A 53,133-nucleotide genomic window follows, 5' to 3' on the forward strand; every position below is an offset into this window, starting at 1 on the left:
CTGCCCTCCGTGCTGGCCATGGCGGTGGCGGCGGCCTGTGTGACGGCCATCGGCGATCGGCTGGCCGGCGCCTGGGCGGGCCTGGCGGGAGGGCTGGCGTTCGGGCTTCTTCCGGCCGTGCAGTTCTATCTCCAGGAGGGCCGCCCCTACGCGCTGATCGCGGCCGGCGCCGCAGTCTCGACCCTGCTGCTGGTGACCGTCCTCGAAGGGCGTGGCCGAGCGCTGCACTGGGTCGCGTACGGCGGCACGGTCGCGGTGTGCGGGCTGCTGAACTGGCTTTCGTTGCTGATCCTGCCCGCGCACCTGGCGACGCTGCTGTGGACGCGGGCCCGGCGCGGGACCTGGATGCGCTGGGCGATGGCCGCGACGGTCGCCGTTGCCGCCGTACTGCCGCTGATCCTGTTCAGCCGGCGCCAGTCCGCCCAGGTCTCCTGGATACCGCCGCTGAGCTGGCACATGCTGATCGGGCCCGCCGTCCTGCTGGCGATCGGCGGGCTCGGGGCCCTGCTGGACCGGCCTCGCGCGGGACGGCTGTCGGTGGCGCCCGTCGGGCTGCCGCTGCTGGCCGTGCCGCAACTCGCCCTCATCGGGGTCTCCCTGGTCAAGCCTCTCTTCCTGGACCGTTACGTGCTGTTCAGCATGCTGGGACTGGCCCTGCTGATCGGCTCGGCACTCGGCACGGCCGTACGGGCGGCCCGGCCGCGGTTCCCGAGAGCGGCGCCGTGGCTCGTCCCGGTGGTGGTCACCGTGGCGGTCGTCGCGCTGTTGCCGCAGTCGCTGGCCAAGCGGTCCCCGGAGAGCCGCGTGGACGACGTCCTGGCGGTGGCGGCGGACGTGCGGCGGCTGAAGCAGACCGGGGACGCGGTGGTCTACATACCGGCGGCCCGGCGCGACTCCGCGCTGGTCTCCCCCGACGACTTCGCCGGGCTGCGGGACGTCGCGCTCGCGCAGGACCCCGTGACGTCGGGGACGTTGAAGGGCGAGGAGGCCGGACCGGAGCGGATACGGGCCGAGATGCTGGCACAGCGGCGGATACTGCTGGTCACCGACGCGCCCGACGTGGCTCGCCCACTGGCGGGGAAGCGTGACCACGCGAAGACCGCAGTGCTGAGGAAGCACTTCAAGGTGGTGGCGGACGTGCAGGTCCGCGGGCGACGGCTGACGGTGTACGAGCGGCGCTGAGAGGCCCGGCCGACGCAACGCCGGGCCAGGCCCCTTCAACCGCCGTCCGCGCCCCGGTCAGTGGAACTGCCGCGCCCCGGTCAGTGGAACTTCCGCGCCCCGGTCAGTGGAACTGAGGCACGATCAGATAGATCCCGTACACCACCACCGCGGCGCAGGCGACGAAGCACAGTCCGGCCTGGGTGAGGCTCAGCGCGGACGTGCCGCCGCCCTCCTCGCGTGCCCCCTCGTAGCGGGCCAGGCCGAGCACGCCGAGGGCGAAGACGCCGACCACGGCCACGGTGACGGCGAGGCTCACCGCGGCGACCTGGCCGAGTGCGGTCCAGTCGAGGCTCATGATGTGAACTCCCTTGTCTCAGAAGGTCGCTGTCTCAGACGATTGCCGTCCCGGACGATCGATGTTCCAGACGGGCGGTGTTCCGAACGGTCGATGTTCCAGACGGGCGGTGTTCCGGACGGTCGATGTCCCGGACCATCGATGTTCCGGACGATCGATGCCTCAGGCGGCCGCGCCGACCTTGGGCGGCTCCGTGCTGCGGACCGTGACCTCGTGGGTGTCGTTGACGTTGTGCGCGGACACCGGGTTGCGGCGGGAGATCAACACGATCCCGGCGGCCACGGCCGCGCCGACCAGGGCGACCACGGCCGTACCGATGTCGCCGCCGTGCTTGACGACGCCCGCCGAGACGCCGCCGACCAGCGCGGCGGCGGGCAGGGTGACCAGCCAGGCCACGACCATGCGTCCGGCCACGCCCCAGCGGACCTCGGCCAGCCGGCGCCCCAGACCCGCGCCGAGGATGCTGCCCGAGGCGACCTGCGTGGTGGACAGGGCGAAGCCCAGGTGGGCCGAGGTGAGGATCACCGTCGTGGAAGCCGTCTCGGCGGCGAAGCCCTGCGGGGACTGAATCTCCGTCAGGCCCTTGCCCATCGTGCGGATGATCCGCCAGCCACCGAGGTAGGTGCCGAGGCCGATGGCCAGACCCGCCGATGCGATCACCCACAGCGGCGGGCCCGCGTCATGGCCCAGGGCGCCCGCCGAGATCAGGGTCAGCGTGATGACGCCCATCGTCTTCTGCGCGTCGTTGGTGCCGTGGGCCAGGGAGACGAGCGAGGCCGAGGCGATCTGACCGACGCGGAAGCCCTTGGTGACGGACTGCTTGCGGGCGCGAGCAGTGAGCTTGTACGCCAGGTACGTGGCCAGCAGCGCCGCGATCCCCGCCACGAGCGGCGAGGCGACGGCGGGGATCAGTACCTTCTCGACAACCTTGTCAAAGTGCACGCCGTGCGACCCCGCGCCCACCCAGACGGCCCCGATGAGTCCGCCGAACAGTGCATGCGACGAACTGGAGGGCAGCCCGACCAGCCAGGTGAGGAGATTCCACAGAATCGCCCCGACCAGCCCCGCGAAGATCATGCCCGGGCTGACGAGTGTGTCGTCCACGATGCCGCCGGAGATCGTCTTGGCGACCTCGGTGGACAGGAAGGCGCCGACGACGTTCAGGACACCGCTGATGAGCACGGCCGTCCTTGGTTTGAGCGCCCCCGTGGCGATGGACGTGGCCATCGCGTTCGCCGTGTCGTGGAATCCGTTGGTGAAGTCGAAGGCGAGGGCCGTCACGATGACGACCGCTACCAGGAACGTGATGTGGTCCATTCCCCAATGCAAACAAGCGCGGGCCAATTCGCGGAGAACCGATGGCAAAGCGTGTCCCAGGGACCGGCGCGCGGTTGGTAAGGGTCCTGCAAAGCCCGCGTGGCGCAGCTTGCGTGCGCCGTACGGCCGCCGCGGGCCGTGGCCGCGCAGGCGGATCTACGATCGCCCCATGAGCATCCGCTGGACCTACGCCTTCGTCGACCGCCCCGTCGCGTCCTTCACCCGGGCGCACACCTTCTGGACTGCGGTGACGGACACCCGGTTGTCCGAATTCCGGGGAGAGCAGGGGGAGTTCGTGACCTTGCTGCCGGGCGGCGGGGCCGACCCCTGCGTGAAGGCCCAGGGGGTCGAGTCGGGCGCCGGTGGCGCGCATCTCGACTTTGCCGTGGATGACGTACCGGGATTCGTGACGTCGGCGCTCGCGCAGGGTGCGGGTGTCGCCGCCGAGCACGAGGGGTGGGCGGTACTGCGCTCGCCCGCCGGGCAGTTGTTCTGTGCCGTCCCCTGGTACGGGGAGTCGGTGCGGCCGCCCGTGGTGCACGGCAGCCGCCTTGACCAGGTCTGTATCGACGTACCGCCGTCGCTGTACGAGTCCGAAGTCGCCTTCTGGAGCGCTCTGTTGGACGGCTGGGAGTCGGCGTCCGGCTCCCGCCCCGAGTTCCATGTGCTCAAGCCACCGTCCGGGCTGCCCATCCGCATCCTGCTCCAGCGGCTCGGCGAGGAGCGGCCCGGTCCGGAGTGGCCCGGTGCGGAGCCCCGGGCCTCCGCCCACCTGGACCTCGCCTGCGCGGACATCCCGGCGACCCGGGCCCGGCACGAGGACCTGGGCGCGAGCTTCGTCGCCGAGGGCGCCCACTGGACGGTGATGCGCGATCCGGCGGGCGGCACGTACTGCCTGACGGGGCGCGATCCCAAGACCGGCGGACTGGCCGGCTAACGGGTCACGACGAGGCAGGCTCCCCGGCCGTTCTCGTCGGGCGTGACGCTCGCGCACGCCGACTCCCAGCCCTGCGGCAGCGATGGGCTCGGATCGGCATTCTCCCAGCGGGGCGGTCCCGGCGGCTGCGCCGAGTCCTGCAACCACAGCGTCAGCGCGCCCGCGACGACGACGGCGATCACCCACACCGTCACGACCCAGCGCCATAACCGGCGGCGTCCCGTCACCCCCACGGCTCCACATCCACCACCGCGTTCACCGGAATGGGCCCGTACACATGCGGGAACTCCTCGCCGCCCGGCTCCGGCGCCTCGTACTTGAGCGGCACGTCGAGCCGGGCCGGGTCCACGACCAGGACCACCAGTTCGTCGGGGCCGTCGTAGGAGCCGTACAGGAAGCCGGCCACGGTGGGGAGTTGGGCGCGGGTCGAGCAGTGGATGAAGCCCTCGTCCCGGAGCGTGCGACCACGCGTCGACATCTCGTACGTGCCGCGCGCGCGGGCCTCGTCCCAGAGGGAGCGTTCGGTGATGTGGAGGATGTACGTGTGTTCGGGCATGGGGCGAGGTTATGGCTTCAGCCGTGCCGCCCGCGCGTGCAAATAGCGCTGCTCCGGCAGGCTCAGCGTCTTGGCTGCGGCGGCCTCGTAGGCGGCGCGGGCCTCGTCGTTCGCGCCGGCCCGCTCCAGGAGGTGGCCGCGGACCGCGTCCAGGCGGTGCCCGGCACCCAGTTCGTCCTCCAGCGCGGCCAGTTCGGCCAGCCCCGCGCGCGGGCCCCGGGCCATGGCGACGGCCACCGCGCGGTTGAGGCGCTCGACGGGGCCGGGGACGAGGCGTACCAGGACGTCGTAGAGGCCGAGGATCTCCTGCCAGTCGGTCTCCGGCGCGCAGGGCGCCTCGTCGTGGACGGCGGCGATGGCGGCGCGCAGCTGGTACGGTCCGGCCGGGCCCCGGGACAGGGCGCGGGTGACCAGGGCGACGCCCTCGTCGATGGCGGCCTTGTCCCAGCGGCTGCGGTCCTGTTCGTCGAGAGGGACGAGTTCGCCGTGCGGGCCGGTGCGTGCTTCGCGGCGGGCGTCGGTGAGCAGCATCAGCGCGAGCAGGCCGGCCACCTCGCCGTGACCGGGGAGCAGACGGTGGACCTCGCGGGTCAGCCGGATCGCCTCACCGGCGAGTTCACGCCGCAGCAGGCTCGTGCCCGAGGTCGCCGTATAGCCCTCGTTGAAGATCAGGTACAGGGTCTGCAGGACCGCGGGCAGGCGGTTCTCCCAGTTGTCGGGCCGCCCGAAGCGCACCCCGCGGACCTTCTGCTTGGCCCGGCTGATGCGCTGCGCCATGGTCGCCTCGGGGACCAGGTACGCGCGGGCGATCTCCGCCGTGGTCAGACCTCCGACGGCACGGAGGGTGAGGGCGATCTGGGCGGGCGGGGTCAGGTCCGGGTGACAGCAGAGGAAGAGCAGGGTGAGGGTGTCGTCCTCGCGGGGCGCCCGGTCCGAGCCCGGCGCCGGGGCCGTGAAGGCGTCCCTCGGCGTCAGCGCCGCGACCTTGTCCTCCCTGGCGCGGCGCGACTGCTCCGCACGCAGCGTGTCGGTCAGCCGCCGCGCCGCGACCTTGATCAGCCAGCCGCGCGGATTGTCCGGCACCCCGGTCCGCGGCCACTGCTCGGCCGCCGCGAGCAGGGCCTCCTGTACGGCGTCCTCGGCGCTGTCGAAGTGGCCGTAACGCCGTACCAGCGCGCCGAGGACCTGCGGCGCGTGGCGGCGCAGCAGGTCCTCGGTCTCGGGTGTGGCGCTCACTTATGGCTCGGCCGGTGTCTCAGCCCACGTCCCCGGACCCGTCGTCGATGGGCCGGATCACCACCGGGTACACAGGGGCCCCGGCGGGCTGGGGGCACTGCAGGACGCGCTCGGCGATCTCCGTGACCCGCTCCAGGCTCGCGCAGTCCAGCACCCAGTAGCCGGCAAGCAGCTCCTTGGTCTCGCTGTACGGGCCGTCGGTGATCACTGCCTTGCCGTCGTCGCCCAGGGTGACATGCCGGCCCTTCGCGGGCTCGGTCAGCCCCTGTCCGTCGACCATCTCGCCGCTCTCGGCGAGGTCGTCGTTGAGGGCCTGCATGAAGGCGTACATCGCCTGGATGTCCTCCTGGCTCCAGGCGACGGAGTGCTCGGACCCCTTGCCCTGCATCGCCTCGTAGTCCGCCTGCGTGCCCTGCACCATGACCAGGTACTTCATCGGTCCGCTCCTTCTGCTTCCGTCGGCTCGGGCCGCCCTTGGCGGGCGGCTCTCACAGGGGACGTCGGAGCCGGGCCGGGTTTCTCGACAGGTGGCTCAGGAATTTTTCGCGGTGGGTTTCACGGTGGGTGCGCTCGGGCTGTCCGGCTGCTCGTGCTTCTCCTCGTGCGCGGCGCCTTCCTCCGCGTACGCCCCGCACTCGGGGTTGCGGCACGGGCCCGCCACCCAGGTGGGGACCCAGGCGCCCAGCGTCTTGTGGCGCCGGACGACCGTCTCTACGGGCTGTCCGCAGTCGGGACAGTGGTGCTCTTGGCTGCCCATGTCCTCAGGGTAGGGCGGGAGAGGGCTCAGCGCTTCCTGCTGTACGTACGAACAACGGCGCCGTTGCCGAACGAGCGCACCTCCCCGAGAGTGAACTCCGTGATGGCGAAGTCCGATCCGAACATCGGCATGCCCGTGCCGTACACGATGGGGTAGGTCTTGATCACGAGCTCGTCTATCTCGTCGATCAGCGCGCCGGCGAGCTGCGCGCCGCCGCACAGGTAGATGTCGAGCTCGCCGTCCTCCGCCTTCAGTTCGCGGACCTTGCCGACCACGTCGTCCGAGACGATCTCGACCTGCGGGTCGGGCGACTCGGTGAGCGTGCGCGAGGCGACGTACTGGCGCAGATGGGCGTACGGGCTGGTGAGGCCCTCCTTCAGGGCCAGGTCGTAGCTGCTGCGGCCCTGGATGATCGTGTCGAACTGCCGGTTGGGCAGGTCGTCGAACCCGAGGGCGCGACGGGCTGGGGTCGACACGGTCTCCGGGTGCTCCGCCTTGAGGAACTCCAGGAACTCCTCGTCGACGAAGGTGTACATCGAGGTCGCATCGCCGCTCGGGTCTCCGATGAAGCCGTCGATCGAGCAGGCGATGAAGTACGTGAGCTTTCGCAAGCCGGTCTCTTTTCGTAGGGTGTCGCACAACCACTTCGGTTGTAGTGCTTCAGTTGTAGTACTTCGCTTGTAGTGGTTGCAAGGGCATTTCCCGGACCGACTGAAAGTGAGAGAGGGGATTCCGAATGGCGGGCAATCCGGAGCGCCGGGCCGCGCTCGTCGACGCGGGCGTAGAGGTGCTCGCCCGCGAGGGGGCACGCGGACTGACGTTCCGCGCGGTGGACGCCGAGGCCGGGGTGCCGGTCGGCACCGCCTCCAACTACTTCACCGGGCGCGACGACCTGCTCCGCCAGATCGACACCCGGCTGCACGTGAGGCTCGCGCCCGACCCGGAGGTGATCGCCGGGCTGATGACCCGGCCGAAGGACCGCTCCCTCGTCGCCGCCTTCATGCACGACCTGATGGCCCGCGCCACCCGCGACAGAACGGGCTATCTGGCCCTGCTGGAGATGCGCCTGGAGGCCCAGCGGCGCCCCGGACTGCGCTCCTCCTTCACCAAGTCGGTGCGCGGCGACCTGGACGAGGCACTGGAGTTCCACCGCAACGCCGGACTGCCCGGCGGCGACGAGGTCGTCACCGTGCTCTATCTCGCGGTCCTCGGGCTGCTCCTGGAGCACCTGACGCTGCCCGACGTCCTGGACGGCGTTCTGCCCGGGGTCGGCGTGCCGGACGGGCTGGTCGAGCGGATCGTGGCGACCATCGTGCCGGAGGAGTAGGTCAGGGCCGCCGACGGCGGCTCAGCCGCGCGGTTCGCGCCACATCGGCCACATCCGGGGGCCGTCCGGGAGGTCGAGGGGACGGCCCTTGAGCTCGAAGCCGAGACGCTCGTACAGCTGCCTGCTGCGGTCGCTGCTCGCCTCCAGGTAGGCGGGCAGGCCGTCCCGGTCACAGCGGTCGAGCACCGCGTTCAGGAGCGCGGTGCCGAGCCCCTCGCCCTGGCGCCCGGGGGCCGCGGCGATCATCCACAGGTATTCGTGCGCACGGCCCGTGGGATGGATACGGGCCGTCAGGCGGCCGATCATCTCGACGCGCTCGTTGTCCGGGTCGACGTCCTGGCGCAGCAGCGCCGGACCGTCGTCGTCCTCGTCGTGCTCGACGGCCGGAACGGACATCCACAGCGCGCACGCCGTGCCGTCCTCGGTGACGTCTATTCGGCCATGCGCCAGCACGATGTCGGTGAACGCGGCCATCAGCCTCCGGTGGGTCGCACGGCGGTACGCCTCGCCCGGGAACACCCAGCCACTGACCGGATCGTCCTGGAAGGCCGCGTCCAGCAGCCGGACCACCGACTCCCGGTCCGCCTCGCCCGCCGTCCGGATCGCCACGCCCATCTCCACCCGCCCCTTCGCGTCAACCGGCCTTGATCGTAGGGCGATGAGCGCCTGCGTGCGGTCCGAGGGCCGACTTTGTCGAGATACGGCCGCCCCCAGCAACCCGGTTGATCGGTGCGGCCGTTCACGGGGACCCGGTACGCGAAGGCGGGCCCCGCACACCGTGGGGATGTGCGGGACCCGCCGGTCCGGAGCCGCTCGGCGGCCGTACGGGGTCAGGAACCGTACGGCCCCGAGGGCTCCGGGGTCTTCAGGACCGTCGGCCGCCTCGACCGTGACGAGTACGGCCGTCGGCTGCCGTGGTTTTCAGTTGCTGCGCCGCGTCACGAACTCGGCAAGGGCCAGCAGTGCGCCCGCCTCCTCCGGGTCGGGCACCGCGCGGGCCAGCTCCTGCATGGCGCGGGCCATCCGCTCGGCGGCCTGGGCCTGCGCCCAGTCGCGGCCACCGGCCCGCTCGACGGCGAGCGCGGTCCGCTGCAGGTCCTCCTTGTCGTAGGGCACTTCGTACAGCGCGGCCAGCTCCGCCGCCGCCGGACCGCCCGAGGTCAGCGCGGCGACGACCGGCAGGGACTTCTTCCGGGCGGCGAGGTCCGCACCGGCCGGCTTGCCGGTGTGGCTGGGGTCGCCCCATATGCCGATCACGTCGTCGATGAGCTGGAAGGCGAGCCCGGCCTCACGGCCGAACGCGTCCAGCGCCGCCACGTCCTCGTCCGCCGCGCTCGCATACAGCGCGCCGAGGGCACAGGCGCACCCCAGCAGTGCTCCGGTCTTGGCCTCGGCCATGGCGAGCACCTCGTCGAGGCCGACCTCGCCGGGGGCCCGCTTCTCCATCGCCGTGTCCGCCTGCTGCCCGGCGCACAGTTCCACGACGCAGTCCGCCAGCCGGGCCGCCGCAGCCGCGGACGCCGGGTGCGGGTCCTCGGCGAGCAGCCGCAGGGCCAGCGCCTGCAGGGCGTCCCCCGCGAGGATCGCGTCGGCGTCACCGAACACGGTCCAGGCGGTGGGGCGGTGCCGGCGGGTGGCGTCCCGGTCCATCACGTCGTCGTGCAACAACGTGAAGTTGTGGACCAGTTCCACCGCCACTGCCGCTCGTACGGCGGCCGCCCGCGCCTTCGGTCCGCCGAGTGCGGCGGCCGCGGCGAGGACGAGTGCGGGCCGGATCGCCTTGCCTGCGTTGCCCGTAGCCGGGGTGCCGTCCGGGTGCTCCCAGCCGAAGTGATACCGCCCGATCCGGCGCAGGGCAGGCGGCAACGACTCGATGGCGGCGCGCAGTTCGGGGTCGACCGAAGCCCGGGCGCGCTCCAGGATCACCCCCGCCTCGGGCCCGTCGAGTGGGCCCGGCCCGCCGTCCGTCCCGGTCGCGATGGACCCTTGCCTTTCGAGCGTCTCGGTGGACGGCCCCGCCCCGGCGGGGCGTGGCTGCGTCTCCGTCATGAACTCACCCATGGCATCGCCTCGGAGAGTCGGCGGACGGTGGCCCTTCCGCTACGGCTGGGCGCCTACGCCGAGGGTCTACCCATACGGGGAGCGCGAGACACGGCGTAGTGGCGGCGAAGGTCACCGCCAGCGCCCGATCTCGACGTTCTCCAGCACACCGAGGGCGTCCGGCACCAGGACCGCTGCCGAGTAGTAGGCCGTCACCAGGTACTTGATGATGGCCTGTTCGTTGATGCCCATGAACCGGCAGGACAGGCTCGGCTCGATCTCGTCCGGGATGCCCGCCTGCTGCAGACCGATGACGCCCTGCTCCCCCTCGCCCGTACGCATGGCGATGATCGAGGTCGTACGGGCGTCGGAGACCGGGATCTTGTTGCACGGGAAGATCGGCACGCCGCGCCAGGTGGGGATGCGGTTGCCGGCCATCTCGATGGTCTCGGGGACCAGGCCGCGCTTGTTCAGCTCACGACCGAACGCGGAGATCGCGCGCGGGTGGGCGAGGAACAGCTTGGTGCCGCGCCGCCGGCACAGCAGCTCGTCCATGTCGTCGGGGCTGGGCACGCCGTCGTGGGGCTGGAGCCGCTGGTCGTACTCGCAGTTGTTGAGCAGCCCGAACTCGCGGTTGTTGATGAGCTCGTGCTCCTGCCGCTCCTTCAGGGCCTCCACCGTCAGGCGCAGCTGCTGCTCCGTCTGGTTCATCGGCTGGTTGTAGAGGTCGGCCACGCGCGAGTGGATGCGCAGCACGGTCTGGGCGATGCTCAGTTCGTACTCACGGGGCCGGGCCTCGTAGTCGACGAAGGTGTGCGGGATGTCCGGCTCACCGCTGTGGCCGGCCGCGAGGTCGACCTCCTTCTCGCCGTACTTGTTGGTGCGCTGCGCGGGGATCGACCGCAGCTGCTCGAGGTGTTGGCTGAGCGACTCCGCACGCTCCGCGACCTGCTCGACATCCTGGCGGGGCAGGACGAGCACCGTGCACGCGGTGGCGGCACGGACCGTGTACTCCCAGATGGCGTCGGAGTCGAGCAGCGCCTGGTCGCCGAGGTAGGCGCCGTCGGCGAGGACGCCGAGGGACTCGTCCTCCCCGTAGGGACCGGTGCCGAGCTTCTCCACCCTGCCGTGCGCCAGCAGGAACACCTCGTCTGTCTGGCTGCCGAACGAGGCGATCACGGACCCCGCCGTGAACTCGCGCTGCTGGCAACGCTGGGCGAGCTCGGCCAGCACGTCCTCGTCCTCGTACGACCGCAAGGCCGGCAGTTCGCGCAGTTCGGCAGGGATGACCTCGACGCGGTCCCCGGTCTTCACGAACGTGACACGGCCGTCCCCGACGGCGTAGGTCAGACGGCGGTTCACACGGTACGTGCCGCCCTGCACGTTCACCCACGGCAGCATGCGCAGCAGCCAGCGGGAGCTGATCTCCTGCATCTGAGGTGCGGACTTGGTCGTGGTGGCCAGGTTCCGCGCGGCCGCCGTGCCGAGACTCTGCTGCGGCTTGCCCTGCTCAGTGCGGACCTCTTCGCCTACCGACATAAGGAATTGCCCTCCCGGTCGTGCACCGGCGCCTGTCTGGCGCCACGTATCGCGATCTCCGCGACCGAGCCTTCCATCACTGAGGGTGCCGGTGCTATTACCCGAAAGAGCGGGAATGGATCACGGTCCGCTGGGCAAATAGAGGGACCTTGTCCACTGGTGCCGTCCCTGCGGTTGGCCAAAACGACTCGTACACCGTGCGATTCGAGGAGTCCCGTGAGGCCGTTTTCGGTAAAGCACCGATACGAGCCGGCCGCGGTGGGCGGTCGGCGCACGGCGCGAAGGGGGCGGTCATGGCCTCACCCATGTCCGCGAGCAGATTCCTGGAGAGACTCCGGGCGGAGGGTGCGACTGTCGTCGAGGTCGGCGACTGGGAGCACCACAACCGCAACCACGTGGGGCCGTGGGGTCCCGTCCACGGCGTGATGATCCACCACACGGTGACCAAGGGCAGCGCGCACACGGTGGAGCTCTGCCGCAAGGGCTACGAGGGTCTGCCCGGGCCGCTGTGCCACGGCGTCATCACCAAGGACGGACGAGTGCATCTGGTCGGCTACGGCCGTGCCAACCATGCCGGGCTCGGCGACGACGACGTCCTGCGTGCGGTCATCGCCGAGACCGCGCTGCCCGCCGACAACGAGGCCAACACCGATGGCAACCGGCACTTCTACGGCTTCGAGTGCGAGAACCTGGGTGATGGACAGGATCCCTGGCCGGCGGCTCAGCTGGAGGCGATCGAGCGGGTGTCGGCGGCCGTGTGCCGTCATCACGGGTGGACGGAGCGGTCGGTGATCGGACATCTGGAGTGGCAGCCCGGCAAGGTGGATCCCCGGGGGTTCACCATGGCTTCGATGCGGGCGCGGATCCGGGAGCGGTTGTCCTAGGGCGGGATGCCTGCGGTGCGGCCCGTGCCGGTGAGTGGGGTGCGCCCGCTGCCGGGGCAGCGAGCGGGCGACAGGCGACAATGGACTGGTGAAGCGCCCTGACCTGACCGATCTGCAGCCCCGGCTCCCCTCGCCGGTGCAGGAGGTTGTGGACTCGCGGTTCGGACGGGTCGGTGTTCGGCTGATCCTCAAGCGGGACGATCTCATCCATCCGGAGCTGGTCGGCAACAAGTGGCGCAAGCTCGTACCGAATCTGATGGCGGCGGGCGGGCGTCCCGTCGTCACGTTCGGGGGTGCCTACTCCAACCATCTGCGTGCCACCGCTGCCGCTGGGCGCCTCCTCGGGATCGGCACGGTTGGTGTGGTGCGCGGCCAGGAGCTTGCTGAGCGGCGCCTCAATCCGTCGCTGGAGCGGTGCGTGAGCGACGGTATGCGGCTGCATTTCATCGACAGGGCGACTTATCGACGCAAGGCCGAGCCGGAGACGCTGGCGTCCGTTCTGCGTGCGGCGGGTGCGCAGGCGGCGTACGTCGTGCCGGAGGGCGGGAGCAATGCCCTCGCCGTACGGGGGTGCCGGGCGCTCGGGGAGGAGTTGCGGGGGCAGGCGGATGTGGTCGCCGTGGCCTGCGGGACGGGCGGGACGCTGGCAGGGCTGGCCGCCGGGCTGGGGCCTGAGCAGCGGGCCTTGGGTGTGCCCGTACTCAAGGGTGGCTTTCTGGGTGATGAGGTACGGGGGCTTCAGGCGGAGGCGTTCGGGGGGCCGCGGGGTGACTGGTGGCTCGATGAGCGGTTTCACTTCGGGGGGTATGGCCGTACCACTGCTGAGCTCGATGCCTTTGCCGAGGATTTCGAGGAGCGGCACGGGGTGGCTGTCGAGCGTCTCTATGTCGCCAAGTTGTTGTACGGGCTTGTGGTGTTGGCGGAGGAGGGCGCTTTTGCGCGTGGGGCGACTGTCGCCGCCGTTGTCACCGGGGCTCCGTTCGAAGCTCAGCCCGCCTCGCGATAGGCCGCCGCCTCCTCCAGGTCCAGCCTGCGCAGCAGTGTCCGCAGCATCTCGTCGTCGATGAAGCGGCCGTCCCGTAGTTTCACGAACACCGCTCGTTCGGTGCCGATCACCTCTCGGGACAGACGGCGGTAGGTGTCGTCGACGGACTCGCCGGTGATGGGGTTGGCCTGGCCGAGGCGTTCCCAGACGGAGTTGCGGCGGCGTTCCAGGACGGCTCGCAGGCGGTCGGCGAGGGCCTCGGGGAGGGCGTTGCGGTCGTCGGAGAGGAGTTCCTCCAGACGCCGTTCGGCGGCGCGGGAGGCCTGCGCCTGGGCGTTGGCCTCGGCGAGGGTCTCGGCCCGGATGTCACGGCCGGGGAGTTTCAGCAGGCGGATCAGCGGCGGCAGGGTCACGCCCTGGACGACCAGCGTGCCGATGACCGTCGTGAAGGTCAGGAAGAGGATGAGGTTGCGCTCGGGGAACGGCTCGCCGCCGTGCACCGTGAGCGGGATCGAGAAGGCGATGGCCAGGGACACCACGCCTCGCATGCCGGCCCAGGAGATGACGAACGCGCCCTTCCAGGTCGGGTTCTGCTCGCGTTTTCGGATCCGCGCCGACAGCATGCGCGGCAGGAAGGTCGCCGGGTAGACCCACACGAAGCGCGAGGCGACGACCACCGCGAAGACGGCGAACGCGTACCAGGCGGCGCGGCTGCCCTCGTACTCGCCAAGCCCCTTGAGCACCACCGGCAGTTGCAGTCCGATCAGGGCGAACACCGCCGACTCCAGTACGAACGCGACCATTTTCCACACGGCCTCCTCCTGGAGCCGGGTGGCGAAGTCGACCTCCCACGCGCGGTGTCCCAGGTACAGCGCCACGACCACGACCGCCAGCACTCCGGAGGCGTGCACCTGCTCGGCGGCGGCGTACGCGACGAACGGGATCAGCAGCGAGAGGGTGTTCTGCAGCAGCACCTCCTTCACGTGCGTGCGCAGCCAGTGGATCGGCACCATCAGCACCAGGCCCACGCCGATGCCGCCGAACGCCGCGAGCAGGAACTCGCCTATGCCGCCGGCCCAGCTGGCGCCCTCACCGACGGCGGCCGCGAGCGCCACGCGGTAGGCGGTGATCGCGGTGGCGTCGTTCACCAGGGACTCGCCCTGCAGGATCGTCGTGATCCGGGAGGGCAGCCCCACCCGGCGCGCGACCGCCGTCGCGGCGACCGCGTCCGGCGGCGCCACCACCGCGCCCAGCACCAGCGCCGCGGTCAGCGGAAGACCCGGCACGACCAGATACGCGATCCAGCCCACGGCGAAGGTCGCGAACAGCACGTACCCGACGGACAGCAGCATCACGGGCCGCAGCTGAGCCCGCAGATCGAGATACGAACTGTCCGTCGCCGCGCTGTGCAGCAGCGGGGGCAGCACCAGCGGCAGGACGATGTGCGGGTCGAGGGTGTACTCGGGCACACCCGGCAGGTACGACACGAGGAGGCCGACGGCGACCAGCAGCAGCGGCGCCGGCACGGGCGCCCGCCGAGCGGCCGCGGCGACAGCGGCACTCCCGGCCACCAGCAACAGCAGCGGCATCACATCCATACGCCTCGCCCACCCTCGCCCTCGTGCATCGTCGTCGCGGCCCGCCCTCGATTTTCCGCGCCGTCGTGCGCGTGGCCGTCGTAACCTGGCAATCATGAAACAGTGCACGCACGCCGACGCGCTGCCGCACCCGGAACCCGTTCCGCTCAACGAGACATGTCCCAAGTGTCTGGCGGAGGGCTGGCACCCGGTACAGCTGCGGCTCTGCCTCACCTGCGGTCACGTCGGCTGCTGCGACTCCTCGCCGGGCCGGCACGCCACGGAACACCACAAGGAGTCCGGCCATCCGATCATGCGGACCTTCGAGCCCGGCGAACTCTGGCGCTGGTGCTTCGTCGACCACGTACTCGTGTGACGGGGACGTACGCTGGACAACCGAGGATCCGGACGGTTCGACCGTCTGACGCCTGGGTACGTCAAACCGGCGCGCGCTCTTCCCAATTGGGCCCGCAGACCCCCTAGCCACGGAGCGTATCCGTGTGTTTACTATGAGTGACAGCATGGGGTTGGGGTCCTGGGGACAGGAAAGTTCAGAGCGCGATAGCGTCACCGCTGAACCACAGATCGCGTTACCCCGGGGGGCGACCCTCGGCCCCGAGAAGCTTGTACCACCTTGGAGGTGAGGGTGTCCCAGATCGCAGGCGAGCCCGCGACCCAGGACTTCGTGGAAGTCCGGCTGCCGGCTGCGGGTGCCTACCTGTCGGTGCTGCGTACGGCGACTGCCGGCCTCGCGGCCCGTTTGGACTTCACCCTCGACGAGATCGAGGACCTGCGCATCGCGGTGGACGAGGCCTGCGCGATCCTGCTCCAGCAGGCCGTGCCCGGCTCGGTGCTCAGCTGTGTCTTCCGCCTCGTCGACGACTCGCTCGAGGTCACCGTCTCGGCCCCGACAACGGACGGCCACGCTCCCTCCAGGGACACCTTCGCCTGGACCGTCCTGTCGGCTCTGGCGGGCAAGGTCTCTTCCGCCGTGGACGAGGACAAAACCGTTTCGATCAGCCTCTACAAACAGCGCGGCGCGGGACCCGGGCCGGCGTGAGGAACGGGGACGGGCCGGTGCGGGACGAAGAGCGCGGCACACGGGAGCTGCCGGACGGCGCTGCCCCCTGCTCGGACGGAGCCGAGAGCCCGGGAGCGGGCCCGAGCGGTCCGAGCGGTTCCCGGCGTATGGCGGACGGCATCGACGGCATCCCCGAGCAGGCCCGGCCGCACCCGGAGGACAACTCCGCGGAGACCGGCTTCCTGGCCGACGGACGGGATGACGAAGGCGCCGTGCAGGGCGCGCCACCGGGCGGGCGGATCGGGGTCTCCCCAGTCCGAGCGGGGGCGAGGGCTCGGGAGAGGGCAACGGGCGGGACGATGAGCGAGCACCAGCGAAACGCCGAGGACGAGGCGATGAGCGCGCACAGCGTGCAGGCCACGCAGCACGACCCTCAGGACCGCAGCGGGGCGCGCGCCATGTTCGTCGAGCTGCGCAAGCTGCAGGACGGCAGCCCGGAGTACGCGGACCTGCGCAACCGGCTGGTCCGCATGCACCTGCCGCTCGTCGAGCACCTCGCGCGCCGCTTCCGCAATCGCGGCGAGCCGCTCGACGACCTCACCCAGGTCGCCACCATCGGTCTGATCAAGTCGGTCGACCGGTTCGACCCGGAGCGTGGCGTCGAGTTCTCGACGTACGCGACCCCGACGGTCGTCGGCGAGATCAAGCGGCACTTCCGCGACAAGGGCTGGGCGGTGCGGGTGCCGCGGCGCCTCCAGGAGCTGCGTCTCGCCCTGACGACGGCCACGGCCGAGCTGTCCCAGCAGCACGGGCGCTCCCCGACCGTCCACGAGCTCGCCGAGAAGCTGGCGATCTCGGAGGAGGAGGTCCTGGAGGGCCTGGAGTCCGCCAACGCGTACTCCACGCTGTCCCTGGACGTCCCCGACACGGACGACGAGTCCCCTGCGGTCGCGGACACCCTCGGCGCGGAGGACGAGGCGCTGGAGGGTGTCGAGTACCGCGAGTCGCTGAAGCCGCTGCTCGAGGATCTCCCGCCGCGCGAGAAGCGGATCCTGCTGCTGCGCTTCTTCGGCAACATGACCCAGTCGCAGATCGCGCAGGAGGTCGGCATCTCTCAGATGCACGTGTCCCGCCTGCTGGCCCGCACGCTGGCGCAGCTGCGGGAGAAGCTGCTGGTGGAGGAGTGACGGCTGCCTGAGAGCCGCCGGCGGCTACTTCTGATCCGGTGCGTTGCCGGGTCCCCGGATGCCGAGGGCCTGGGTGGTCGCCGGGTTGATCAGGAGCACGAGCGTGGCGATCGCGACCGCCGCGATCGCGATGCCTGCGGGGATCGCGATGCTGTCGGCCTGCAGCAGGCTGTAGGCCACCGGCAGCGCCATGATCTGCGTAATGACGGACGGCCCCCGGCTCCAGCTGCGCTGAGCGAACAGCCCTCGCGCGGCGAGCAACGGCAGCAGGGCGAGGACGGCCAGGGTCACGCCGAGGGTGACGGCCTGCTGCCGATCGTCCGGATCCCCGGCGAGCCCGAGCACCAGCACCCAGACACCCCCGACGGCCAGCGCCAGCCCTTCCAGCGCGGTCAGTGCCGCCGCATACGTCAGCCGCCGCGGACGCGGACCGGCGGTTTCCGGGGTGGTGGGGGTCTGCTGCTTGGTCACCCTTGAAGGGTAGCCCTCCGCGATATGGCCGCCGGAGAGGGAGCCTCCTGCCCGACGTCGGCTGACACCAACCAGCCCGTCCGGCGTTTGAGGACAAGGCACCTTAAGGGCCGAAGCGGGGGCCTAGGGGCGGCAGCCCCAGCACGCCTTGCAGCAACGCCGCCCACCCAGGAACCGGCAGCACACAAACGCACAGTCAAGCCGACGGCAGTCACCTCGTGTCGAGACTCACCCCTCATCTCTTACTAGATCCCCACCTCGACCTGTGCCCGGGTACCCCCCAGTAGGTACGCTGCCAGTCATGCGTGCACTTCTCGTGGTCAATCCGGCAGCAACCACCACAAGCGCACGTACGCGCGATGTCCTGATCCACGCGCTCGCCAGCGAGATGAAGCTGGAGGCGGTGACCACCGAGTACCGCGGCCACGCGCGTGACCTGGGCCGGCAGGCGGCGGACAGCGACGACGTCGACCTGGTGGTCGCGCTCGGCGGCGACGGCACGGTGAACGAGGTCGTCAACGGACTGTTGCACAACGGCCCCGACCCGGACCGCCTCCCTCGCCTCGCCGTGGTCCCCGGCGGCTCCACCAATGTCTTCGCCCGCGCCCTCGGCCTGCCCAACGACGCCGTGGAGGCGACCGGCGCCCTGCTCGACGCCCTGCGCGAAGGCAGCGAACGCACGGTCGGAATGGGCATAGCGGCCGGCACTCCGGGCACGGAGGACGAAGCCGTACCCGGAAGATGGTTCACCTTCTGTGCGGGCCTCGGCTTCGACGCCGGCGTCGTCGGCCGGGTCGAGCAGCAGCGCGAGCGGGGCAAGAAATCCACGCACGCTCTTTACCTGCGCCAGGTGATACGCCAGTTCCTGCAGGAGCCCAACCGCCGGCACGGCACTATCACGCTGGAGCGGCCGGGCCAGGACCCGGTGACCGATTTGGTGCTGTCCATAGTCTGCAACACCGCTCCGTGGACGTATCTGGGTAATCGCCCAGTGTACGCGGCGCCTAAGGCCTCGTTCGATACCGGCCTCGACGTACTCGGTCTCAGCCGTATGTCCACGGTCGCGGTTGCCCGGTATGCAACCCAGTTGCTCACTTCGTCCCCCGAGCGCGGAGCCCATGGCAGACATGCGGTCACGCTGCACGACTTGGACCAGTTCACCTTGCATTCGAAGGTCCCGTTGCCCCTTCAGATGGACGGCGACCACCTGGGGCTGCGCACGAGCGTGACGTTCACAGGCGTACGCCGTGCACTGCGTGTGATTGTGTGAGCGGAACGGGCTAAAGTCCTTTCACTCGAACGTTTAGGCCAGGATCCACCCCATGGAAGTACGGCTGTGACCTAGTCGACACCGAGGAATCAAAAAAAACTTTCCGGAAGGGGTTGTATCCGTCGCTGAGGTTTGCGAGTCTCTACGTGGCGATCGGGACGGCCCGCAAGACCAGCCTCCACTGATCACCGGAACCCCTCTTCAAATCACAGGACCTCGCCAGGGAACCTGGCGGTCGGCCCTTCACTTGTTGAGGGATTCGTGAAAGCGTTCACATTCACAAGCAACCAGCACGTAATACCAAGGAGAGGTAGCAGCCATGGACTGGCGTCACAACGCCGTTTGCCGCGAGGAAGACCCCGAGCTCTTCTTCCCCATCGGCAACACCGGTCCTGCGCTGCTGCAGATCGAGGAAGCCAAGGCCGTCTGCCGTCGCTGCCCCGTTATGGATCAGTGTCTGCAGTGGGCGCTCGAGTCCGGCCAGGACTCCGGCGTCTGGGGTGGTCTCAGCGAGGACGAGCGTCGCGCCATGAAGCGCCGTGCCGCCCGCAACCGGGCCCGTCAGGCCTCCGCCTGACAACACCCGCCCCGCAAACAGCCTGAGCTTGGCGGCGCGTACAGCGAGTACGCATCTCCCGCCCCCGAGCCGCAGCGCGCAGTACCCCTGCTTAGCGATTGCAGAGCAGCAACGAGCACTAGCCCTGGACCAGATGGTCCAGGGCTCTTTGCTGTCCACGCCTGCCTGGGTCGCTGCGCCGCTACTTGTGCGCCCGCACCTGCTTGGGTCGCTGCCCGCCCCTACTTGTGCGCCCGCACCTGCTTGGGTCGCTGTCCGCCGCCACTTGTGCGCCCGCGCCTGCTTGGGTCGCTGTCCGCCGCCACTTGTGCGCCCGCGCCTGCTTGGGTCGCTGTCCGCCGCTACTTGTGCGCCCGCACCGGGATGTCCAGGATCACCCTGGTCCCCCGCTCCGGTGCCGGGACCATGTCGAAGGTGCCGCCCAACTCGCCCTCCACCAGCGTCCGTACGATCTGCAGGCCGAGGTTGCCCGCGGTGTGCGGGTCGAAGCCCTCGGGGAGGCCCACTCCGTCGTCCTGGACGGTGACCAGAAGCCGGAGCTGCTTCGTCGTACCGCCGCGGACGGCCGAGACCTCGACCGTGCCGGTGTCGCCCTCGCGGAAGCCGTGCTCCAGCGCGTTCTGGAGGATCTCGGTCAGGACCATCGACAGCGGGGTGGCGACCTCGGCGTCCAGGATGCCGAAGCGGCCGGTGCGCCGGCCGGTGACCTTGCCGGGCGAGATCTCGGCGACCATCGCCAGCACCCGGTCGGCGATGTCGTCGAACTCCACGCGCTCGTCGAGGTTCTGGGAGAGCGTCTCGTGCACGATCGCGATCGACCCGACCCGCCGTACCGCCTCTTCGAGGGCCTCACGGCCGCGGTCGGACTCGATGCGGCGGGCCTGGAGGCGCAGCAGGGCGGCCACCGTCTGGAGGTTGTTCTTGACGCGGTGGTGGATCTCCCGGATCGTCGCGTCCTTGGTGATCAACTCGCGCTCGCGGCGGCGCAGTTCGGTGACGTCCCGGAGCAGCACCAGCGAACCGATGCGCGTGCCCTTGGGTTTGAGCGGGATCGAACGGAACTGGATCACACCGTCGCCGGACTCGATCTCGAACTCGCGCGGTGCCCAGCCGCTGGCAACCTTGGCGAGCGCCTCGTCCACCGGTCCCTGCGTCGGGGCGAGTTCGGCGGTGGTCTTGCCCAGGTGATGGCCGACGAGGTCGGCGGCGAGGCCGAGGCGGTGGTAGGCGGACAGTGCGTTCGGGGAGGCGTACTGGACGATGCCGTCGGCATCGACCCGGATCAGGCCGTCGCCGACGCGGGGCGAGGCGTCCATGTCGACCTGCTGATTGGCGAACGGGAACGATCCGGCCGCGATCATCTGCGCGAGGTCCGAGGCGCTCTGGAGGTACGTCAGCTCCAGACGGCTCGGGGTGCGGACGGTCAGCAGGTTGGTGTTGCGCGCGATGACACCGAGGACGCGCCCCTCACGTCGTACGGGAATCGACTCGACGCGGACCGGGACCTCCTCGCGCCACTCGGGGTCGCCCTCCCGCACGATCCGGCCCTCGTCGAGCGCGGCGTCCAGCATCGGGCGGCGGCCGCGCGGCACGAGGTGGCCGACCATGTCGTCCTGGTACGAGGTGGGGCCGGTGTTGGGCCGCATCTGCGCGACGGAGACATAGCGGGTGCCGTCGTGGGTGGGGACCCACAGGACGAGGTCGGCGAAGGAGAGGTCGGAGAGCAGCTGCCACTCCGAGACCAGCAGGTGGAGCCACTCGAGGTCGGAGTCGTCGAGGGCCGTGTGCTGGCGTACGAGTTCGTTCATGGAGGGCACGTGGCCGAGCGTACCTGGCGGTACGGACATGGCCGGAAACCAGCCGCTACGGGCGGCGATCAGGCCCCGGAAACACCCGCGGGCCGCGGCGCCTGAGAGGGACCCTCAGCCCTCCCGGCACCGCAGCCCGGAGCAATATCGGCCGTGGGGTGTGCGGTCCCGGTCGGCCGAAGGATGAGGAGCCGGGGCAGTCAGGGCAGAGAGCTCCGGTTCCTCGGTCCGCCTTCCTGTGCGGGGAAGACGGAAGTCGGTGCGTTCTCGTACTACGCACTCCTTCGCATTGTGGACTAGACCACTCTGGTGTGTCCATGCGTTGGAGCGTGTTTGCTGTTGGCGCTTCTTCGCGGGCTCCGAACCAGCTGGAGAAGCAGTGGGACGGCCCTGTCATCCACCACGCAGCCTAACCCGTGTGGGTTCATGTGCGAGGCCAGTTGGCCATGGCAATTTCCGCAAGTGCCTCCAGTTCCTCCCGGCTCGCCCCGTCGCGCGCCTGTTGTGACATGCCCTGGATCATCGCGCCGGCGTACCGGGCGAGGGCGGGGGCGTTGACGTCCGGGGTGAGGGTGCCGGTGGCGATGTCCGCTTCGATGCGGCTTCGGATCGCGGCGATGGTGGCGTTGCGCCGGTCACGCAGGGAGTCGGCGACCTCCGGGGTCGTGCAGTTGATGGCCGCGTGGGCGATGAGGCAGCCCTGCGGATGGACGGGATCCGTGTAGACGCCGGCCGCCTCTCGCAGGGTCCGCTCGACCGCCGCCCGCGAGGTGGGCTCCTCGGCGAGGGCACGGTCCGCGAACGAGGCGTAGCGCGAGGTGTAGACGCGGACGACCTCTTCGAAGAGCGAGCGCTTGTCACCGAAGGCGGCGTACAGACTCGGGGCGCCGATATCCATGGCGCGGGTGAGGTCGGAGACGGACGTCGCCTCGTAGCCGCGCTCCCAGAAGGCCAGGATCGCCTTCTCCAGGGCGGTTTCACGGTCGAAGGAACGGGGCCGACCGCGCGTCTTCACCGCGGGACGCGCTCCCGCCCCCGTCTTTGTCGTCACCTCGCTGCTCACCATTCGCTGCTCACCATGGAGTGCATTTTATAGCGAGCGCTAGAGAAACGTCGGCGGGATGTTGTACGTTCTTTCTGTAGCGACCGCTAGGGAAATGTGAGGGGGCTTCGGCATGGGCGTGCTTGCGGGCAGGACGGCACTGGTCACGGGGGCGAGCAGGGGGATCGGACGAGCGATCGCGGAGCGGCTGGCACGGGACGGGGCGCGGGTCGCCGTGCACTACGGCAGTAACGAGGCGGCGGCGAAGGAGACGGTCACCGCGATCGAGACCGCGGGCGGCAGCGCGTTCGCGATCCGCGCCGAACTGGGCGTGCCCGGTGACGCCGAGACTCTCTGGGAGGCATTCGACCGGCAGGCGCAGGGCGTGGACATCCTGGTGAACAACGCGGGCATGGCGACCTTCGCCACCATCGGCGAGACGGACGAGGAGGCGTACGACCGGACACAGGCGGTCAACGCGAAGGCACCGTTCTTCATCGTCAAGCACGGCCTCGTACGCCTGCGCGACCACGGCCGGATCATCAATGTCACGGCCGCCACGGACTACGCCATCGCCCCGATAGCCGCCACCCACATGGCCAAGGGCGCGGTCACCACCCTGACCCGCTCACTCGCAGCCGAGTTGGCGCCGCGCGGCATCACCGCCAACTCCGTCGGGCCCGGCTTCGTCGACACGGACCTGACGAGCGCCGCACTCTCCGACCCCGGCATACGCGCGCACGCCGAGGCCGTCTCGGTCTTCAAACGCGTCGGTACGTCGTCCGACGTGGCCGACGTGGTGGCCTTCCTGGCGTCGCCCGACTCCCGCTGGGTCACGGGGCAGCATGTCGATGCGACCGGGGGCTCACTGCTGAGCCTGCACTAGGGCCTGTCGTTCGGTCCCCGCGAGGCCGGCATGATCCAGATAACGGGCGCTGGTCACCGCGTCTCCGTCACCTTCGCCAGCGCCCGCGGCGCGTCCGGGTCCTGGCCTCGGGCGATGGTGACCTCGTAGGCCAGGAGCTGGAGCGGGAGGATCTCCAGGATCGGCTGGAGCTCCTCGGCGACGCCCTCGGTGGGCAGCACGAAACCGGCCGAGGCCTGCTCGACCTGGTGCCGGGCACCGATGACGACCAGGTCGGCTCCGCGGCCGCGGAGCCGGTCGAGGACGGGCTGGAGGACCTCGCCGCCCTTGCCGTCGGTGACGACCGCGATGACCGGGGAGACGTTGTCGACCATGGCGAGCGGGCCGTGCAGCAGGTCGGCGCCGGAGTAGGCGAGGGCCGGGATGTAGCTGGTCTCCATCAGCTTGAGGGCGGCTTCCTTGGCCGTGGGGTAGCCATAGCCGCGGGAGGTGATCACCATGCGTTCGGCGAAGCGATAGCGGGCGGCGAGGGCGCGCACCTCGTCCTGCCGGGTGAGCAGTTGCTCGGCGAGTTCGGGCAGCGGCATGGCGGGGGTGCCGTCACCGCCGCGCAGACCTTCGACGAAGAGGTACAGGGCGAGAAGGGAGGCCGTGTAGGTCTTGGTCGCGGGCAGGGCCCTCTCCGGTCCGGCCATGATGTCGAGGTGGTACTCGGAGACGGCGGCCAGCGGGGAGTCGGGGTTGTTGGTCACCGCGAGCGTGATCGCGCCGGCCTCACGGGCGGCCCGGGTCGAGGCGACGATGTCCGGGGAGCCACCGGACTGGCTGACGGTGATGACCAGGACATCGGTGAGGTCGGGACGGGCGCCGTAGGCGGTGGTGGTCGACATGGAGGTCAGGCCGCAGGGCAGGCCGAGGCGGATCTCCAGGAGGTACTTGGCATAGAGCGCGGCATTGTCGGAGGTGCCGCGGGCGGTGAGCAGGACGAAGCGGGGTGCGCGGCCGGCGATCTCCTGGGCGACGCGGTGGATGGCGGGGGCGCCCTGGGACAGGATCCGGCGCAGCACGGCGGGCTGTTCGGCCATCTCGCGGGCCATGACCCGGCCGGGGAGGTCGTTGTGAGGGGCGTGCGGGTCGGGAGGGTACGGGGTCGTGGTGGTCATGGGACCCTCCCTGGTCTCGCGCCCACTGCCGGGCATGGCGCCTGCCGCTTCCGGCAGACAGTCTCCATTCCACTCCCCCACGGGCGATGACGCCTGCCCGACGGTCCGCCGAAATGTCCACGAGGCTGGCGTTCACCTGGGCCGCGTAGCCTCGCTCTGTTAGATTGGTCTAAACCACATGCCCCTACGGGGTGCCCTTCTAGTCCTACTTCAGATCGGCAGGCCCAGCGTGGAAGTTGTCATCGTTCCGGACGCCAAGGCGGGTGGCGAGCTGATAGCCGAGGCCATGGCCCAGCTACTGCGGCGCAAGCCCGACGCCCTGCTCGGCGTGGCCACCGGCTCGACGCCACTGCCCATCTACGCGGCACTCGCGGCCAAGGTGCGCTCCGGCGCCGTCGACGCCTCGCGGGCGCGGATCGCACAGCTCGACGAGTATGTGGGGCTGCCCGCGGAGCACCCGGAGTCGTACCGCTCGGTGCTGCGTCGCGAGGTGCTGGAGCCGCTCGGGATCGGGATGGAAGCGTTCATGGGGCCGGACGGCACGGCCGACGACGTGCCCGGGGCGTGCGAGGCGTATGACGCGGCGCTGGCCGAAGCCGGGGGCGTGGACCTGCAGTTGCTCGGGATCGGGACCGATGGGCACATCGGGTTCAACGAGCCGTGCTCCTCGCTCGCGTCGAGGACCCGGATCAAGACGCTGACCGAGCAGACCCGGGTCGACAACGCACGGTTCTTCGACGGGGACATCGAGCAGGTGCCGCACCACGTCATCACCCAGGGGATCGGGACGATCCTGGAGGCGCGGCATCTGGTGCTGCTCGCCACCGGTGAGGGCAAGGCGGACGCGGTCGCCGCGACCGTCGAGGGACCGATCGCGGCCGTCTGCCCGGCCTCGGCACTGCAACTGCACCCGCACGCCACGGTCGTCGTCGACGATGCCGCCGCGTCCAAGCTGAAGCTGGCCGACTACTTCCGGCACACGTACGCCAACAAGCCGGAGTGGCAGGGGATTTAGGGCGCCGCACACGACAGGCATGCGTGCGGCGGGTCCCGCGACCAGGGGACCCGCCGTATGCCCGCCGGGCCTTCGCCGGTTCTAGAGGCCGGCCGCCTCGTCCTCGGCCGGCTCGTCCTGTGCGGTCAGGCCGGCCACCCACAGCGGCATCAGCCAGTGGGCGGCGAGGACCGCGGCGAGGACGGGTGCCGCGTAGACGCGGAGGGCGTCGCCGTCGGCCGCACCCGCCGCCAGCAGGCCGGCCACGGCCGCGAGCAGCAGGCTGGTCATCGCGCGGTGGGCGCGGGCGAGCACCCGCCTGCGTTCGGCCGACTGCCGCTCGTCGAGGGCGCGTTCACGCAGTTCGAGCAGGCCCCGGGTGGCCCCGTTGATCACGCCTGTCGCCACCATCCAGGGCAGCATCAGCACCGCCGCGGCGATGACGGCCCACATCGGCTCCACCGGCGACAGCGAGAAGTACGCCGTCAGCGACCCGATGGCCACGGTGAGTGCGACATGCGCGGCGACCACCAGCCGGCGACGTGTGGTCGTGGCGTACAGCGGGCGCCCTCGGGGGTCGTTCATCAACCGCAGCATGCTCCGGTCGTAGCGCGTCAGCCGCGTCGTGGTCATGACTGTTTCCTCCCGTAGACCTCGTCCGTGAGCGGCCGGAACGGATCGAGGGAGAACAGCGCCTCGACCGGCAGCCCGAAGAACTTCGCGATCTTCAGGGCCAGGTCGAGGCTCGGGTTGTACTGCCCCCGCTCGATGTAGCCGATGGTCTGGTAGTGGGCTCCCACTGCCTCGGCCAGGCTCTGGCGCGACACCTTGCGCTCGGCACGCACCATCGCCAACCTGTTGTGCACCTGCTCACTCATGTATAAGAAGTACTACATTCAGGAGTGGAGCTGCAACCACAGGCCATCGAGCAGGGTCGCGGAGAGGAACAGCCTCGGGGGCCTCACACCCCGGCGATGACCTCCGCCGCCGCAAGCCCGCACACGCGGGCCGCGCCGTACGTGGCGATGTGCAGGGCGCCGCGGGGTTCGGCCCGGGGGACGCCCATTTCGACGACGACCGTGTCCGGGCGGGATCGCAGCAGGGTGTCGAGGGCCGTTGTCATCCAGGGGTGGCGGTGTTCGTCGCGGACCACGGCCACCATGCGGCGGCCGGCCGCTGCCTGCAGCGCCTCCCGCCCCGCCTCCTCCCCCGCGTAGCCGCCGGTCTCGGTGCCGGGGAGCAGCCGGGCCAGTTCGGCGGCGACGCCCCAGGGGGTCTCGTCGCCGACGGCGATGTTCGCGACCGGGGTGAAGGCGGCGACGTACGGCGCCTCGGTGAGCGGGGTGAAGCCCTGCGCGCCGGTCACCTTCAGTGCACGCCGGGCGGCGACAAGGCCCACGTCCTGACGCGCCTCACCCTCGGCGCCGGTGACGGTCGTCGTCCAGCGAGCCAGCTCCCGGACGCGTTCCGCCGCCTCCGCCAGCCGTGCCTCGGGAAGCTCGCCGGCGCGGACCGCGGCGACCAGGGCGTCGCGCAGACGTCGTACCGTCTCGTCGTCGGCGAGGCCGCCGCCCACGCAGATCGCGTCGGCGCCGGCCGCGATGGCCAGGACGCTGCCGCGTTCGATGCCGTAGGTGGCGGCGATGGCCTGCATCTCCATGCCGTCGGTGACGATCAGGCCGGTGTAGCCGAGTTCGCCGCGCAGGACGTCGGTCAGGACGGGGCGGGACAGGGTGGCCGGGTGGTCGGGGTCCAGGGCCGGGACCAGGATGTGCGCGCTCATCATCGCCCTCGTGCCGGCGGCGATCGCCGCCCGGAACGGGGAGAGTTCCCGGTCGGCCAGGACCGAGGCCTCCGCGTCGATGCGGGGCATCGAGTGGTGGGAGTCGACCGCCGTGTCGCCGTGGCCCGGGAAGTGCTTGGCACAGGCCGCTACGCCCGCCGACTGCAGGCCGGTGACGTAGGCCGCGGTGTGCCGGGCGACCAGGGCGGTGTCGGCGCCGAAGGAACGGACGCCGATGACCGGGTTGGAGGGGTTGGAGTTCACGTCCGCCGACGGGGCCCAGTTGAGGTTCACTCCGCAGGCTGCCAGGCGGCGGCCCATCTCGAAGGCGACGTCCCTGGTCAGCTCCACGTCGTCCACCGCGCCCAGGGCGTGGTTGCCGGGGAAGCTGGAACCGGTCCGCACCTCCAGCCTCGTCACATCACCCCCCTCCTCGTCGATCGCGACCAGCACGTCGTCGCGCTCGGCGCGCAACTGGGCGGTGAGCGCTGCCAGTTGCTCGGGCGAGGCGATGTTGCGGCCGAACAGGCCGACGGAGGCGAGGCCCTCGCCGAGGCGGCGCAGCAGCCAGTCGGGGGCGGTGGTGCCGGTGAAGCCGGGCTGAAGGACGGTCAGGGCATCGCGCGTCAGACCGTCCTTTTCCGGATTGGACGCAGTGGTGCCGCTGGCGAATGTCGTCATCGGGTGGCGTTATCCCTTCACGGCGCCGGCCGTCAGGCCGCTGACAGCCTTGCGCTGCAGGAAGACGAAGAGGATCAGGATCGGGATGGCGAAGAGGGAGGACGCCGCCATCGTCGCGCCCCAGTCGTTGCCGAAGGCGGTCTGGAAGCTGGACAGCCACAGTGGCAGGGTCTGCGCCTCCGCCTCCTTGTTCAGCACCAGGACCAGCGGGAATTCATTCCATGCGGTGATGAAGCCGAACAGGGACGTGGACATCAGGCCCGGCGCGAGGAGCGGCAGGATGACCTTGCGGAACGCCTGGGCACGGCTGCAGCCGTCGACCATCGCGGCCTCCTCCAGCTCCCTGGGGACCGCGGCGACGAAGCCGCGCAGCGTCAGGATGGTGAAGGGCAGGATCATCATCATGTAGAAGACCGTCAGCGGCAGGAGGCTGTTCAGCATCGAGGCGTCCCGCACGATCATGTACATCGCGATGATCATGACTTCCCAGGGCGCCATCTGGGCCATCATGAAGCCGATGACGAACCCGCGCCGCCCCTTGAACCGCATCCGGGCGAGGGCGAAGGAGCCCGCGAGCGCGATGACCAGGGCGAAGCCGACCGCGCAGAGCGTCACGATCAGCGAGTTGGTGACGTACGTCCAGAAGTGGTCGACGCCGGTCGCCCGCTTGAAGTGGTCGAAGGTGATGTCGGTCGGGAACCACACCGGGTTTGCCGAGATGATGTCTCCGGTCGGCTTGAAGGCCGTGGAGAACATCCAGTACACGGGGAAGACGAAGCCGATGAACAGGACGACGGCCGTGACGTTGGGCCACAGGCGGCCGAAGAGTGAGCGCTTCACAGCTCGTCCTCCTCTTGCTTGAGCACGATCCTGAGGTAGTACGCGGTCAGGCCGAGCAGGATCAGGATGGTCAGGACGGCGATCGCCGCGCCCATGCCGTAGTGCTGGTTGCCGACGCCCTCGATGTAGGCGTAGACGGGCAGGATCTCGGTGAGCCGGTCGGGGCCGCCGCCGTTGATGGTGAAGACCTGCACGAACGCCTTGAAGACCCAGATGATCTCCAGGAAGGTCGTGGCGTAGAGGAAGGGGCGCAGGTACGGCAGCGTCACCGTGGTGAAGCTCTTCCAGGCGCCCGCGCCGTCCAGCGCCGCGGCCTCGTAGAGCTCGCCCGGGATGGTGGTCGTGGCCGCGTAGAGGTTGATCGCGACGAACGGGATCGACATCCAGACGATCAGCAGCGTGACCACGAAGAACGTCGACATCTGGCTGCTGGTCCAGCTGTAGTCGGCCATGGAGTGCCAACCCAGCTTGTCCAGCACCCAGTTGACGACGCCGAAGCGCTGTGCGAACAGCCACTGGTAGACGGTGCTCGCGGCGACCACGGGCATCGCCCAGGCCAGCACCAGCCCGATCAGCAGCATGACCCGCATCCGCCTGCCGAGGCGGGCGAGCAGCAGGCCGACCAGGGTGCCCACGACCATGATCAGGGCGACGTTGACCGCCGTGAACAGGATCGAGCGCAGGGTGACGCGCCAGAAGTCCTCGCCGGTGAGGACCTCCTTGTAGTTGTCGATGCCGTTCCACTCGGTGACGTGCTGGATCAGCTGCGCCATGTTGAGGTTCTGGAACGACAGCAGGACGTCCTTGACCAGCGGCCAGCCGAGCAGCAGCACAGTGGCCGCGCAGGCCGGCAGCAGCAGGAGGTACGGGGTGAACGCGCCGAGGCGGGACGCGGCTCGGGGCGGCGGCCCGGCGGAACCGCTCTCGGCCTTGCCGACTGCGTCCACCGGGCCGGAAGGCGGCCGTTCGGTCTGCACGGTCATGCTCGCGATCTCTCTTCTCGGCCTGCGTGTCTCGGCCTACTCGGCCTGCGGGTCTTGACCTGCGGGTCTCGACCTGCGGACGTGGACCCGCGTACGGTCGCCGGGGCGGGGGGCGTCACGCGCATCCCCCACCCCGGCGCGACCCGGTGCCCCTACTGCTGCTGGGCCAGACGCTTGTTGAACTCGTCCTCGACCTGCTTGGCCGCCTCGGCCGGCGACTTACCGTTCAGCACGGCGGTCATGTACGTCTTGACCGGGTTGGGCGCGTTCTCCACGGCCGCCCACTGCGGGATCAGCGGCGTGGTGCCACCGCCCGCGGCGGCCGGCGCGGCGGCCTCGGCGACGGCGTTGCCCTTGAGGTTGGTCTGCAGCGCCTCCTTGTTCGGGATGACGCCGTTCTGCTTGGCGAGCTCGCCCTCGTACTGGTCGGACAGCGCGATCTTCAGGAACTCCTTGGCGAGCTCCTGCTTCTTGCTGCCCGCGGCGACCGCGAGGTTGGAGCCGCCGAGGAAGACACCCTCGGGCTTGTCGGCCGTGGCACCCGGGATGGTGAAGTAGCCGATGTCCTGCTCGATCTTCTTGTTGGCCGCGATCGCCGTACCGGCCTCCCAGCCCATGCCGATGAAGGCGCCGACGTCGCCCTTGGCGAACACCTCGGCCTGCTGCGGGGTCGCCTCGTCCTTGTCCTTGGGCGCCTTGGACAGGGCCTGGAACTTCTTGTACGTCTCCATGGCGGCGGCGACCTTCGGGTCGTCCAGGTTGGAGACGTACTTGTCGCCGTCCTTCTTCACCAGCTCGGCGCCCTCACCGATGGTCAGGCCGACGAAGTGGTACCAGTTCTGGCCCGGCAGGTAGATGGGCTCGGCGTCGGTTTTCTCGCCGATCTGCTTGAGGTCGGCGTAGAACTCGTCGCGGGTCTTGGGGGTGTCCTTGATGCCGGCGTCGGCCCACACCTTCTTGTTGTAGAGGACGACGCGGTTGGCGAAGTACCACGGGGCGGCGTACTGCTTGCCCTCGTAGACGGAGGACTCGTTGAGGGACTCGGCCCAGTCGGTGCCGATCTCGGACTTGAGGTCGGCGAGGTCGGCGAGGCCGCCGGTCTTGGCGTAGGCCGGGGTCTGGGTGTTGCCGATCTCGAAGACGTCCGGCGGGTTCTCCTCCGACAGGGCGGTTGTCAGCTTCTGCTGGATGCCGTTCCACTGCTGGATCTCGAACTTGACCTTGGCCTTGGTCTTCTTCTCGAAGGCGGCCTGGACGTCCTTCTGCCACTGGTCCGGGGAGGAACCGTCCATCACCCAGACCGTGAGCGTCTCGCCGGCGTAGCCGTCGGCCCCTGCCTTGTCCCCGCCGTCGCCGTTGTCGCCCCCGCACGCCGCCAGGGAGATCATCATGCCCGCGACACCGATCGCGGATATCAGCTTGCGCTTCACGCCACCCTCCTCAGGGATGCCACAAACCCCCCTGCCTCCCCGCGCGAGCGTTGGGCCGGGACCTGGACCAATGGTGTAGACCAGTACGGGGAGCTTGGACCAGACCATGAAGCGTGTCAAGGGTGGCCGAATAGCCCTTGACCAGCCGTTATGGGACCTACATATGCAGGAACCTTTAAGTAAGAAGCCAGCGAAAACACCAGGGCCGGAGTACCCTCGTCCGCTAGACCACTTGGCACTGTGGACTAGACCAAAAGCGGCGGCGACGGTATATAGAAGGGATCACGATGTGACCCGCATCCGGAGCCGGGAAGGCGAAGCATGAGCACCGACGTCAGCAGTGCGGAGAACGAGAACGGCGCCACCGTCCGTACCGCCCGCGTGCCCAAGTACTACCGCCTGAAGAAGCACCTTCTCGACATGACGGAGACCCAGGCGCCCGGCACCCCGGTACCGCCCGAGCGCACGCTGGCCGCCGAGTTCGACACGTCCCGCACGACCGTGCGCCAGGCCCTGCAGGAGCTGGTCGTCGAGGGACGCCTGGAGCGCATCCAGGGCAAGGGCACCTTCGTCGCCAAGCCGAAGGTCTCCCAGGCCCTGCAGCTCACCTCCTACACGGAGGACATGCGCGCCCAGGGCCTGGAACCGACCTCCCAGCTGCTGGACATCGGCTACATCACCGCCGACGACCGCCTCGCCGACCTGCTCGACATCACGGCCGGCGGCCGGGTGCTGCGCATCGAGCGGCTGCGCATGGCGAACGGCGAGCCGATGGCCATCGAGACGACCCACCTGAGCGCGAAGCGCTTCCCGGCCCTGCGCAGGTCCCTGGTCAAGTACACCTCCCTCTACACCGCGCTCGCCGAGGTCTACGACGTCCATCTCGCCGAGGCCGAGGAGACGATCGAGACCTCCCTGGCCACCCCGCGCGAGGCCGGCCTGCTCGGCACGGACGTGGGCCTGCCGATGCTGATGCTGTCCCGGCACTCGCTGGACCGGGACGGGCAGCCGGTGGAGTGGGTGCGGTCCGTCTACCGCGGGGACCGCTACAAGTTCGTGGCGAGGCTCAAGCGGCCTCAGGACTGAGCCCGCCCGGGAAGGTGACGGGACGACACGCGAAGGCCGCACCCATGAAGGGCGCACCCATGCAGGCCCAACACGTGAAGGGACAACAACTCCCGCACGCGGTGTAGCGCGTCTCACCGACCTGCTCTACGTTCCTCCCGTCGCCGCATGGACGGGAGGACCACCCGGTGCGTACCGCGAATCCCCGAACCATCGTCATCTGGACCCTGGTCGCGCTGGTCGGTGCCGCCGGCTGGACCGTGCTGGCGCTGTCCCGCGGCGAGGAGGTCTCGGCCGCCTGGATGGTCGCCGCCGCCCTCGGCTCGTACGCCATCGCCTACCGCTTCTACGCCAAGTTCATCGCATACAAGGTCCTCAAGGTCGACCGGACCAGGGCCACCCCGGCCGAACGCCTCAACAACGGCATCGACTTCCACCCCACCGACCGCCGAGTCCTGCTCGGCCACCACTTCGCGGCGATCGCCGGCGCCGGACCGCTCGTCGGCCCGGTCCTGGCGGCGCAGATGGGGTATCTCCCCGGCACCATCTGGATCATCGTCGGCGTCATCTTCGCGGGCGCGGTCCAGGACATGGTGGTGCTGTTCTTCTCCACCCGCCGCAACGGGCGTTCGCTCGGTCAGATGGCGCGCGAGGAGATCGGTCCGTTCGGCGGCGCGGCCGCGCTGCTGGCCACCTTCGTCATCATGATCATCCTGCTCGGCGTACTGGCCCTGGTGATCGTCAACGCCCTCGCACAGTCGCCGTGGGGCACCTTCTCCATCGCGATGACGATTCCGATCGCCCTGCTGATGGGCTTCTACCTGCGGGTGCTGCGTCCCGGCCGGGTCGCCGAGGTCTCGCTGATCGGCGTCGCACTGCTGCTGTTCGCGCTGATCGCGGGCCGCTGGGTGGCCGAGTCGTCATGGGCCGACACCTTCACGCTCGCGCCCTCCACGCTGGTCGTCTGGATGGTGGCGTACGGCTTCATCGCCTCGATCCTGCCGGTGTGGATGCTGCTGGCGCCGCGCGACTACCTGTCGACCTTCATGAAGATCGGCACGATCGTCCTGCTCGCCCTCGGCGTCGTCATCGCCCTGCCGACGCTGAAGATGGACCCGGTGACGGACTTCGCCTCGCGTGGGGACGGCCCGGTCTTCGCGGGGTCGCTCTTCCCCTTCGTCTTCATCACCATCGCCTGCGGCGCGCTGTCCGGCTTCCACGCGCTGATCTCGTCGGGTACGACGCCGAAGATGATCCAGAAGGAGACGCAGGTCCGGATGATCGGGTACGGCTCCATGCTGATGGAGTCGTCGGTCGCCGTGATGGCGCTGGTGGCGGCGAGCATCATCGACCCGGGCCTGTACTTCGCGATGAACGCGCCCGCAGGTGTCATCGGCGACACGGTGCAGAACGCCTCCCAGGTCGTGGGCAGTTGGGGCTACCAGATCTCCCCGGAGGCGCTCGCCCGGGCGGCGGAGAACGTAGAGGAATCGACCCTGCTCTCCCGCACGGGAGGCGCACCCACCCTGGCCATCGGCGTCTCGGAGATCTTCTCCGAGGTCACCGGCGGTGGCCTGCGTGCCTTCTGGTATCACTTCGCGATCATGTTCGAGGCGCTGTTCATCCTGACCGCCCTGGACGCCGGCACCCGTGTGGGCCGCTTCATGCTCCAGGACATGCTGGGCAACGTCTACCGGCCCTTCAGGAACATCAGCTGGAAGCCGGGTCTGGTCATCACCAGCGCGGTGGTGTGCGGCCTTTGGGGCTACTTCCTGTGGGTGGGCGTCCACGAGCCGCTCGGCGGCATCAACCAGCTCTTCCCGATCTTCGGCATCTCGAACCAGCTGCTCGCGGCGGTCGCCCTCGCCGTCTGCACGACCCTGCTGGTGAAGTCGGGGCGCCTCAAGTGGGCCTGGATCACCGGGGTTCCGCTCGTCTGGGACGCGACGGTGACGCTGACCGCCAGCTGGCAGAAGGTCTTCTCCAGCGACCCGAAGGTCGGCTTCTTCAGGCAGCGCCAGGTGTTCCAGGACGCCATCGACCGCGGCGAGGTCCTGCCGCCCGCGAAGAGCATGGACGACATGCACACCGTGGTCACCAACTCCACGGTGGACGGCGTCCTCACAGCGGTCCTCGCGCTCCTGATCGTCGTGGTGATCGCCGACGCCACCCGCGTCTGCGTCCGGCACGTCCGCCGCCCGGCGCTGTCCACGCTCAGCGAGGCGCCGTACGTCGAGTCGAAGATCACCGCTCCCGCGGGGCTGTTCCCGACCAAGGAGGAGAAGGAGGAGGAACGCCGTGCGGTCGCTGAGGCGAGCAGTCAGTCTTCGGCAGGTATTCAGTAGCGTGCGCTGGTACGTGCGCGAGTTGACCGACGAGTCGGCATACGACCGTTATGTCACCCACGTACGGCATGAGCACCCGGACGCGGAAGTGCCCTCCCGGCGCGACTTCGAGCGGATGCGAACGGACCGTCAGGAAGCAGACCCACGCCAGGGGTTCCGCTGCTGCTGAGCGCCCCGTCGGCGTACACACCAATCCTCCACATCCGATATGCGGACAGGGTCTTCCGCTGTCGTTGCACCGTCACCTACATTGCCCGGGCGTTTCTCAGGTGATCAGTGAGGGGACGGAGCCGTCAGATGTCAGATGCCCCAGAAGTGAACAGAGGGCCGGTGGTGACGCCCATACGGGTCGTCATCGGGCTCTGCCTAGCCGCGCCCTTCGTGGCGATGCTGTGGGTCGGTTCGTACGCCAAGACCGATCCGGCGTTCGCCGGCATCCCGTTCTTCTACTGGTACCAGATGCTGTGGGTCCTGCTCTCCACGCTGCTGACGATGATCGCGTACAAGCTGTGGCAGCGTGACCAGCGCGGCCGCGCCTCCCAGAAGGGCGGTGCGTCGGAATGAACGACGGCGTGAACGGCGTCGCACTCGGCGTCTTCATCTTCTTCTTCCTGGCCGTCACGGTCATGGGCTTCCTGGCCGCGCGCTGGCGCAAGGCCGAGAACGAGCACAGCCTCGACGAATGGGGCCTGGGCGGCCGGTCGTTCGGCACCTGGGTCACCTGGTTCCTGCTCGGCGGCGACCTGTACACGGCGTACACCTTCGTCGCCGTACCCGCGGCGATCTACGCGGCGGGCGCGGCCGGCTTCTTCGCCGTGCCGTACACGATCCTCGTCTACCCCCTGATCTTCACCTTCCTGCCCCGCCTGTGGTCGGTCTCGCACAAGCACGGCTATGTGACGACCTCGGACTTCGTGCGCGGCCGCTTCGGCTCGAAGAGCCTTTCGCTGGCGGTGGCGGTCACCGGCATCCTGGCGACGATGCCGTACATCGCGCTCCAGCTCGTCGGCATCCAGGCCGTGCTGGACGTGATGGGCGTCGGCGGCGGCGAGAACACGAACTGGTTCATCAAGGACCTGCCGCTGCTCATCGCCTTCGGTGTGCTGGCCGCGTACACCTACTCCTCGGGCCTGCGCGCGCCCGCGCTGATCGCGTTCGTGAAGGACACGCTGATCTACATCGTCATCGCGGTGGCGATCATCTACATCCCGATCAAGCTCGGCGGCTTCGACGAGATCTTCGCCAAGGCGGGCGAGGCGTACAGCCAGACCAACCCGGCCACGGGCGCGCCGCGCGGTTCGCTGGTCCCGGCCGAGGCGGGGCAGTGGACGTACGCCACGCTGGCGCTGGGCTCGGCGCTCGCGCTGTTCATGTACCCGCACTCGATCACCGCGACGCTGTCCTCGCGCAGCCGTGAGGTGATCCGCCGCAACACCACGATCCTGCCGCTGTACTCCCTGATGCTGGGCCTGCTGGCGCTGCTGGGCTTCATGGCGATCGCGGCCGGCATCAAGGTGCAGAACGGCCAGCTGGCCATCCCCCAGCTCTTCGAGACCATGTTCCCGTCCTGGTTCGCGGGTGTGGCCTTCGCGGCGATCGGCATCGGCGCGCTGGTGCCGGCGGCGATCATGTCGATCGCGGCTGCGAACCTCTTCACCCGCAACATCTACAAGGACTTCATCAAGCCGGACGCGACGCCCGCGCAGGAGACCAAGGTCTCCAAGATCGTGTCCCTGCTGGTGAAGGTGGGCGCGCTGGTCTTCGTCCTGACGATGGACAAGACGGTCGCCATCAACTTCCAGCTCCTGGGCGGCATCTGGATCCTGCAGACCTTCCCGGCCCTGGTCGGCGGCCTGTTCACGCGCTGGTTCCACCGCTGGGCCCTGCTGGCCGGCTGGGCGGTCGGCATGATCTACGGCACGGTCGCCGCGTACGGCGTCGCCTCCCCGACCCAGAAGCACTTCGGCGGCTCGGCCAAGGAGATCCCGGGCATCGGCGAGATCGGCTACATCGGCCTCACGGCGTTCGTGCTGAACGTGGTGGTGACGGTGGTCCTGACCTTCGTCCTCAAGGCCGCGAAGGCCCCGGAGGGCATCGACGAGACGAAGCCGGAGGACTACACGGCGGACGCCGGGGACCCGGGCGTCCAGGTCGAGCTGCCGCCCGCGACGGCGGGGACGAGCCACTGACGCACGGGTCACATGCCCGATGGCCGGGCGTACCGCACTAGCTGCGCGTGCGCCCGGCCATTTGCTGCCAGAAGCCGTCCAGTTCCCGCACGCGCATGCTGACCCAGTGCGGTGTCTTCCTGCGCAGGCCCCTGGGAAGGTGACGGCGCACTCGGCCCGGCAACAGGGCCTGCTGCTGCCGGCAGAACGGCTCCCGGATCTCCCCGCGCGGCACACAGCCCCGGGGCGGGTAGGGGCAGAGCTGGAACTTGCAGTCGGGCGGACAGGTCGTACCCGGTGTGGGCGGGTCCGCCATGCCGGCCCGCAGGTCAGGTCGCAGCGGGCGGCGATCGCTGCGGATGCACGGCGGGAGTGACGACGTCCCCGGCTGCTCCGCGCGGACCATCCGCTCCTCGACCTCGTCCGGATGCCCGTCCCGTTCGATGAGGTTCAGCATCACCAGCACGTCGGCGACCAGACACTGGGCGCGCGCGTCGAGGGTGCTCCAACCGACCGAGGGCGGGATCCACAGGTTGTGCTTGCGGTACGCCTCTGGGTTGCCGGTGCACGCGCCGATGTTGTCGGCCACCCCGTTCTCGTCGATCCAGAGGAACCGCTCGGGTTGCCCGGTCTCCAGCGCGAGGGCCACCAGGTCCCCCGCCTCGGCGACGAACGGATGCAGGGGCCGCCGGGGCGAGGCGCCGTTCGCCTCGGCATGCCCGGGTGCCCGGTTCACCGTGCCGGCCATCGACAGCCAGCGCTCCACCGTCTGTACGGCGCTCGCCCCGCCCAGCGCCCGGGGCGGCTCGCGCCCGCCGTCGTGCCCGTCCTTCCCCGGCATCGGGTGCGCCTCCCGCTCATGGACGCCGACACTGTCGGGAAGCTTCCACAGGCACAGCGCCTGAAGCAGCATGACCTGCGCGTACCAGCACCGGGACTGCTGGAGCACGGTCTCCGCCTGCCGGATCAGATCGGCGCGACCGCCCTGGTGGGCCCGCGGGTGCCGGATCCGGCGGTTGGCCGCGTACTTGAAGCCCTGTGCCAGCGCGGCCTCCAGCGCGAGCGGCAGGTCGGGGGCGCCGCCGGTGGCCTTCGGGTCCAAATGGCGCAGCCACCTGGTGAGGCGTTCGAGGGCCTCGTCACGGTGCGCCTCGTCGACGGAGCCCAGCAGCATGGGGATCATCCAGGCGCGCATCACGAACTCCCGGAACAGATCGACCCGTTTCCTGCGGTACTCCTGGTTCAGCGTGCGCCGGTCCTGCTGGAGCCGGCCGATGCGCTCGGTCCTGGCCCGTGAGGGCACGCCCGCGGCCCGCGCCCGCGCCATGCGCTCGGCCCACTGCTCGTACTCACCGCGTTTCCAGGCCTTCAGCTCGCCGAGCCGGTCGTTGTACTCCTGCACGGGGTCGGTGTTCAGCCCGATCCGCCCCCGGATCACGGCGAACGCCGCGTTGCCGCCGGTGCCGAACTCCTGGGCTACGGCCAGGCGTATCGGGTAGATGGGTTCCTTCACACCGATCTGGACGAGCTGTTCGTAGAGCGGGGTGGTGTCGATCCGGTCGGAGACGCTCCGCAGGGCGGCTCCGAGTTGCCTGAGCAACCTCAGTTTGGCGTCTTCGAGGCTGCGCCGGTCACCCTTGAAACCGGCCCACGTCCTGCGCACTTCGCTCAGGATGTCGCCCATCAGCCGCGGATCGTCTTCCACGCTCTCGATCTCCACGGCGGCCGCGTAGAGATCGAGCGCCTTCGGATCGTCCGTGCGGCGTTCCGCGGCCCTGCAGAGCCGGTGGGCCAGCGTGTGCCCGCGCACCCGTGACCTGCGGAGCCGCTCCTCGACCTCCTTCGTCACCTCGGCCCGTACGCCCTCTCGGCGGGCCCTGACCCCCGCCGCCCGGCGGCGCGACAACAGCACCAGGGCCATGAGCAGTTCGCGGCTGGGCCCGGGCGGCTGGAGCACCTGCTCGACGAGCTCGCCGGCGCCCCGCTCGCCCAGCTGCCGCAGCACGCGGTAGCCGAAGTAGGCCTGGATGATGCTGTGCGGGAAACGGACCTTGCGCTCGAAGCCCTCCACCAGTCCGAGCTTGTCCGCGTTGCGCGCGATCCGGGCGAGGGCGGCGCGGCACTGGTCCATGTTGCCCCCGCGCAACCGCCTCCTCTCGTCCGGGCCGATCCGCCGGCACAGCACGTCCCAGATCTGCTGCCGGTGCCACTCGGAGAAGACGTTCCCGCGCCTGCCGTACCGGTCGAAGGCGCGTCCGCCGGTCCACAGGTGCTCGGCGCGGGCCTGTGCGCGCCGCATCGGACCGGGGTGGACGTCCGAGTCGAGCAGCTCCCCGAGGCCGACCTCCAGCTTGTCCTGGAGCAGTCCCACGCAGGCCAGGGCGGAGACCACTTCGAGGGCGTCGCGGCGTTCCTGCCGGCTCAGCGCGACGTCCCGGCGCAGCCTGCCCTGGCACAGCGCCTCGTCCCAGGTCTCCAGCAGCCACAACCGCAGCGTGCCGCGGTCGCGGCTGCGGGTGTTCATGTGCTGCGGGTCGTTGTCCGGCCGGTCGTGCTCCAGGGCGCCGTGGCGGTGCAGTTCGCGGGCGATCTGGAGGTAGACGGGCGACTCGGTCACCTCCGCCGTCTCCACGATCCAGTCCACGCGGCGTTCGTCCGTCTCCGGAACGCGTGCCTGGACGAACCGCAACGCCTCCTCCTCGCTGAGCGGTTCCAGCTCGACGATCGCGGCCGGGGTGCTCTCCAGCGGGCTGTGCGGACGGGAGGCGATGACGAGGGGCAGCTTCTCCTCGTAGGCGCGCTCGATGGCTCGCCGGATGATGTTGTCCCGGTTCTGTTCGAGGCCGTCGCCGAGGAGAGCCTCCTCCAGTCCATCGGCGATGACGACGGGTTTGTCGTCGGCGAGCAGTTGCTGCCAGACCCGCTCGGTCTTGGTGCGCGCGAGGATGCCCCGGGGTGCCTCGTCTATGAAGCGCTGCTTGGCCATGCGTTCGAAGTTCAGGTCGGTGCCGCCGTTCGCGTCCCGCAGCCGGATCGGCACCGGTACGGCGTTCTGCTCCGCCAGCAGTTCGGTGAGCCGTACCAGGACGGCGGTCTTGCCCACGCCGACACCGCCGACCAGCAGATAGGGACGGCGCGTGTCGCGCTCGCGCAGCCGTTCGGCGATGACCTGGGCGATCTCCTCCCTGCCTACGATCTCGGTGGCGTCCGGGCCGGCGGTGAGCACCAGTCGGTGGGGATCGTCCCGTGCCTTTGCGAGATAGCGCCGCTTGGTCCACCGGTACCACCAGAACAGAAAGAGGGTGGCGGCGAGCGACGCGGCGAGCACCGGGCCGAGGAAGCGCAGGACGGTCTCGAATCCGTCATTGCCCTGCCGCCACTTCTCGAAGCTGGTCGTGTTGCTCGAGATCAGGATGTACAGGCCCTCCACCACCCACGCGAGCAAGGCGAGCGCGGCCACCGTCCAGATGGCCCGGGTGACGTTGGTGTAGGTGAACCACCGGCGCCACTTCCTGGGGCGGGTGGTGCCGCCGCGAGCCTCCAGGCGGATCGTCAGCCGGTGCCAATGGGCCACGAACCCCTGCCTGACCCAGGTGCCCGCCCGTCTCGGAGCCAGCGTCGCCATCGGCGCGTTGCGCGGTCGCTTCTTGCCGGGCGGGCGACGGACGACCCTCGTCATCGTTCGTCTCCTTCCGAGGAGGACTCTCGAAACGGAGCGACCGCGGAGCGCCGACACCTATCTCCATAGAAGCACTCCCGGAACTCCCCGCAACCCGGCGGCCCTCGGCGAAAACCCTGGGCCGTCCCCGGGACCGGTCCGGCAGACTCGGGCGTATGGACATCGCGATCCGGCCGACGGATCCCGGCGAGTTCGACGCGCCCGGCGAGTTCACCACCAGGAAATACTCCAAGCGCGCGGCCGCCGCCGAGGTGGTGGTCACGCGGACCGCCAACTGCTGGGCGGGGTGACCTTCGTCCCGTCCGGCGGCCCCCTGGCGAGGCAGCCCGCACGTGCGCGCCCGTAGCGACCGCGCTCGCGCCCGCGCCCGCGCCACGGAGGGCTGCGTACGCATCGTCCTGTCGACCCAGCGAGCCATGCACGCCCGGATCTACATCACTCTCCTCACCTACGAGTTGACGCTCTGAAACCAGCGCGACACAACATCTGGGGGTGGCGTGGCGGGTGAGCACAAGATGTATGCTCATGCTCGCTGTCGCCGCAGGGGAATCCGGTGCGAATCCGGAACTGTCCCGCAACGGTGTACTTGTGCATGTCTGTTCCCAGGACCGGCATGCGCAGGAGTCAGTCCGAGGACCTGCCGACAGCGCGCCCGGCCACCCGGCCGGTGCGCCCGACGTCCGGGCCTCGCGGAATGGGCCGGTGGACGCGACGCCGTGTGCGCTCGTGTGCTGCCCCCTGCCCTCGCCGAGGCCCCCGTGCCGAGCGAGGGAGAGCCCCCACGTGACCATCGCGCCAGCAGATCCGGCCTCAGCCGTCCCGACCGTCCCTACGGACGAGGACGCCCCGGGAACCGCCTTGCTGCGGACCCTGACCGAGCTGACCGCCGACCTCCCCGACGCCGACCCCGGCCGGGTCGCCGCCGCCGCGCTGCGCGGCCGGTCCGCGTTCGCGGACGAGGCGGAGCTGCGCGAGCTGGCCACCGAAGCGGCGGCCGGCCTGATCTCCGAGGACCCCGCCTACTCGAGGCTCGCCGCCCGGCTGCTGACCCTCTCCATCGCCGCCGAGGCCGCCTCGCAGGGCGTCACGTCCTTCACCGGGTCGGTCGCGGTCGGGCACCGTGAGGGCCTCATCGCCGACCGGACCGCCGAGTTCGTGCGCCTGCACGCGGCCCGCCTCGACGCCCTGGTCGACATGGACGGCGACGACCGCTTCGGCTACTTCGGCCTGCGCACCCTGCACAGCCGGTACCTCCTGCGGCACCCCATCACCCGCAAGGTCGTCGAGACGCCCCAGCACTTCATGCTGCGCGTCGCCGCCGGTCTCGCCGAGGACGACACCGCCCGGTCGGTGGACGAAGTCGCCGCGCTCTACGGGCTCATGAGCCGCCTCGACTACCTCCCCTCCTCCCCCACCCTCTTCAACTCCGGCACCCGGCATCCCCAGATGTCGTCCTGCTACCTCCTCGACTCCCCCAAGGACGAGCTGGACTCCATCTACGACCGCTACCACCAGGTCGCCCGCCTCTCCAAGCACGCGGGCGGCATCGGTCTTTCGTACTCCCGTATCCGGTCCCGGGGTTCGCTGATCCGCGGCACCAACGGTCACTCCAACGGCATCGTGCCGTTCCTGAAGACCCTCGACGCCTCGGTCGCCGCGGTGAACCAGGGCGGCCGGCGCAAGGGTGCGGCCGCGGTGTACCTGGAGACCTGGCACTCCGACATCGAGGAGTTCCTGGAGCTGCGCGACAACACCGGTGAGGACGCCCGCCGTACGCACAACCTGAACCTCGCGCACTGGGTCCCGGACGAGTTCATGCGCCGGGTCAACGCCGACGAGCCGTGGTCGCTGTTCTCGCCGTCGGACGTGCCGGATCTCGTCGACCTGTGGGGCGACGAGTTCGACGAGGCGTACCGCAAGGCGGAGGCGGCGGGGCTCGCGAAGAAGACCATCCCCGCCCGTGATCTGTACGGCCGCATGATGCGCACCCTCGCGCAGACCGGCAACGGCTGGATGACCTTCAAGGACGCCGCCAACCGCACCGCCAACCAGACGGCCCTGCCGGGCCATGTCGTCCACTCCTCCAACCTCTGCACGGAGATCCTGGAGGTCACGGACGACGGGGAGACGGCGGTCTGCAACCTGGGGTCGGTCAACCTCGGCGCCTTCGTGAACACCATGACCGGCGACATCGACTGGGAGCGGCTCGACGCGACCGTCCGCACGGCCGTCACGTTCCTCGACCGGGTCGTCGACATCAACTTCTACCCGACCGAGCAGGCGGGCCGGTCGAACGCCAAGTGGCGGCCGGTCGGGCTCGGCGCGATGGGCCTGCAGGACGTCTTCTTCAAGCTGCGCCTGCCCTTCGACTCCGCCGAGGCGAAGGCCCTGTCCGCCCGGATCGCCGAGCGCATCATGCTCGCCGCCTACGAGGCCTCCGCCGACCTCGCCGAGCGCAACGGCCCGCTGCCGGCGTGGGAGAAGACCCGTACCGCCCGCGGTGTCCTGCACCCCGACCACTACGACGTCGAGCTGACCTGGCCGGAGCGCTGGTCGGCCCTGCGCAGCCGTATCGCCACCACCGGCATGCGCAACTCCCTTCTGCTCGCCATCGCGCCCACCGCGACCATCGCGTCGATCGCGGGTGTCTACGAGTGCATCGAGCCGCAGGTCTCCAACCTGTTCAAACGCGAGACGCTCTCCGGCGAGTTCCTCCAGGTCAACTCCTACCTGGTCAACGAGCTCAAGGAGCTCGGCGTCTGGGACGCCCGCACCCGTGAGGCGCTGCGTGAGGCGAACGGCTCGGTGCAGGAGTTCGCCTGGATCCCCGAGGACGTGCGGCGGCTGTACCGCACGGCGTGGGAGATCCCGCAGCGCGGTCTGATCGACATGGCGGCGGCGCGGACCCCGTTCCTCGACCAGGCCCAGTCCCTGAACCTGTTCCTGGAGACGCCGACCATCGGCAAGCTCTCCTCGATGTACGCGTACGCCTGGAAGTCGGGCCTGAAGACGACGTACTACCTGCGCTCGCGCCCGGCGACCCGCATCGCCCGCGCCGCCCAGGGCCGGGCCGCCCAGCCCGAGAAGACCATCCCCGTCCAGCAGGTCGCCGAGCCCGACGCCGTCGCCTGCTCCCTGGAAAACCCCGAGTCCTGCGAGGCCTGCCAGTAATGACCAGCCGTAACACCAACCTTCTCGACCCGGGCTTCGAGCTGACCCTGCGCCCCATGCGCTACCCGGACTTCTACGAGCGCTACCGGGACGCCATCAAGAACACCTGGACCGTCGAGGAGGTCGACCTCCACTCGGACGTCGCCGACCTGGCGAAGCTGTCCGAGGGCGAGCAGCACATGATCGGCCGGCTGGTCGCGTTCTTCGCGACGGGCGACTCGATCGTGGCGAACAACCTGGTGCTGACGCTGTACAAGCACATCAACTCCCCCGAGGCGCGCCTGTACCTGAGCAGGCAGCTCTTCGAGGAAGCCGTGCACGTCCAGTTCTACTTGACGCTGCTCGACACCTATCTGCCCGACCCGCAGGACCGGGCGGCGGCCTTCGACGCCGTCGAGAACATCCCGTCCATCCGCGAGAAGGCCGAGTTCTGCTTCAAGTGGATCAACGAGGTCGAGAAGCTGGAGAGCCTGCAGACCAAGGCCGACCGGCGTCGCTTCCTGCTCAACCTGATCTGCTTCGCCGCGTGCATCGAGGGCCTGTTCTTCTACGGCGCCTTCGCGTACGTCTACTGGTTCCGCAGCCGGGGCCTGCTGCACGGCCTGGCCACCGGCACCAACTGGGTGTTCCGCGACGAGACGATGCACATGAGCTTCGCGTTCGACGTCGTCGACACCGTCCGCAAGGAGGAGCCGGAGCTGTTCGACGACCAGCTCGAGCAGGAGGTCACCGACATGCTGAGGGAGGCCGTCGAGGCCGAGCTGCAGTTCGCGCGCGACCTGTGTGGTGACGGCCTCCCGGGGATGAACACCGACTCGATGCGGCAGTACCTGGAGTGTGTCGCCGATCAGCGTCTGACGCGTCTCGGCTTCGCTCCGGTGTACGGCTCCGAGAACCCCTTCTCCTTCATGGAGCTGCAGGGCGTTCAGGAGTTGACCAACTTCTTCGAGCGGCGGCCCTCGGCGTACCAGGTGGCGGTGGAGGGCACCGTCGACCTGGACGAGGACTTCTGAGCCTCGGTCTCGTCGCGTTCCTGGGCCTCCCTGATCTGACGGTCGATGCGCCGGTCGCGCACCGCGCCGATCAGTGACGGGAGGGCCAGGAGGACGAACAGCCCGAGGACGACGATCATGGCGAGCAGTGTCTGTGTCTGTTCTGCAGTCATGACACCACTGTCGCTCCGTACACTCCTTACGAACAGTGGCAGGACTGCCGTAGAACCTCGATTTACTGCCAGCGACGAGGCACACTGGCAGCATGCTGAAAAACGTCGCCGCCGTCCTCCTCGACGGTGTACATCTCTTTGAAATGGGCGTCGTCTGCGAGGTGTTCGGCATCGATCGCAGCGACGAGGGCCTGCCCACCTACGATTTCGCGGTCGTCTCGGCGGAAGGGCCGACGCTGGGCACTCACGTCGGCGGACTCACCGTCACCACGCCGTACGGCCTGGAGCGGCTGGAGGAGGCCGACCTCATCGCCGTACCGGCCGGCAGCGAGTACGTCACCCGTGACTATCCGCCCGAGCTGCTTGACGCCCTGGTCAGGGCCGTCGACCGGGGCGCCCGGGTGCTCAGCGTGTGCTCCGGCGTCTTCGTGCTGGGCGCCGCGGGACTGCTCGACGGGCGGCGGTGCAGTGCGCACTGGAAGCACGCCGGGGAGCTGTCCCTACGGCATCCGGGGGCGATCGTCGAGTCCGACGTGCTGTACGTCGACGAGGGGCCGGTGATCACCAGTGCCGGCACCGCCGCCGGCATCGACGCCTGTCTGCACATCGTGCGCCAGGAGCAGGGGCCCGAGGTCGCCAACAAGATCGCCCGGCGCATGGTCGTGCCGCCGCACCGGGACGGCGGCCAGGCCCAGTTCGTCGAGCGCCCCCTGCCCAGCTCCCACTGCGACACGGTCGGCGAGGTGCTGGCGTGGATGGAACGGCACCTCGACGAGGACGTCACGGTGGAGCAGCTAGCCGAGCGCGCGCACATGTCCCCGCGCACCTTCGCCCGCCGCTTCCAGCAGGAGACCGGCACGACTCCCTACCGCTGGATCCTGCGCCAACGTGTGCTGCTGGCGCAGGAGTTGCTGGAGGCGACGGACGAGACGGTGGACGCGATCGCGAGTCGAACAGGGTTCGGGACCGCGGCCGCACTGCGCCACCAGTTCGTACGTGCTCTGGGGACGACCCCGAACGCCTACCGCAGGACGTTCCAGGGGCCGAGCGCGGCCTGAGCCGTCCCCGGCGGCACCGGTCCCGGGCGGCACTAGTCCCTCGGCACCGGCCTCAGCAGCAGCTTGTGTGGGCGGAGCGTGATGCCCACACGGGTCGCGTCGTTCGAACCGGACACCTGCTCGAAGCGGTACTTCGTGGCCAGCGCCGCCGTGATCAGTGTCAGCTGCGCCATCGAGAAGTGGTCGCTCGGGCACTTGCGGTTGCCCACGCTGAACGGGCTCATGGCGTACTTCGGCACGTCCACGACACGGTCCGGAAGCCAGCGGTCCGGGTCGAACTCGAGGTTGTCCGCATACGACTTCGCATCGCGCTGTATCGCGTAGGGGCTGTAGATGATGTCGGCCCCGGCCGGAATGCGATAGCCATCAAGTGACGTGTCGGTCACCGCCCGTCGCGTCAGAATCCAGACCGCAGGGCGCAAACGCATCGCCTCCACGACGACATTGTTCGTGTGCCTGAGGCTGCGGACGTCCTCGAATGCCACGGGCCGCCCACCGGTGACGGATTCAACCTCCGCGCACACCTTGTCGGCGTGTTCCGGATGTTCCGCGAGCACATGCAGGAGCCACATGATCGTGGAGGCCACGGTTTCGCTGCCGGGCGTGACAATCGCGACGACCTGGTCGTGGATCTCCTGTTCCCCGATGGGGTCGCCATTCTCGTCCTTCGCCTCCAGCAATGCCGTCAGCAAATCGTCCGGCTTTTGACCGGATGCCCGGCGTTCGGCGACGATCTCGTCGACCAGGAGATGCAAATCGGCCAGGGCACGGTTGAATTCGCGGTTGGGCGGGAGAGGCAGCTTGTACAGCGGCCCCAGCGGGATCACCATCCGCCGGTACATGCCCCGGAAGACCGTGGCGAGCGCGTTGCACAGCCGCTCGGCCCGCTCGTCCATGTAGTCGCCGCGCAGCAGACAGCGGGCGGCGATGCGCACCGCGATCCGGAACGACTCGGAGGTGCAGTCGACGGTCTCGCCGGACTTCCAGCGCTCGGCCAGCCCGTGCGCCTCCTCCTCCATGATCGGCCCGTACGCGGGGATCGCGTCGAGCCGGAAGGCCGGCTGGATGGTGCGTCGCTGACGGCGGTGCCGGGGGCCGTTCGCCGTGGCCACGCCCTCCTTGCCGAGCAGGCCTTCCAGGGACTCCCACAGCGGCCCGTCGATCTTGAAGTCGGTGCTCAGCGCCAGTGCGCCGGTGAGCTCCGGAGTAGTGACGGCGTACACCGTCTTCGGGCCGAGCCTGAGGCGTACGACGTCGCCGTGCCTGCGGAGCGCGGTCATGAAGGCCAGCGGATCTCGGGCCAGCTTCCAGCCGTGGCCGAGAAGCGGAACCCCACCGCCCGCGAAGGGCGGCTCACGCAGTTCCGAAGCCACACGGGGCTGGGCTTCGGGACGGACGGACTCGACGGTCATTTCTCACCTGCCGCTTCGTTGTTGACGTACGGGGGCGTGGACCGGTCGTCCCAGCTGTCGACCATGTACCGGCCGGACTCGTGGTGGAACCAGTAGACCGAGCTGAACCAGTTGCGCATATTGCAGACGCAGGCACGCACGGCGGCGCTGAGTTCCTTTCCCGACACCGTGCCGTCGGCCAGGGAGTCCGCGAATTCCAGAGCCTCACGCTCGGCCACCCGGAAATCGGATATGGATTCCTCGACCCGTCGCCTGACTTCCGTCACGGCTTCTTCCAGGGTCAGCCCTTCGTGTTTGACGAGGCTGATTCCGAGGTTGTGCACCTCATCGCCCGCTATTTCCTTGGGAAGCGAGCAGAGGTCGTTGTACCACGCCGCGAATTCCTGGCTGAGTAACGCCGCCCGCCGATATGCCGGGTGTTTCCGTACGGCATACGGCAGTTCCAGCCCCGCGGCCGGCTCCAGCAGATCGGTCCAGATCCAGTGCGCGAAGGTGAGCCGACGCAGCGCGAGGTATTCCTCGACCGAGGGGATGACTCCTTCGGTGCGATTGCTGAATTCCCGGTCGTACGCCTCGATCACCGTGTGGAAGTGCCGGGCGAACCGGGCGTTCCAGGTGCCGGGCAGGAACGAGTACAGCCGCACCATGCTGTCCGCGAACCCCGCGACCAGCGGGTCCTCGTGGTGCAGGTGGTCCTCCGGTGAGTCGAGCGCCGCGTGCAGGCGGAACCGCAGCCGTCGCCAGGCCGCCGGGCGGCGGTGGACGATGTCGCGGTCGTGCCGGTCGTCCCAGACGAAGAACCACGCGCTGTAGTCGGCTATCGCCTGGAGTACGTCCTCGGGGGCGCCAATGTAGTACCCCGCCATGAGGTCGGTGTAGCACAGTCCGTCGGCATATTCCTCGACCTTGTCGGCCGGCATCAGCCGTTTTTCCAGCAGCCAGGTTCGGGTCTTCTCCTGGAGCCTGGGCCAATACGGATGGAGCTGCCTGGGAAACGCTGATTCGATCACCGGAAGAGAGAGTGCTGGTGGAACCGGGACCGCCGTCGGTGTCGATGTGGTGCTGTGCGAGAAAGCATGCACGAACAAACCCCTCTCAGCCGCCAGTTGTGTAGTTGTGCACGCCCCCTCCCGCTGTACCGGGCGTGCGCCGTTGCGTATCCCCGCACTTCCATTCAGCACCACAACTGACCGATCTGGGAACGGATTTGCTTCATTCACTACCCCAGGGTGCCGAGAATCTCCCCCTATGTGACTGAATTTGGATCACTGCTCGCATGTATGGGATCGAACGTGCGACGGACATGCGAACGGCGCCTGGTCAGGAAGGTGAACCTGAACAGGCGCCGTGCGCAGGGGACTTGTGGGGCCTACGGGGAGGCCTCAGTCGTTCGCGACCACGGGGTAGCGGGGCTCGTTCTCGGCCATCTGCCGCAACGCGTCCTTGCGCTCCCGCTTGGACAGACGGTCGATGTAGAGGTAGCCGTACAGGTGGTCGGTCTCGTGCTGCAAACACCGAGCGAAGTAGCCGGTGCCGCGCACCTTGATCGGGTTGCCCTTCTCGTCCTGCCCGGTGACCTCGGCGTAGTCGGGCCGGGCGAGCTCCGCGTACGCGGTCGGCACCGACAGGCAGCCCTCGTTGCTGTCGTCCAGGCGGCGCTTGTCGGCGGGCAGCTCGACGAGTTTCGGGTTGCACACGACACCGACGTGCCGCTTGCCCTCGTCGTCCATGCAGTCGTACACGAAGACCTTCAGGCCGACGCCGATCTGGTTGGCGGCCAGGCCCACGCCCTCGGCGGTGCGCTGCGAGGCGAACATGTCCGCGACCAGCTGGTCCAGCTCGGCGCCGAACTCGGTGACGTCCTTGCACTCCTTGTGGAGCACCGGGTTCCCCACAACGGTGATCGGCCGCGACGTGCCGCGCCCACGCCAGGCGTTCTCGCGCTCCTCCGTGTCCTCGGTGTCGACGACGAAACCCTCGTCATCCACGGGGAGCACGCCCGCGTGCTGCTGCTCGGTGTCCTGCTGGGCCATGACCGACGTATGCCTTCCTGCACAAGAAAAGGGTGGGTGATGCTGATACAGGGTACGGGGAGCGCCCCTTCAGGGGCGCGGGACTGTGTCGATCGGCGGCTCCGCCGCGGGGCGCGACCAGCCACAACGGACCCGCGGTCGACAACGGTCCTAGCAGACCTCTTCCAAGTCCCGCCAGTCCCGCGAATCCGGGCTGTCGGCAACCCACCCGTCCAGCAACCCCCGCACCAGCGCAGCCGGCGCAGCCACCCCGCACTCACGCTCCGGCACCCACAGCTGCCCGTCGGTCCGGTGCCCCAGCGGACCGGGGTGACCCGGCTCACTGTGATCATGCGGGTCGAGATGCTCCCCGTCGCCCTCGTCCGACGGCATCCGCGACTCGGAACACATCCGGCACAGCAGCCGCACCGAGGAGGACCAGTCCTCCGCGGCGAACCCCGCGTCCGCGGCGAGCTGCTCCAGCGCGTCCCGGTCGGCCTCGGTGGCGGCCTCCAGGAGGACCACCCAGGTCGGGACTGGCGAGGGCGCCCACAGCTCGATCTCGTCGAAGACGGGGTAGGCGTGCCCGGCGGACGTGGTCCGCTCGCCGTGCGGCACCCCGTCGTGCAGCACGACCTCGCCCCAGCGCCGCCCCGACGACGGCAGCGGGATCGACAGCACCTCGATCCGGGCGGGGTCCAGCCGCCGCCCCCACACGACCTCGGCCTCGCCCTCCGGGGACAGCCGTACGGCCGCGCTGCCCAGGTCCATCCCGACCGGCTCACCGGAGTCGGTCGCACCACCGGGCACCCGCAGCCCGTAGGCCTGCCAGGCCCGCCGGGCGAGCGGCCAGTCCTGCAGGGCGGTGGCCGCGATGCCGACGTTCCACCAGTCGGGCGCCCCGGTCTGCCGGTCGAGCAGCGCCACGGCGCGCAGCCCGGCCGCCCGGGCCTGCTCCCAGTCGTGCCGGAACTTGTGCAGCAGCGCGAGGTTGAACCAGGACTCCGAAAGCCAGGGCTCCAGATCGGCGGCACGTGTCAGCAGCGCGCCCGCATCCTCGTACCGGCCGTCGCCGATGAGCGTGAACGCCCGGTCGGTGGCCTGCCGCCAGGAGGCGGAGGGCCGGTGCCGTCCCTTGCCGAAGATCCTCACGATTCCCGCCTGCCAGTTCCGTGGAGTGGGCTGGCTAGTGCTCGCCCCCGGACACACTCTCATTCGCATCCAACCACGTACGGCTGGAAGGGCGCTCATTACCCATGGGTTACCCAGCCACAGGGGGTGTCAGACAGTCTCTGGACAGCACCCGTGCGAGCGACCCCACGACCTCCGGCGCATAGTCACCGGCGGTGCCCAGCCGCAGTTCCTCCAGCGCCTTCAGCGGCCCCTCGGGCCCGGCGTCCCGCGCCTTCTCCTCGTAGGCGTTCACGGCCCGCACGATCCGCGCGGCAACCGGTTGCTCCGGGCAGGGGTCGGCGAGCCTTTCCACGACCAGCGCCACCTGCGGGTTCACCCCGGTCTGCCGTACGACGGCCCCGCCGAGCAGCGCGATCCTGCGCTGTTCCTCGGCGGGCAGCCCCGCGGTGGCCCCGGCCGGCACCGGGTCGACCAGGCTGAGCTGCCCGATGTCGTGCATGAGGGCGGCGCACTCCAGCACGGTGAGCTCGGCCTCGGACAGGCCCAGGTCCCGCCCCACCTCCCGGCTGAGCGCGGCGACGCGCCGGGCGTGTCCGGCCGGTGTGTACCCGGCGATCTCGGTGGCCCGGGCGAGGGAGGCGATGGTCTGCCGGTAGGTGGTCCGGACGGCGGCGTACCGGCGCAGGGACATCTGGGTGAGGAGCAGCGGCAGCGAGAAGACGGGCAGCGCCCACAGCCCGGCGACGGCGACCGCGAGCGCCATCACTGCGCCCGTCGCACAGACGGCCGACCCGATCCCGACGGTCGACCGCAGCTCGTCCCGCAGCAGCGGCCCGAACGGCCACCGGGTTCGGGAGTGGGCCAGCGCCGCGGCGAGCAGGGCGTCGCACAGGGCGGTGAGGGTGAGGATCGCGAGCAGGACCAGGGCGTAGGCGGTGCCCCAGCCGTGGAACGTGCCCTGGTTGTACAGGGGCTGGAAGCAGACGGCGGCGAAGCCGACGGTGAGCACGCGCCGGGCCAGGTGGTCGAGCACGGGCCGGCCGCGCGCGAAGTGCGGCACGCTGCCGAGGAGCGAGGCGGCGAGGACGACACTGAGGACCTGTGCGACGCCGTGCTCGCTCGGCTGACCGCCGTTCGCCCCCAGCAGGGCGTACGACAGCGCGGCGGCGGCCCCCAGCGGTGCGGCCTCCCTGCCCTCCGCCGCCGTCCACCGGGTCAGCTCGCCCAAGGCGATGAGAACCCCGAAGGCGATCGCCGTACCGCGTTCGTGGAGGCCGCTCCCCAGCGTGGTGAGCAGGCACACGGTGGCGAGGAGGGCGGCGCAGGCGTGGACGAGACCGAGCAGGAGTGGTGGTCTCGCCGCGCTCATCGGTGTGCCCCCGGCGCACTGGCGACCGGCGGACGTGGCGGGCGCCCGGAGGCTTCGTCGGCGGTCACGGCGGGATGCCATCCGTGCTGGTCCACGGCCCTGACCAGGGCGGTGACCATACGTGGGTCGAACTGCGAGCCCGCGCACTTCTCCAGCTCCCGCAGGGCGACGGGCACCGGCCGGGCCCGCGAGTAGGACCGGTTGGACGTCATCGCGTCGAAGGCGTCCGCGACCGCCACCACCCGTGCCGGCTCCGGGATCTGGCTCCCCATCAGCCCGTAGGGGTACCCGCTGCCGTCCAGCCGCTCATGGTGATGCAGGACCGCGGCCCGGGCCTCGCCCAGGAAGGAGATCCCGCGGACCATCTCGTGCCCGTACTCGGGGTGCAGTTCGATGACCCGCCGTTCCTCTGGCGTGAGCGGGCCGTCCTTGCGCAGCAGCCGCGTGGGGACCCCCAGCTTCCCCACGTCGTGCAGGATCCCGGCGAAGCGGAGCACCTCGACACGTTCGTCGGCCATGCCCAGCTCGCGCGCGATCATCATCGAGGCCTGCCCGACCCGCTCGCTGTGGCCGCGGGTGTAGCCGTCCTTGATGTCGACGGCCTGCACGAGCGCCCGGATGGTCGCCTGGTGGGCCGCGCGTTCCCGGTGGTACTGGGCGAACATCCACCACGACACGCACATCGGCAGCAGCACGAGCAACGCGGCGACGGGACCGTACGGGCTGCGCCACAGCACGGCCATCATCAGGCCGGCCAGACCGTGCACGGCGATCGGCGCGAGCGACCGCAGGAAGAGTCCGCGCCAGGCGCGCCGTGCGGGCACGTGGTCGGCGAGCGCGCGGATCCCGCCGTCGAGCGCCGTCAGGACCAGGCAGAACGCCAGCACCGCCGCTCCGGCGGGCGCGAGCGCGTACGGGAAGTCGGACGCCTGTACGGCGTCATGCTCGCCGAGCGCCCAGTGCACCCGGGCGGCCACCCACACCGCGATCACGAGCTGCCCCGCACGCCACACCCGTCGCAGCAGGTGCGGTCGCCCGCCGACCGGGGCGATCAGTGCCCCCGGCACCGCGACCAGTGCGGCCGCGGACGGCGGCAGCAGGAAGGCCCCGGCGAGGAGCACGGGATAGAACGACCCGGACAGCCACGCGCCCCCGGCAAAGAGCGCGGCGAGCAGGGCCGGCGCCCACCAGGGGGTGCGCGTCGAGGGCAATGTGTGCAGGCAGAAGAGCGCGCCGAGGGCGACACAGACGACGTAGCCACGTACCCGTGTGGGTGTCGCCTCCATAACGCCCCTCCCCGGCAACGCGCTTCAAGCACGGGACCCTAAGGCGGGGAGGGGAGGTCCGCGGCCTTATGGCAGCGGGATTAGCACGTTCGAGTGACGGCCGTGCGTTCAGGATTCCTGCGGCGTCGCCGTCACGTCGTGGTCGGGCACGGCCTGACCCGAGCGGATCAGGTCGAGCCGCCCCAGGACCTTGGCGCGCAGGTCCGTCGGCACGTCGTCATGCCCGCAGCAGCGCTTGACGAGCTTCTTCACGGCCTCTTCGAGGCCGTACTTCTCGAGGCACGGCGAGCACTCCCGGAAGTGCTGCTTGAACTTGTCGCGATCGACGTCCGGCATCTCACTGTCGAGGAACTCGTAGAGATGATCGAGTACCTCACTGCAGTCAGTCTCGTGCGGCTCTCCGCAGCTCATGAGCCCGAGCCTTTCGCTTCGTTCGACTCTCCGGCGCCGGCCGGGACGAGCCCGCGCTCACGGGCGTAG

The 53,133-nt window shown here is 69.8% G+C and carries 51 protein-coding genes, 2 pseudogenes and 1 riboswitch (1 of these 54 running past the window's edge); of the genes and pseudogenes, 21 read left to right on the plus strand and 32 right to left on the minus strand.

Annotated features, from left to right (window positions below; translation table 11 throughout):
- On the plus strand, positions 1-1,182 hold the 3' portion of the coding sequence (locus ACFY5C_RS30785; RefSeq protein ID WP_389450126.1) for a hypothetical protein. Its footprint begins 264 nt before the window's first position; the window shows 1,182 of its 1,446 coding nt (coding positions 265-1,446); the start codon falls outside the window, past its left edge; it ends in the stop codon at positions 1,180-1,182.
- A 103-nt stretch (positions 1,183-1,285) separates the two neighbouring features.
- Here the strand turns inward: ACFY5C_RS30785 and ACFY5C_RS30790 are convergent, their stop codons facing one another.
- Positions 1,286-1,519 carry a hypothetical protein gene (locus ACFY5C_RS30790; RefSeq protein WP_389450129.1) on the minus strand — a complete coding sequence of 78 codons (234 nt, stop codon included), beginning with the start codon at positions 1,517-1,519 and terminating at the stop codon, positions 1,286-1,288.
- A 162-nt stretch (positions 1,520-1,681) separates the two neighbouring features.
- Complete coding sequence (locus ACFY5C_RS30795; protein ID WP_389450132.1) at positions 1,682-2,836, minus strand: anion permease; 1,155 nt, start codon at positions 2,834-2,836, stop codon at positions 1,682-1,684.
- Between the two features lie 169 nt (positions 2,837-3,005).
- Between ACFY5C_RS30795 and ACFY5C_RS30800 the strand changes: the two genes are divergently transcribed.
- Entirely contained in the window at positions 3,006-3,773 is a 768-nt protein-coding gene (locus ACFY5C_RS30800; protein WP_389450135.1) for a VOC family protein, read from the plus strand.
- Here the strand turns inward: ACFY5C_RS30800 and ACFY5C_RS30805 are convergent.
- The 6 genes from ACFY5C_RS30805 to ACFY5C_RS30830 form a co-directional block, all read right to left on the minus strand.
- Positions 3,770-4,000 carry a hypothetical protein gene (locus ACFY5C_RS30805; protein ID WP_389450138.1) on the minus strand — a complete coding sequence of 77 codons (231 nt, stop codon included), beginning with the start codon at positions 3,998-4,000 and terminating at the stop codon, positions 3,770-3,772. The two genes, ACFY5C_RS30800 and ACFY5C_RS30805, sit on opposite strands and share 4 nt — an antisense overlap.
- Positions 3,997-4,329: a DUF952 domain-containing protein gene (locus ACFY5C_RS30810; protein WP_389450141.1), complete on the minus strand. Its 333-nt coding sequence runs from the start codon at positions 4,327-4,329 to the stop codon at positions 3,997-3,999. The genes ACFY5C_RS30805 and ACFY5C_RS30810 overlap by 4 nt, the downstream gene beginning before the upstream one ends.
- Positions 4,330-4,338: 9 nt before the next feature.
- The gene (locus ACFY5C_RS30815; protein ID WP_389450144.1) at positions 4,339-5,565 is read right to left on the minus strand and encodes an RNA polymerase sigma factor; all 1,227 of its coding nucleotides are present in this window, start codon (positions 5,563-5,565) and stop codon (positions 4,339-4,341) included.
- A 19-nt stretch (positions 5,566-5,584) separates the two neighbouring features.
- Positions 5,585-6,001, minus strand: a complete 417-nt coding sequence (locus ACFY5C_RS30820; RefSeq protein ID WP_389450147.1) for a YciI family protein — start codon at positions 5,999-6,001, stop codon at positions 5,585-5,587.
- A 96-nt stretch (positions 6,002-6,097) separates the two neighbouring features.
- Positions 6,098-6,322: a hypothetical protein gene (locus ACFY5C_RS30825; protein WP_389450150.1), complete on the minus strand. Its 225-nt coding sequence runs from the start codon at positions 6,320-6,322 to the stop codon at positions 6,098-6,100.
- A 26-nt stretch (positions 6,323-6,348) separates the two neighbouring features.
- Positions 6,349-6,933 (minus strand): dihydrofolate reductase family protein, encoded by a 585-nt coding sequence (locus tag ACFY5C_RS30830; protein WP_389450153.1) that lies wholly within the window; start codon positions 6,931-6,933, stop codon positions 6,349-6,351.
- A 125-nt stretch (positions 6,934-7,058) separates the two neighbouring features.
- Between ACFY5C_RS30830 and ACFY5C_RS30835 the strand changes: the two genes are divergently transcribed.
- A complete protein-coding gene (locus tag ACFY5C_RS30835; RefSeq protein ID WP_389450156.1) occupies positions 7,059-7,649 on the plus strand; it encodes a TetR/AcrR family transcriptional regulator in 591 nt (196 codons plus the stop codon).
- A gap of 21 nt (positions 7,650-7,670) precedes the next feature.
- On the opposite strand, the gene ACFY5C_RS30840 is transcribed toward ACFY5C_RS30835, so the two are convergent.
- From ACFY5C_RS30840 to ACFY5C_RS30850, 3 genes are all read right to left on the minus strand, one after another.
- Positions 7,671-8,264, minus strand: coding sequence for a GNAT family N-acetyltransferase (locus ACFY5C_RS30840; protein WP_389450159.1), 594 nt, complete (start codon positions 8,262-8,264; stop codon positions 7,671-7,673).
- A gap of 306 nt (positions 8,265-8,570) precedes the next feature.
- Positions 8,571-9,698 carry a family 2 encapsulin nanocompartment cargo protein polyprenyl transferase gene (locus ACFY5C_RS30845; protein WP_389450161.1) on the minus strand — a complete coding sequence of 376 codons (1,128 nt, stop codon included), beginning with the start codon at positions 9,696-9,698 and terminating at the stop codon, positions 8,571-8,573.
- 123 nt (positions 9,699-9,821) lie between these two features.
- On the minus strand, positions 9,822-11,228 hold the full coding sequence (locus ACFY5C_RS30850; protein ID WP_389450164.1) for a family 2B encapsulin nanocompartment shell protein: 1,407 nt from the start codon (positions 11,226-11,228) through the stop codon (positions 9,822-9,824).
- Between the two features lie 293 nt (positions 11,229-11,521).
- Between ACFY5C_RS30850 and ACFY5C_RS30855 the strand changes: the two genes are divergently transcribed.
- Together ACFY5C_RS30855 and ACFY5C_RS30860 are read left to right on the plus strand one after the other, a co-directional pair.
- Positions 11,522-12,112 (plus strand): N-acetylmuramoyl-L-alanine amidase, encoded by a 591-nt coding sequence (locus tag ACFY5C_RS30855; RefSeq protein ID WP_389450167.1) that lies wholly within the window; start codon positions 11,522-11,524, stop codon positions 12,110-12,112.
- An 88-nt stretch (positions 12,113-12,200) separates the two neighbouring features.
- Positions 12,201-13,118, plus strand: coding sequence for a 1-aminocyclopropane-1-carboxylate deaminase/D-cysteine desulfhydrase (locus ACFY5C_RS30860; protein ID WP_389450170.1), 918 nt, complete (start codon positions 12,201-12,203; stop codon positions 13,116-13,118).
- Here the strand turns inward: ACFY5C_RS30860 and ACFY5C_RS30865 are convergent.
- Complete coding sequence (locus ACFY5C_RS30865) at positions 13,100-14,695, minus strand: Na+/H+ antiporter (protein WP_389450173.1); 1,596 nt, start codon at positions 14,693-14,695, stop codon at positions 13,100-13,102. The genes ACFY5C_RS30860 and ACFY5C_RS30865 overlap by 19 nt on opposite strands.
- Positions 14,696-14,789: 94 nt before the next feature.
- Between ACFY5C_RS30865 and ACFY5C_RS30870 the strand changes: the two genes are divergently transcribed.
- The 3 genes from ACFY5C_RS30870 to ACFY5C_RS30880 all read left to right on the plus strand — a co-directional run bounded on the left by ACFY5C_RS30870 (position 14,790) and on the right by ACFY5C_RS30880 (position 16,882).
- On the plus strand, positions 14,790-15,050 hold the full coding sequence (locus ACFY5C_RS30870) for a UBP-type zinc finger domain-containing protein (RefSeq protein WP_389450175.1): 261 nt from the start codon (positions 14,790-14,792) through the stop codon (positions 15,048-15,050).
- A gap of 270 nt (positions 15,051-15,320) precedes the next feature.
- Complete coding sequence (locus ACFY5C_RS30875) at positions 15,321-15,734, plus strand: anti-sigma regulatory factor (protein ID WP_004925829.1); 414 nt, start codon at positions 15,321-15,323, stop codon at positions 15,732-15,734.
- Positions 15,735-15,751: 17 nt separating this feature from the next.
- On the plus strand, positions 15,752-16,882 hold the full coding sequence (locus ACFY5C_RS30880) for an RNA polymerase sigma factor SigF (protein ID WP_389450178.1): 1,131 nt from the start codon (positions 15,752-15,754) through the stop codon (positions 16,880-16,882).
- A gap of 24 nt (positions 16,883-16,906) precedes the next feature.
- Here the strand turns inward: ACFY5C_RS30880 and ACFY5C_RS30885 are convergent, their stop codons facing one another.
- Positions 16,907-17,353: a hypothetical protein gene (locus tag ACFY5C_RS30885; protein ID WP_389450181.1), complete on the minus strand. Its 447-nt coding sequence runs from the start codon at positions 17,351-17,353 to the stop codon at positions 16,907-16,909.
- 301 nt (positions 17,354-17,654) lie between these two features.
- Here ACFY5C_RS30885 and ACFY5C_RS30890 point away from each other — a divergent pair, with 301 nt between their 5' ends.
- On the plus strand, positions 17,655-18,623 hold the full coding sequence (locus ACFY5C_RS30890; protein ID WP_389450184.1) for a diacylglycerol/lipid kinase family protein: 969 nt from the start codon (positions 17,655-17,657) through the stop codon (positions 18,621-18,623).
- A 319-nt stretch (positions 18,624-18,942) separates the two neighbouring features.
- The gene (locus tag ACFY5C_RS30895; protein WP_006142322.1) at positions 18,943-19,200 is read left to right on the plus strand and encodes a WhiB family transcriptional regulator; all 258 of its coding nucleotides are present in this window, start codon (positions 18,943-18,945) and stop codon (positions 19,198-19,200) included.
- Positions 19,201-19,541: 341 nt separating this feature from the next.
- Here the strand turns inward: ACFY5C_RS30895 and ACFY5C_RS30900 are convergent, their stop codons facing one another.
- Entirely contained in the window at positions 19,542-21,017 is a 1,476-nt protein-coding gene (locus tag ACFY5C_RS30900; protein ID WP_389450187.1) for a sensor histidine kinase, read from the minus strand.
- A 415-nt stretch (positions 21,018-21,432) separates the two neighbouring features.
- Positions 21,433-22,074 (minus strand): TetR/AcrR family transcriptional regulator, encoded by a 642-nt coding sequence (locus ACFY5C_RS30905; protein ID WP_389450190.1) that lies wholly within the window; start codon positions 22,072-22,074, stop codon positions 21,433-21,435.
- Between the two features lie 109 nt (positions 22,075-22,183).
- Between ACFY5C_RS30905 and ACFY5C_RS30910 the strand changes: the two genes are divergently transcribed.
- Positions 22,184-22,936 carry an SDR family oxidoreductase gene (locus ACFY5C_RS30910; protein ID WP_389450193.1) on the plus strand — a complete coding sequence of 251 codons (753 nt, stop codon included), beginning with the start codon at positions 22,184-22,186 and terminating at the stop codon, positions 22,934-22,936.
- Between the two features lie 53 nt (positions 22,937-22,989).
- On the opposite strand, the gene ACFY5C_RS30915 is transcribed toward ACFY5C_RS30910, so the two are convergent.
- On the minus strand, positions 22,990-24,078 hold the full coding sequence (locus tag ACFY5C_RS30915; RefSeq protein WP_389450196.1) for an SIS domain-containing protein: 1,089 nt from the start codon (positions 24,076-24,078) through the stop codon (positions 22,990-22,992).
- 229 nt (positions 24,079-24,307) lie between these two features.
- Here ACFY5C_RS30915 and nagB point away from each other — a divergent pair, with 229 nt between their 5' ends.
- Positions 24,308-25,093 carry a glucosamine-6-phosphate deaminase gene (nagB, locus tag ACFY5C_RS30920; protein WP_389450199.1) on the plus strand — a complete coding sequence of 262 codons (786 nt, stop codon included), beginning with the start codon at positions 24,308-24,310 and terminating at the stop codon, positions 25,091-25,093.
- 81 nt (positions 25,094-25,174) lie between these two features.
- Here nagB and ACFY5C_RS30925 read toward each other — a convergent pair whose 3' ends face one another.
- From ACFY5C_RS30925 to ACFY5C_RS30950, 6 genes are all read right to left on the minus strand, one after another.
- The gene (locus tag ACFY5C_RS30925; RefSeq protein ID WP_389450201.1) at positions 25,175-25,705 is read right to left on the minus strand and encodes a hypothetical protein; all 531 of its coding nucleotides are present in this window, start codon (positions 25,703-25,705) and stop codon (positions 25,175-25,177) included.
- Positions 25,702-25,950: a helix-turn-helix transcriptional regulator gene (locus ACFY5C_RS30930; protein WP_328423586.1), complete on the minus strand. Its 249-nt coding sequence runs from the start codon at positions 25,948-25,950 to the stop codon at positions 25,702-25,704. Before ACFY5C_RS30930 ends, ACFY5C_RS30925 begins: the two co-directional genes overlap by 4 nt.
- A gap of 83 nt (positions 25,951-26,033) precedes the next feature.
- On the minus strand, positions 26,034-27,536 hold the full coding sequence (locus ACFY5C_RS30935) for a glycoside hydrolase family 3 protein (protein WP_389450203.1): 1,503 nt from the start codon (positions 27,534-27,536) through the stop codon (positions 26,034-26,036).
- A gap of 9 nt (positions 27,537-27,545) precedes the next feature.
- Complete coding sequence (locus tag ACFY5C_RS30940) at positions 27,546-28,376, minus strand: carbohydrate ABC transporter permease (RefSeq protein WP_389450205.1); 831 nt, start codon at positions 28,374-28,376, stop codon at positions 27,546-27,548.
- Positions 28,373-29,359: a carbohydrate ABC transporter permease gene (locus ACFY5C_RS30945; RefSeq protein ID WP_389450207.1), complete on the minus strand. Its 987-nt coding sequence runs from the start codon at positions 29,357-29,359 to the stop codon at positions 28,373-28,375. The genes ACFY5C_RS30940 and ACFY5C_RS30945 overlap by 4 nt, the downstream gene beginning before the upstream one ends.
- A gap of 152 nt (positions 29,360-29,511) precedes the next feature.
- The gene (locus tag ACFY5C_RS30950; protein WP_389450210.1) at positions 29,512-30,789 is read right to left on the minus strand and encodes an extracellular solute-binding protein; all 1,278 of its coding nucleotides are present in this window, start codon (positions 30,787-30,789) and stop codon (positions 29,512-29,514) included.
- Between the two features lie 321 nt (positions 30,790-31,110).
- On the opposite strand from ACFY5C_RS30950, the gene ACFY5C_RS30955 reads away from it, so the two are divergent.
- The 5 genes from ACFY5C_RS30955 to mctP all read left to right on the plus strand — a co-directional run bounded on the left by ACFY5C_RS30955 (position 31,111) and on the right by mctP (position 36,388).
- A complete protein-coding gene (locus ACFY5C_RS30955; protein ID WP_030947772.1) occupies positions 31,111-31,875 on the plus strand; it encodes a GntR family transcriptional regulator in 765 nt (254 codons plus the stop codon).
- 167 nt (positions 31,876-32,042) lie between these two features.
- On the plus strand, positions 32,043-34,199 hold the full coding sequence (locus ACFY5C_RS30960; protein WP_389450213.1) for a carbon starvation CstA family protein: 2,157 nt from the start codon (positions 32,043-32,045) through the stop codon (positions 34,197-34,199).
- The gene (locus tag ACFY5C_RS30965; protein WP_389450269.1) at positions 34,162-34,368 is read left to right on the plus strand and encodes a YbdD/YjiX family protein; all 207 of its coding nucleotides are present in this window, start codon (positions 34,162-34,164) and stop codon (positions 34,366-34,368) included. The genes ACFY5C_RS30960 and ACFY5C_RS30965 overlap by 38 nt, the downstream gene beginning before the upstream one ends.
- Before the next feature lie 128 nt (positions 34,369-34,496).
- Complete coding sequence (locus ACFY5C_RS30970) at positions 34,497-34,763, plus strand: DUF3311 domain-containing protein (protein WP_389450216.1); 267 nt, start codon at positions 34,497-34,499, stop codon at positions 34,761-34,763.
- Complete coding sequence (mctP, locus tag ACFY5C_RS30975) at positions 34,760-36,388, plus strand: monocarboxylate uptake permease MctP (RefSeq protein WP_389450219.1); 1,629 nt, start codon at positions 34,760-34,762, stop codon at positions 36,386-36,388. Before ACFY5C_RS30970 ends, mctP begins: the two co-directional genes overlap by 4 nt.
- Before the next feature lie 37 nt (positions 36,389-36,425).
- On the opposite strand, the gene ACFY5C_RS30980 is transcribed toward mctP, so the two are convergent.
- Complete coding sequence (locus ACFY5C_RS30980; protein WP_389450222.1) at positions 36,426-40,046, minus strand: ATP-binding protein; 3,621 nt, start codon at positions 40,044-40,046, stop codon at positions 36,426-36,428.
- A 155-nt stretch (positions 40,047-40,201) separates the two neighbouring features.
- Between ACFY5C_RS30980 and ACFY5C_RS30985 the strand changes: the two are divergent.
- The 3 genes and pseudogenes from ACFY5C_RS30985 to ACFY5C_RS30995 all read left to right on the plus strand — a co-directional run bounded on the left by ACFY5C_RS30985 (position 40,202) and on the right by ACFY5C_RS30995 (position 44,230).
- Positions 40,202-40,513, plus strand: a pseudogene (locus tag ACFY5C_RS30985) (hypothetical protein).
- Between the two features lie 18 nt (positions 40,514-40,531).
- Positions 40,532-40,706: riboswitch (cobalamin riboswitch) on the plus strand.
- A gap of 123 nt (positions 40,707-40,829) precedes the next feature.
- Positions 40,830-43,217, plus strand: a complete 2,388-nt coding sequence (locus ACFY5C_RS30990) for a ribonucleoside-diphosphate reductase subunit alpha (RefSeq protein ID WP_389450225.1) — start codon at positions 40,830-40,832, stop codon at positions 43,215-43,217.
- Entirely contained in the window at positions 43,217-44,230 is a 1,014-nt protein-coding gene (locus tag ACFY5C_RS30995) for a ribonucleotide-diphosphate reductase subunit beta (RefSeq protein ID WP_389450228.1), read from the plus strand. The genes ACFY5C_RS30990 and ACFY5C_RS30995 overlap by 1 nt, the downstream gene beginning before the upstream one ends.
- Here the strand turns inward: ACFY5C_RS30995 and ACFY5C_RS31000 are convergent.
- A complete protein-coding gene (locus ACFY5C_RS31000) occupies positions 44,143-44,382 on the minus strand; it encodes a hypothetical protein (RefSeq protein ID WP_389450231.1) in 240 nt (79 codons plus the stop codon). The genes ACFY5C_RS30995 and ACFY5C_RS31000 overlap by 88 nt on opposite strands.
- 92 nt (positions 44,383-44,474) lie before the next feature.
- On the opposite strand from ACFY5C_RS31000, the gene ACFY5C_RS31005 reads away from it, so the two are divergent.
- Complete coding sequence (locus tag ACFY5C_RS31005) at positions 44,475-45,440, plus strand: GlxA family transcriptional regulator (protein ID WP_389450234.1); 966 nt, start codon at positions 44,475-44,477, stop codon at positions 45,438-45,440.
- A gap of 32 nt (positions 45,441-45,472) precedes the next feature.
- Here the strand turns inward: ACFY5C_RS31005 and ACFY5C_RS31010 are convergent, their stop codons facing one another.
- From ACFY5C_RS31010 to ACFY5C_RS31045, 8 genes and pseudogenes are all read right to left on the minus strand, one after another.
- Entirely contained in the window at positions 45,473-46,852 is a 1,380-nt protein-coding gene (locus ACFY5C_RS31010; protein WP_389450237.1) for a cytochrome P450, read from the minus strand.
- On the minus strand, positions 46,849-47,934 hold the full coding sequence (gene cyc1, locus ACFY5C_RS31015; protein WP_389450272.1) for an epi-isozizaene synthase: 1,086 nt from the start codon (positions 47,932-47,934) through the stop codon (positions 46,849-46,851). Before cyc1 ends, ACFY5C_RS31010 begins: the two co-directional genes overlap by 4 nt.
- Before the next feature lie 300 nt (positions 47,935-48,234).
- On the minus strand, positions 48,235-48,885 hold the full coding sequence (def, locus tag ACFY5C_RS31020; protein WP_389450240.1) for a peptide deformylase: 651 nt from the start codon (positions 48,883-48,885) through the stop codon (positions 48,235-48,237).
- A gap of 150 nt (positions 48,886-49,035) precedes the next feature.
- Positions 49,036-50,016 carry a tetratricopeptide repeat protein gene (locus ACFY5C_RS31025; RefSeq protein ID WP_389450243.1) on the minus strand — a complete coding sequence of 327 codons (981 nt, stop codon included), beginning with the start codon at positions 50,014-50,016 and terminating at the stop codon, positions 49,036-49,038.
- Positions 50,017-50,125: 109 nt separating this feature from the next.
- Positions 50,126-51,367, minus strand: a complete 1,242-nt coding sequence (locus ACFY5C_RS31030) for an HD-GYP domain-containing protein (protein ID WP_389450246.1) — start codon at positions 51,365-51,367, stop codon at positions 50,126-50,128.
- Positions 51,364-52,653 carry an HD-GYP domain-containing protein gene (locus ACFY5C_RS31035; RefSeq protein WP_389450249.1) on the minus strand — a complete coding sequence of 430 codons (1,290 nt, stop codon included), beginning with the start codon at positions 52,651-52,653 and terminating at the stop codon, positions 51,364-51,366. Before ACFY5C_RS31035 ends, ACFY5C_RS31030 begins: the two co-directional genes overlap by 4 nt.
- Before the next feature lie 108 nt (positions 52,654-52,761).
- Entirely contained in the window at positions 52,762-53,064 is a 303-nt protein-coding gene (gene rsrA / locus ACFY5C_RS31040; protein ID WP_234768038.1) for a mycothiol system anti-sigma-R factor, read from the minus strand.
- Positions 53,061-53,133: pseudogene (locus ACFY5C_RS31045) on the minus strand (RNA polymerase subunit sigma); the annotation flags it as partial. The pseudogene ACFY5C_RS31045 and the gene rsrA, both read right to left, overlap by 4 nt.

The organism is Streptomyces sp. NPDC012935 (assembly GCF_042900345.1).
In the GTDB taxonomy this organism is placed as follows: domain Bacteria; phylum Actinomycetota; class Actinomycetes; order Streptomycetales; family Streptomycetaceae; genus Streptomyces.

Coding starts and splice junctions, on each gene's coding strand:
- ACFY5C_RS30835 (WP_389450156.1), top strand. CDS start 7,059: ATGGCGGGCAATCCGGAGCGCCGGGCCGCGCTCGTCGACGCGGGCGTA.
- ACFY5C_RS31030 (WP_389450246.1), bottom strand. CDS start 51,367: ATGAGCGCGGCGAGACCACCACTCCTGCTCGGTCTCGTCCACGCCTGC.
- ACFY5C_RS30825 (WP_389450150.1), bottom strand. CDS start 6,322: ATGGGCAGCCAAGAGCACCACTGTCCCGACTGCGGACAGCCCGTAGAG.
- ACFY5C_RS31005 (WP_389450234.1), top strand. CDS start 44,475: ATGCTGAAAAACGTCGCCGCCGTCCTCCTCGACGGTGTACATCTCTTT.
- ACFY5C_RS30790 (WP_389450129.1), bottom strand. CDS start 1,519: ATGAGCCTCGACTGGACCGCACTCGGCCAGGTCGCCGCGGTGAGCCTC.
- ACFY5C_RS30800 (WP_389450135.1), top strand. CDS start 3,006: ATGAGCATCCGCTGGACCTACGCCTTCGTCGACCGCCCCGTCGCGTCC.
- ACFY5C_RS30995 (WP_389450228.1), top strand. CDS start 43,217: ATGACCAGCCGTAACACCAACCTTCTCGACCCGGGCTTCGAGCTGACC.
- ACFY5C_RS30820 (WP_389450147.1), bottom strand. CDS start 6,001: ATGAAGTACCTGGTCATGGTGCAGGGCACGCAGGCGGACTACGAGGCG.
- ACFY5C_RS30905 (WP_389450190.1), bottom strand. CDS start 22,074: ATGGTGAGCAGCGAGGTGACGACAAAGACGGGGGCGGGAGCGCGTCCC.
- ACFY5C_RS30870 (WP_389450175.1), top strand. CDS start 14,790: ATGAAACAGTGCACGCACGCCGACGCGCTGCCGCACCCGGAACCCGTT.
- ACFY5C_RS30865 (WP_389450173.1), bottom strand. CDS start 14,695: ATGGATGTGATGCCGCTGCTGTTGCTGGTGGCCGGGAGTGCCGCTGTC.
- ACFY5C_RS30955 (WP_030947772.1), top strand. CDS start 31,111: ATGAGCACCGACGTCAGCAGTGCGGAGAACGAGAACGGCGCCACCGTC.
- ACFY5C_RS30970 (WP_389450216.1), top strand. CDS start 34,497: ATGTCAGATGCCCCAGAAGTGAACAGAGGGCCGGTGGTGACGCCCATA.
- ACFY5C_RS30890 (WP_389450184.1), top strand. CDS start 17,655: ATGCGTGCACTTCTCGTGGTCAATCCGGCAGCAACCACCACAAGCGCA.
- ACFY5C_RS30980 (WP_389450222.1), bottom strand. CDS start 40,046: ATGACGAGGGTCGTCCGTCGCCCGCCCGGCAAGAAGCGACCGCGCAAC.
- ACFY5C_RS30855 (WP_389450167.1), top strand. CDS start 11,522: ATGGCCTCACCCATGTCCGCGAGCAGATTCCTGGAGAGACTCCGGGCG.
- ACFY5C_RS30930 (WP_328423586.1), bottom strand. CDS start 25,950: ATGAGTGAGCAGGTGCACAACAGGTTGGCGATGGTGCGTGCCGAGCGC.
- ACFY5C_RS31010 (WP_389450237.1), bottom strand. CDS start 46,852: ATGACCGTCGAGTCCGTCCGTCCCGAAGCCCAGCCCCGTGTGGCTTCG.
- ACFY5C_RS30945 (WP_389450207.1), bottom strand. CDS start 29,359: ATGACCGTGCAGACCGAACGGCCGCCTTCCGGCCCGGTGGACGCAGTC.
- ACFY5C_RS30795 (WP_389450132.1), bottom strand. CDS start 2,836: ATGGACCACATCACGTTCCTGGTAGCGGTCGTCATCGTGACGGCCCTC.
- ACFY5C_RS30850 (WP_389450164.1), bottom strand. CDS start 11,228: ATGTCGGTAGGCGAAGAGGTCCGCACTGAGCAGGGCAAGCCGCAGCAG.
- ACFY5C_RS30845 (WP_389450161.1), bottom strand. CDS start 9,698: ATGACGGAGACGCAGCCACGCCCCGCCGGGGCGGGGCCGTCCACCGAG.
- ACFY5C_RS30935 (WP_389450203.1), bottom strand. CDS start 27,536: ATGACGACATTCGCCAGCGGCACCACTGCGTCCAATCCGGAAAAGGAC.
- mctP (WP_389450219.1), top strand. CDS start 34,760: ATGAACGACGGCGTGAACGGCGTCGCACTCGGCGTCTTCATCTTCTTC.
- ACFY5C_RS31000 (WP_389450231.1), bottom strand. CDS start 44,382: ATGACTGCAGAACAGACACAGACACTGCTCGCCATGATCGTCGTCCTC.
- ACFY5C_RS30915 (WP_389450196.1), bottom strand. CDS start 24,078: ATGACCACCACGACCCCGTACCCTCCCGACCCGCACGCCCCTCACAAC.
- ACFY5C_RS30840 (WP_389450159.1), bottom strand. CDS start 8,264: ATGGGCGTGGCGATCCGGACGGCGGGCGAGGCGGACCGGGAGTCGGTG.
- ACFY5C_RS30895 (WP_006142322.1), top strand. CDS start 18,943: ATGGACTGGCGTCACAACGCCGTTTGCCGCGAGGAAGACCCCGAGCTC.
- ACFY5C_RS30910 (WP_389450193.1), top strand. CDS start 22,184: ATGGGCGTGCTTGCGGGCAGGACGGCACTGGTCACGGGGGCGAGCAGG.
- ACFY5C_RS31035 (WP_389450249.1), bottom strand. CDS start 52,653: ATGGAGGCGACACCCACACGGGTACGTGGCTACGTCGTCTGTGTCGCC.
- ACFY5C_RS30925 (WP_389450201.1), bottom strand. CDS start 25,705: ATGACCACGACGCGGCTGACGCGCTACGACCGGAGCATGCTGCGGTTG.
- rsrA (WP_234768038.1), bottom strand. CDS start 53,064: ATGAGCTGCGGAGAGCCGCACGAGACTGACTGCAGTGAGGTACTCGAT.
- def (WP_389450240.1), bottom strand. CDS start 48,885: ATGGCCCAGCAGGACACCGAGCAGCAGCACGCGGGCGTGCTCCCCGTG.
- ACFY5C_RS30810 (WP_389450141.1), bottom strand. CDS start 4,329: ATGCCCGAACACACGTACATCCTCCACATCACCGAACGCTCCCTCTGG.